Source organism: Streptomyces sp. NPDC025793, assembly GCF_055558375.1.
Map to the genome: position 1 here is coordinate 1 of NZ_JBVHMR010000036.1, position 54,728 is coordinate 54,728.

General features: G+C 70.9%; 51 protein-coding genes and 10 pseudogenes (1 of these 61 running past the window's edge). 31 read left to right on the forward strand and 30 right to left on the reverse strand.

The genetic code is table 11. The features are described from left to right. Window positions 1–467: 467 nt before the first annotated feature. The 6 genes from ACZ4MF_RS38655 to ACZ4MF_RS38680 form a co-directional block, all read right to left on the reverse strand. On the reverse strand, window positions 468–824 hold the full coding sequence (locus ACZ4MF_RS38655) for a zinc ribbon domain-containing protein YjdM (protein WP_467497637.1): 357 nt from the start codon (window positions 822–824) through the stop codon (window positions 468–470). Window positions 825–883: 59 nt separating this feature from the next. Next, window positions 884–1,285, reverse strand: coding sequence for an STAS domain-containing protein (locus ACZ4MF_RS38660; RefSeq protein ID WP_467497639.1), 402 nt, complete (start codon window positions 1,283–1,285; stop codon window positions 884–886). Between the two features lie 71 nt (window positions 1,286–1,356). Further along, the gene (locus tag ACZ4MF_RS38665; protein ID WP_467497641.1) at window positions 1,357–1,782 is read right to left on the reverse strand and encodes an ATP-binding protein; all 426 of its coding nucleotides are present in this window, start codon (window positions 1,780–1,782) and stop codon (window positions 1,357–1,359) included. Further along, window positions 1,779–2,192, reverse strand: a complete 414-nt coding sequence (locus tag ACZ4MF_RS38670) for a pyridoxamine 5'-phosphate oxidase family protein (protein ID WP_467497643.1) — start codon at window positions 2,190–2,192, stop codon at window positions 1,779–1,781. The genes ACZ4MF_RS38665 and ACZ4MF_RS38670 overlap by 4 nt, the downstream gene beginning before the upstream one ends. Next, window positions 2,189–3,925 carry a SulP family inorganic anion transporter gene (locus tag ACZ4MF_RS38675; protein WP_467497645.1) on the reverse strand — a complete coding sequence of 579 codons (1,737 nt, stop codon included), beginning with the start codon at window positions 3,923–3,925 and terminating at the stop codon, window positions 2,189–2,191. The genes ACZ4MF_RS38670 and ACZ4MF_RS38675 overlap by 4 nt, the downstream gene beginning before the upstream one ends. Then, window positions 3,922–4,263, reverse strand: a complete 342-nt coding sequence (locus tag ACZ4MF_RS38680) for an ArsR/SmtB family transcription factor (protein WP_467497647.1) — start codon at window positions 4,261–4,263, stop codon at window positions 3,922–3,924. Before ACZ4MF_RS38680 ends, ACZ4MF_RS38675 begins: the two co-directional genes overlap by 4 nt. Before the next feature lie 415 nt (window positions 4,264–4,678). Here ACZ4MF_RS38680 and ACZ4MF_RS38685 point away from each other — a divergent pair, with 415 nt between their 5' ends. The 3 genes from ACZ4MF_RS38685 (at window position 4,679) to ACZ4MF_RS38695 (ending at window position 5,831) form a co-directional block, all read left to right on the forward strand. Continuing rightward, a complete protein-coding gene (locus ACZ4MF_RS38685; protein ID WP_467497648.1) occupies window positions 4,679–4,888 on the forward strand; it encodes a hypothetical protein in 210 nt (69 codons plus the stop codon). A 46-nt stretch (window positions 4,889–4,934) separates the two neighbouring features. Continuing rightward, entirely contained in the window at window positions 4,935–5,261 is a 327-nt protein-coding gene (locus ACZ4MF_RS38690) for a PH domain-containing protein (protein WP_467497650.1), read from the forward strand. Between the two features lie 102 nt (window positions 5,262–5,363). Continuing rightward, window positions 5,364–5,831, forward strand: a complete 468-nt coding sequence (locus ACZ4MF_RS38695) for an acyl-ACP desaturase (RefSeq protein ID WP_467497759.1) — start codon at window positions 5,364–5,366, stop codon at window positions 5,829–5,831. Here ACZ4MF_RS38695 and ACZ4MF_RS38700 read toward each other — a convergent pair. Further along, window positions 5,726–6,445 (reverse strand): annotated as a pseudogene (locus ACZ4MF_RS38700) (MFS transporter); the annotation flags it as partial. The gene ACZ4MF_RS38695 and the pseudogene ACZ4MF_RS38700 sit on opposite strands and share 106 nt — an antisense overlap. Between ACZ4MF_RS38700 and ACZ4MF_RS38705 the strand changes: the two are divergent. After that, window positions 6,422–6,547: pseudogene (locus ACZ4MF_RS38705) on the forward strand (MerR family transcriptional regulator); the annotation flags it as partial. The pseudogenes ACZ4MF_RS38700 and ACZ4MF_RS38705 sit on opposite strands and share 24 nt — an antisense overlap. A gap of 170 nt (window positions 6,548–6,717) precedes the next feature. On the opposite strand, the gene ACZ4MF_RS38710 reads toward ACZ4MF_RS38705, so the two are convergent. Genes ACZ4MF_RS38710 through ACZ4MF_RS38720 form a run of 3 tightly spaced genes read right to left on the reverse strand, consistent with a single transcriptional unit; the run spans window position 6,718 to window position 10,389 of the window. After that, window positions 6,718–7,776: an ABC transporter ATP-binding protein gene (locus ACZ4MF_RS38710; protein ID WP_467497652.1), complete on the reverse strand. Its 1,059-nt coding sequence runs from the start codon at window positions 7,774–7,776 to the stop codon at window positions 6,718–6,720. A gap of 1 nt (window position 7,777) precedes the next feature. Continuing rightward, window positions 7,778–9,301: an ABC transporter permease gene (locus tag ACZ4MF_RS38715; protein ID WP_467497654.1), complete on the reverse strand. Its 1,524-nt coding sequence runs from the start codon at window positions 9,299–9,301 to the stop codon at window positions 7,778–7,780. 14 nt (window positions 9,302–9,315) lie between these two features. Continuing rightward, window positions 9,316–10,389 (reverse strand): extracellular solute-binding protein, encoded by a 1,074-nt coding sequence (locus tag ACZ4MF_RS38720; RefSeq protein WP_467497656.1) that lies wholly within the window; start codon window positions 10,387–10,389, stop codon window positions 9,316–9,318. A gap of 818 nt (window positions 10,390–11,207) precedes the next feature. Between ACZ4MF_RS38720 and ACZ4MF_RS38725 the strand changes: the two genes are divergently transcribed. Together ACZ4MF_RS38725 and ACZ4MF_RS38730 are read left to right on the forward strand one after the other, a co-directional pair. Further along, window positions 11,208–11,636 (forward strand): hypothetical protein, encoded by a 429-nt coding sequence (locus tag ACZ4MF_RS38725; protein WP_467497658.1) that lies wholly within the window; start codon window positions 11,208–11,210, stop codon window positions 11,634–11,636. A gap of 114 nt (window positions 11,637–11,750) precedes the next feature. Beyond that, window positions 11,751–12,404 carry a DUF3105 domain-containing protein gene (locus ACZ4MF_RS38730; RefSeq protein ID WP_467497660.1) on the forward strand — a complete coding sequence of 218 codons (654 nt, stop codon included), beginning with the start codon at window positions 11,751–11,753 and terminating at the stop codon, window positions 12,402–12,404. Window positions 12,405–12,779: 375 nt separating this feature from the next. Here the strand turns inward: ACZ4MF_RS38730 and ACZ4MF_RS38735 are convergent, their stop codons facing one another. Together ACZ4MF_RS38735 and ACZ4MF_RS38740 are read right to left on the reverse strand one after the other, a co-directional pair. Next, window positions 12,780–13,187 carry a (2Fe-2S) ferredoxin domain-containing protein gene (locus ACZ4MF_RS38735; RefSeq protein WP_467497662.1) on the reverse strand — a complete coding sequence of 136 codons (408 nt, stop codon included), beginning with the start codon at window positions 13,185–13,187 and terminating at the stop codon, window positions 12,780–12,782. After that, window positions 13,184–15,157 (reverse strand): heavy metal translocating P-type ATPase, encoded by a 1,974-nt coding sequence (locus ACZ4MF_RS38740; protein ID WP_467497664.1) that lies wholly within the window; start codon window positions 15,155–15,157, stop codon window positions 13,184–13,186. The genes ACZ4MF_RS38735 and ACZ4MF_RS38740 overlap by 4 nt, the downstream gene beginning before the upstream one ends. Before the next feature lie 115 nt (window positions 15,158–15,272). Here ACZ4MF_RS38740 and ACZ4MF_RS38745 point away from each other — a divergent pair, with 115 nt between their 5' ends. Next, the gene (locus ACZ4MF_RS38745) at window positions 15,273–15,677 is read left to right on the forward strand and encodes an ArsR/SmtB family transcription factor (RefSeq protein ID WP_467497666.1); all 405 of its coding nucleotides are present in this window, start codon (window positions 15,273–15,275) and stop codon (window positions 15,675–15,677) included. A 227-nt stretch (window positions 15,678–15,904) separates the two neighbouring features. Here the strand turns inward: ACZ4MF_RS38745 and ACZ4MF_RS38750 are convergent, their stop codons facing one another. Beyond that, window positions 15,905–16,264: an ArsR/SmtB family transcription factor gene (locus ACZ4MF_RS38750; RefSeq protein WP_467497668.1), complete on the reverse strand. Its 360-nt coding sequence runs from the start codon at window positions 16,262–16,264 to the stop codon at window positions 15,905–15,907. 159 nt (window positions 16,265–16,423) lie between these two features. Here ACZ4MF_RS38750 and ACZ4MF_RS38755 point away from each other — a divergent pair, with 159 nt between their 5' ends. Beyond that, the gene (locus ACZ4MF_RS38755; RefSeq protein ID WP_467497760.1) at window positions 16,424–17,803 is read left to right on the forward strand and encodes an MFS transporter; all 1,380 of its coding nucleotides are present in this window, start codon (window positions 16,424–16,426) and stop codon (window positions 17,801–17,803) included. Window positions 17,804–17,815: 12 nt separating this feature from the next. On the opposite strand, the gene ACZ4MF_RS38760 is transcribed toward ACZ4MF_RS38755, so the two are convergent. The 3 genes from ACZ4MF_RS38760 to ACZ4MF_RS38770 form a co-directional block, all read right to left on the reverse strand. After that, window positions 17,816–19,072 carry an MDR family MFS transporter gene (locus ACZ4MF_RS38760; RefSeq protein WP_467497670.1) on the reverse strand — a complete coding sequence of 419 codons (1,257 nt, stop codon included), beginning with the start codon at window positions 19,070–19,072 and terminating at the stop codon, window positions 17,816–17,818. Beyond that, the gene (locus ACZ4MF_RS38765; protein ID WP_467497672.1) at window positions 19,069–20,205 is read right to left on the reverse strand and encodes a PLP-dependent cysteine synthase family protein; all 1,137 of its coding nucleotides are present in this window, start codon (window positions 20,203–20,205) and stop codon (window positions 19,069–19,071) included. The genes ACZ4MF_RS38760 and ACZ4MF_RS38765 overlap by 4 nt, the downstream gene beginning before the upstream one ends. Window positions 20,206–20,323: 118 nt before the next feature. Continuing rightward, window positions 20,324–20,743, reverse strand: coding sequence for a hypothetical protein (locus ACZ4MF_RS38770; RefSeq protein WP_467497674.1), 420 nt, complete (start codon window positions 20,741–20,743; stop codon window positions 20,324–20,326). A 1,309-nt stretch (window positions 20,744–22,052) separates the two neighbouring features. On the opposite strand from ACZ4MF_RS38770, the gene ACZ4MF_RS38775 reads away from it, so the two are divergent. Continuing rightward, window positions 22,053–22,916: a TIGR03620 family F420-dependent LLM class oxidoreductase gene (locus ACZ4MF_RS38775; RefSeq protein ID WP_467497676.1), complete on the forward strand. Its 864-nt coding sequence runs from the start codon at window positions 22,053–22,055 to the stop codon at window positions 22,914–22,916. A 462-nt stretch (window positions 22,917–23,378) separates the two neighbouring features. Continuing rightward, window positions 23,379–23,908 (forward strand): annotated as a pseudogene (locus tag ACZ4MF_RS38780) (M4 family metallopeptidase); the annotation flags it as partial. A gap of 186 nt (window positions 23,909–24,094) precedes the next feature. Here the strand turns inward: ACZ4MF_RS38780 and ACZ4MF_RS38785 are convergent. Together ACZ4MF_RS38785 and ACZ4MF_RS38790 are read right to left on the reverse strand one after the other, a co-directional pair. Further along, window positions 24,095–25,750 (reverse strand): multicopper oxidase family protein, encoded by a 1,656-nt coding sequence (locus tag ACZ4MF_RS38785; RefSeq protein WP_467497678.1) that lies wholly within the window; start codon window positions 25,748–25,750, stop codon window positions 24,095–24,097. A gap of 75 nt (window positions 25,751–25,825) precedes the next feature. Then, on the reverse strand, window positions 25,826–26,233 hold the full coding sequence (locus ACZ4MF_RS38790) for a DUF6153 family protein (protein WP_467497680.1): 408 nt from the start codon (window positions 26,231–26,233) through the stop codon (window positions 25,826–25,828). A gap of 255 nt (window positions 26,234–26,488) precedes the next feature. Between ACZ4MF_RS38790 and ACZ4MF_RS38795 the strand changes: the two are divergent. After that, window positions 26,489–26,923 (forward strand): annotated as a pseudogene (locus tag ACZ4MF_RS38795) (heavy metal translocating P-type ATPase); the annotation flags it as partial. Window positions 26,924–26,949: 26 nt separating this feature from the next. Here ACZ4MF_RS38795 and ACZ4MF_RS38800 read toward each other — a convergent pair. Continuing rightward, window positions 26,950–27,306, reverse strand: coding sequence for a MarR family transcriptional regulator (locus tag ACZ4MF_RS38800; RefSeq protein WP_467497682.1), 357 nt, complete (start codon window positions 27,304–27,306; stop codon window positions 26,950–26,952). A 127-nt stretch (window positions 27,307–27,433) separates the two neighbouring features. Here ACZ4MF_RS38800 and ACZ4MF_RS38805 point away from each other — a divergent pair, with 127 nt between their 5' ends. Beyond that, window positions 27,434–28,177: an ANTAR domain-containing protein gene (locus ACZ4MF_RS38805; protein ID WP_467497684.1), complete on the forward strand. Its 744-nt coding sequence runs from the start codon at window positions 27,434–27,436 to the stop codon at window positions 28,175–28,177. An 84-nt stretch (window positions 28,178–28,261) separates the two neighbouring features. On the opposite strand, the gene ACZ4MF_RS38810 is transcribed toward ACZ4MF_RS38805, so the two are convergent. After that, window positions 28,262–29,035: a GAF and ANTAR domain-containing protein gene (locus ACZ4MF_RS38810; protein WP_467497686.1), complete on the reverse strand. Its 774-nt coding sequence runs from the start codon at window positions 29,033–29,035 to the stop codon at window positions 28,262–28,264. Window positions 29,036–29,106: 71 nt separating this feature from the next. Then, the gene (locus ACZ4MF_RS38815) at window positions 29,107–29,433 is read right to left on the reverse strand and encodes a plasmid stabilization protein (protein WP_356038354.1); all 327 of its coding nucleotides are present in this window, start codon (window positions 29,431–29,433) and stop codon (window positions 29,107–29,109) included. Between the two features lie 1,060 nt (window positions 29,434–30,493). Here ACZ4MF_RS38815 and ACZ4MF_RS38820 point away from each other — a divergent pair. The 3 genes and pseudogenes from ACZ4MF_RS38820 to ACZ4MF_RS38830 all read left to right on the forward strand — a co-directional run. Further along, a pseudogene (locus tag ACZ4MF_RS38820) lies at window positions 30,494–30,790 on the forward strand (PAS domain-containing protein); the annotation flags it as partial. Between the two features lie 45 nt (window positions 30,791–30,835). Next, window positions 30,836–31,909, forward strand: a pseudogene (locus ACZ4MF_RS38825) (ATP-binding SpoIIE family protein phosphatase); the annotation flags it as partial. Window positions 31,910–33,111: 1,202 nt separating this feature from the next. Continuing rightward, a complete protein-coding gene (locus ACZ4MF_RS38830) occupies window positions 33,112–33,696 on the forward strand; it encodes an aconitase family protein (RefSeq protein WP_467497689.1) in 585 nt (194 codons plus the stop codon). 228 nt (window positions 33,697–33,924) lie between these two features. Here the strand turns inward: ACZ4MF_RS38830 and ACZ4MF_RS38835 are convergent, their stop codons facing one another. Together ACZ4MF_RS38835 and ACZ4MF_RS38840 are read right to left on the reverse strand one after the other, a co-directional pair. Next, a complete protein-coding gene (locus ACZ4MF_RS38835; RefSeq protein WP_467497691.1) occupies window positions 33,925–34,065 on the reverse strand; it encodes a hypothetical protein in 141 nt (46 codons plus the stop codon). 178 nt (window positions 34,066–34,243) lie between these two features. Continuing rightward, window positions 34,244–34,522, reverse strand: coding sequence for a hypothetical protein (locus tag ACZ4MF_RS38840; RefSeq protein WP_467497693.1), 279 nt, complete (start codon window positions 34,520–34,522; stop codon window positions 34,244–34,246). Between the two features lie 846 nt (window positions 34,523–35,368). Here ACZ4MF_RS38840 and ACZ4MF_RS38845 point away from each other — a divergent pair. Beyond that, entirely contained in the window at window positions 35,369–35,581 is a 213-nt protein-coding gene (locus ACZ4MF_RS38845) for a hypothetical protein (RefSeq protein WP_467497695.1), read from the forward strand. Between the two features lie 23 nt (window positions 35,582–35,604). On the opposite strand, the gene ACZ4MF_RS38850 is transcribed toward ACZ4MF_RS38845, so the two are convergent. After that, window positions 35,605–36,447 (reverse strand): hypothetical protein, encoded by an 843-nt coding sequence (locus tag ACZ4MF_RS38850; RefSeq protein ID WP_467497697.1) that lies wholly within the window; start codon window positions 36,445–36,447, stop codon window positions 35,605–35,607. Between the two features lie 167 nt (window positions 36,448–36,614). On the opposite strand from ACZ4MF_RS38850, the gene ACZ4MF_RS38855 reads away from it, so the two are divergent. From ACZ4MF_RS38855 to ACZ4MF_RS38865, 3 genes are all read left to right on the forward strand, one after another. Beyond that, the gene (locus ACZ4MF_RS38855) at window positions 36,615–36,920 is read left to right on the forward strand and encodes a hypothetical protein (RefSeq protein ID WP_467497699.1); all 306 of its coding nucleotides are present in this window, start codon (window positions 36,615–36,617) and stop codon (window positions 36,918–36,920) included. A gap of 130 nt (window positions 36,921–37,050) precedes the next feature. Continuing rightward, window positions 37,051–37,266: a hypothetical protein gene (locus tag ACZ4MF_RS38860; protein WP_467497700.1), complete on the forward strand. Its 216-nt coding sequence runs from the start codon at window positions 37,051–37,053 to the stop codon at window positions 37,264–37,266. A 176-nt stretch (window positions 37,267–37,442) separates the two neighbouring features. Beyond that, window positions 37,443–37,688 carry a hypothetical protein gene (locus ACZ4MF_RS38865; protein ID WP_467497701.1) on the forward strand — a complete coding sequence of 82 codons (246 nt, stop codon included), beginning with the start codon at window positions 37,443–37,445 and terminating at the stop codon, window positions 37,686–37,688. A 297-nt stretch (window positions 37,689–37,985) separates the two neighbouring features. On the opposite strand, the gene ACZ4MF_RS38870 is transcribed toward ACZ4MF_RS38865, so the two are convergent. Then, entirely contained in the window at window positions 37,986–38,693 is a 708-nt protein-coding gene (locus ACZ4MF_RS38870) for an NAD(P)-dependent oxidoreductase (RefSeq protein WP_467497703.1), read from the reverse strand. Between the two features lie 115 nt (window positions 38,694–38,808). On the opposite strand from ACZ4MF_RS38870, the gene ACZ4MF_RS38875 reads away from it, so the two are divergent. Next, entirely contained in the window at window positions 38,809–39,525 is a 717-nt protein-coding gene (locus tag ACZ4MF_RS38875; protein ID WP_467497705.1) for a TetR/AcrR family transcriptional regulator, read from the forward strand. A gap of 110 nt (window positions 39,526–39,635) precedes the next feature. Continuing rightward, window positions 39,636–40,253, forward strand: a pseudogene (locus tag ACZ4MF_RS38880) (IS5 family transposase); the annotation flags it as partial. A gap of 556 nt (window positions 40,254–40,809) precedes the next feature. On the opposite strand, the gene ACZ4MF_RS38885 reads toward ACZ4MF_RS38880, so the two are convergent. Next, a complete protein-coding gene (locus ACZ4MF_RS38885; RefSeq protein ID WP_467497707.1) occupies window positions 40,810–41,232 on the reverse strand; it encodes a MarR family winged helix-turn-helix transcriptional regulator in 423 nt (140 codons plus the stop codon). A 162-nt stretch (window positions 41,233–41,394) separates the two neighbouring features. On the opposite strand from ACZ4MF_RS38885, the gene eno reads away from it, so the two are divergent. From eno to ACZ4MF_RS38900, 3 genes and pseudogenes are all read left to right on the forward strand, one after another. Further along, complete coding sequence (eno, locus tag ACZ4MF_RS38890) at window positions 41,395–42,702, forward strand: phosphopyruvate hydratase (RefSeq protein WP_467497709.1); 1,308 nt, start codon at window positions 41,395–41,397, stop codon at window positions 42,700–42,702. A gap of 610 nt (window positions 42,703–43,312) precedes the next feature. Continuing rightward, window positions 43,313–44,021: pseudogene (locus tag ACZ4MF_RS38895) on the forward strand (transposase); the annotation flags it as partial. A 558-nt stretch (window positions 44,022–44,579) separates the two neighbouring features. Beyond that, the gene (locus ACZ4MF_RS38900) at window positions 44,580–45,203 is read left to right on the forward strand and encodes a hypothetical protein (RefSeq protein WP_467497711.1); all 624 of its coding nucleotides are present in this window, start codon (window positions 44,580–44,582) and stop codon (window positions 45,201–45,203) included. 1,376 nt (window positions 45,204–46,579) lie between these two features. Here the strand turns inward: ACZ4MF_RS38900 and ACZ4MF_RS38905 are convergent. Beyond that, complete coding sequence (locus ACZ4MF_RS38905; RefSeq protein ID WP_467497713.1) at window positions 46,580–47,221, reverse strand: hypothetical protein; 642 nt, start codon at window positions 47,219–47,221, stop codon at window positions 46,580–46,582. A 258-nt stretch (window positions 47,222–47,479) separates the two neighbouring features. Next, window positions 47,480–47,851, reverse strand: coding sequence for a CPCC family cysteine-rich protein (locus tag ACZ4MF_RS38910; RefSeq protein WP_467497717.1), 372 nt, complete (start codon window positions 47,849–47,851; stop codon window positions 47,480–47,482). Between the two features lie 474 nt (window positions 47,852–48,325). Between ACZ4MF_RS38910 and ACZ4MF_RS38915 the strand changes: the two genes are divergently transcribed. From ACZ4MF_RS38915 to ACZ4MF_RS38925, 3 genes and pseudogenes are all read left to right on the forward strand, one after another. Next, window positions 48,326–49,531 carry a cytochrome P450 family protein gene (locus ACZ4MF_RS38915; RefSeq protein ID WP_467497720.1) on the forward strand — a complete coding sequence of 402 codons (1,206 nt, stop codon included), beginning with the start codon at window positions 48,326–48,328 and terminating at the stop codon, window positions 49,529–49,531. 126 nt (window positions 49,532–49,657) lie between these two features. Then, window positions 49,658–49,816, forward strand: coding sequence for a hypothetical protein (locus ACZ4MF_RS38920; protein WP_467497721.1), 159 nt, complete (start codon window positions 49,658–49,660; stop codon window positions 49,814–49,816). A 90-nt stretch (window positions 49,817–49,906) separates the two neighbouring features. Further along, a pseudogene (locus ACZ4MF_RS38925) lies at window positions 49,907–50,023 on the forward strand (IS5/IS1182 family transposase); the annotation flags it as partial. A gap of 210 nt (window positions 50,024–50,233) precedes the next feature. Here ACZ4MF_RS38925 and ACZ4MF_RS38930 read toward each other — a convergent pair. Beyond that, window positions 50,234–50,624 (reverse strand): annotated as a pseudogene (locus tag ACZ4MF_RS38930) (pyridoxamine 5'-phosphate oxidase family protein); the annotation flags it as partial. 457 nt (window positions 50,625–51,081) lie between these two features. Between ACZ4MF_RS38930 and ACZ4MF_RS38935 the strand changes: the two are divergent. The 4 genes from ACZ4MF_RS38935 to ACZ4MF_RS38950 all read left to right on the forward strand — a co-directional run bounded on the left by ACZ4MF_RS38935 (window position 51,082) and on the right by ACZ4MF_RS38950 (window position 54,290). Further along, window positions 51,082–51,675 carry a hypothetical protein gene (locus ACZ4MF_RS38935; protein WP_467497723.1) on the forward strand — a complete coding sequence of 198 codons (594 nt, stop codon included), beginning with the start codon at window positions 51,082–51,084 and terminating at the stop codon, window positions 51,673–51,675. Next, window positions 51,675–52,334, forward strand: a complete 660-nt coding sequence (locus tag ACZ4MF_RS38940) for a vitamin K epoxide reductase family protein (RefSeq protein WP_467497725.1) — start codon at window positions 51,675–51,677, stop codon at window positions 52,332–52,334. The genes ACZ4MF_RS38935 and ACZ4MF_RS38940 overlap by 1 nt, the downstream gene beginning before the upstream one ends. A gap of 522 nt (window positions 52,335–52,856) precedes the next feature. Then, entirely contained in the window at window positions 52,857–53,114 is a 258-nt protein-coding gene (locus ACZ4MF_RS38945; protein ID WP_467497727.1) for a hypothetical protein, read from the forward strand. A gap of 900 nt (window positions 53,115–54,014) precedes the next feature. Beyond that, window positions 54,015–54,290, forward strand: coding sequence for a hypothetical protein (locus ACZ4MF_RS38950; protein WP_467497762.1), 276 nt, complete (start codon window positions 54,015–54,017; stop codon window positions 54,288–54,290). A 172-nt stretch (window positions 54,291–54,462) separates the two neighbouring features. Here ACZ4MF_RS38950 and ACZ4MF_RS38955 read toward each other — a convergent pair whose 3' ends face one another. Beyond that, on the reverse strand, window positions 54,463–54,728 hold the 3' portion of the coding sequence (locus ACZ4MF_RS38955) for a Ni/Fe hydrogenase subunit alpha (protein WP_467497729.1). The gene runs 1,102 nt beyond the window's last position; only the last 266 of its 1,368 coding nucleotides appear in the window; its start codon lies beyond the right edge, outside the window; its stop codon occupies window positions 54,463–54,465.

Here is a 54,728-nt window from a genome sequence, read left to right on the forward strand (position 1 = left end):
AGCGGCGTACTCACCGTGCCGTCCCCCGTCCAGCACGACACGGCCTCACCAGCCGGTGCACTCGGCATCGCATCCACCCACTCGTCAAGAACATGTGACCCATCCTCGCGTGCGGCACCGGCACAACCGAACCCGCACCGAGCGGCCGGGCCGCTCACATTCAGCGGTGACGACCTCAGCAATTGCCAATATTGGCAATTCCATAGCTCAAACGAGGGAGGCTTGCGTGAAGATCACACCGTTGCGCGGCAGTGGCGTTGTATGGCTCAAGTGCCCTGCCTGCCGACTGAAATGCCGACCGACCGCTGTCCGCTCGGACGGAACCTGCCCGCGCTGCGGCGAGGGCCGCATGCTCAGGCTGTCCTTCAGCGGCCGTCACGGACAGTCGGCTCCGCACAGCGTGCCCCAGGTACGGGACATCACCCGCGGCTGACCGATGGCGCCCTCAGCCCGGGCGACGGGCGGGTTCAGACCTTTTTGACGACGCTGGACTTCAGCTGCATGGCACCGAACCCGTCGATCTTGCAGTCGATGTCGTGGCCGTCCACGCCGTCCTCGATGAGCCGGATGCCGCGCACCTTGGTGCCCGCCTTGATACCCGTCGGACTTCCCTTGACCTTGAGGGTCTTGACCACGGTGACGGTGTCGCCGTCGGCCAGCACGTTGCCGACCGAGTCCTTGATCACCTTGTCCCCGCCGGTTTCACCGGACGCGTCGTCGGACGGCGACCACTCGTGACCGCACTCGGGACAGACGAGAAGCGCGCCCATCCCGTAGGTGTACGCACCGGAGCATTCGGGGCAAGGGGGAAGAGTGTCGCTCATGGGACCAGTGTCTTTCTCTCGATGAGTCGATGCAAAGATGAGCCGGGGGGCAGGCAGGGTCAGGCGGACGCGGACCAGCCGTCGGTGCGCCACTCCTGCTGCGCCTCGCCGGGACCCGACGGGACCCGGCCGTGGGCGGCGAGGGCCGCGGTCAGGTCGCAGTGGACCGGGATGTTGGGGCAGTCGGCGGCCGGGACCAGGGAGCCGTCGGCGGGGATGGCGGCCAGCTCCAGGATCCGGCCGGAGCCGGCGAGGCGGCGGGCGGCCTCGGTGATGGCCAGCTGGCCCTCGGCGGACCAGCCGCGCAGCTCGGCCAGGTCGAGGACGACCGGACCGCTGCCGCGGGCCTCGACCCAGCCGATCGCGCCGGAGAAGCGGCGTACCGCCTCGGGGCCGAGGTATCCGGCGACGGAGAGGATGCCGAGATCCTGCTCGATGGTGTAGCGCCAGTCGATGGTCATGCGGGGGAACTTCCTTGTGCTGCCGGGGGTTTGCGGGGCTGGGGCGCGGCTGAGCGAGGGCAGGGCCGGGGTCACAGGGGCAGGGTGATCCAGACGCTCTTGCCCTGGCCGTCGGCGTCCGGACGCACGATGGCGGTGCCGCCCAGGCCGAGGACGAGTTCCATCACGGTGCCAAGTCCCCCGGCACCGGTGCCGGGGGCCGACGCGTACAACGGCGGCTGGTAGGGGTGGCGGTCGTGGACGGCGAAGGCGAAGCAGTCCCGGCCCGCGGCGTAGAACACAGCGAGCTGCGGGGACAGAACGGCGGCGTGCCGCACGCTGTTGGTGACCAGCTCGCTCAGGATCAGCAGCGCCGGGCCCACGGCGGGGTGCCGCAGGCCGATGCCCCACTCCACCATCACGTCTTCGGCGGTCTGCCGGGCGACGCGGACCGCAGCCGGCTCGGTCGGCAAAGTGAGCACGTGGCGGTGCGGCAACGCCTCCAGCTGCGTGGTCATCGTGTTTCCGCCCCCCGCAGGAGGCGGAAACCGGTGACCGTCTGCGGGTGGATGCGCACGAGCGTGTCGTGGGGGCCGTGCGTCCAGCCCGCGAGCGTACGCCGGTAATGGGCGGCCTCGTCAGGGTCGGTGACCGCTTCGGCCGGCCCGGTCGCGGTCACCGTCCAGCCGGTGCCGGTCGCGGCCTGGATGTCGTCGGCCTGGTAGGTCGCGGTCAGCGGCACGGCGGCCGCCTGGACGGGGGTGCGGGCGATCAGCCGGCCGTACTCCCACACGTGCCGGGCGGGCCGTACGACGGCCGTCTCACGCTGGACGAACACCAGGCGCCCCAACTGCGTGGCTTCCAGCAGCCACAGCGCCTCCGCGCCGGAGACCTCGACCATGCGCGGGACAGGAGAGGGCGGGCTCATCGGATGGGTTCCTCACTGGCGGGTGTGCTCTTCGGGCTCGTCTTCCGGGCCGGGACGGCGGGCAGGACTCCGGCCATCTCCAGGTGGTCGCGGGCGGCGGCGATCGCCTCGGGCGTGGTGGCGTAGTCGCGGCCCCCGTGCCCCAACAGGCCGAGCGCGCCGACAGAGTCGAGAACCCGCCGCTGACCGGGCCGTATCCCGGAGGCCAGGACGAGGATGCCGCGTCGGCTCAGCTTCTCCACCGCGTCCTTGAGAACGAGAGCGCCGGTGGCGTCCATCGTGGAGACCCGTGACATGCGCAGGACGACCACCCGTACGTCGGCCACCTCGGTCAGCTCCAGCAGGAAGCGGTGCGCGGCGGCGAAGAACAGCGGCCCGTCGATCCGGTACGCCACGATGTGCTCGGCCAGCAGCGCGTGCTCCTCGGCACTGTGGTCGCCGTGGTCGAGCGGCACCTGGCCGAAGCGGGCCTGCTTGGCCACCGCCCGCAGCGCCAGGGCGCCGGCGACGACCAGACCGATGATGACGGCGTAGACGAGGTCGAGGGCGAGGGTGGCGGCCGCGGTGAGGACGAGTATCACGGCGTCGGACCGCGTCGCCTTCGCCATGGCCTTCAGCGAGCCGACCTCGACCATGCGGATCGCGGTGGCCAGCAGCACGCCCGCCAGCGCGGCCAGCGGGATCTTCGACACCAGGGGCGCCGCGGCGAAGACGATCACCGCGAGGACGGCGGCGTGGACAAGGGCGGCCAGCCGGGAGCCGGCACCGGTGCGGACGTTGACCGCCGTGCGCGCTATCGCGCCGGTGGCCGGGACGCCGCCGAACAGTGGGGCGGCGATGTTGGCCAGGCCCTGGCCGAGCAGCTCGCGGTCCGGGTCGTGCCGCTGTCCCACCGTCATCGCGTCGGCGGCGGCCGCGGACATCAGCGACTCCAGCGCCGCCAGGGCGGCCACCGCCACGGCCGGAGCCAGCAGCGAGCCGAGCGAACCGAGGTCGAGGAACGACAGGGAGGGCGCGGGCAGCCCCGAGGGCAGGTCGCCGATCGGCTCCGCGTCCAGCCCGGCGGCCTGCACCACGACGGTGGCGGCGATCACGGCGATGACGGAGAACGGCACGGTCGGCCGCCACCGCGCCCCGGCCAGCATGAACACGACCACCGCGGCCGCGAGCCCGACGGCCGTCCAGTTCGGCGCCTTCACGAACTCCTCGACCGCGTGCCAGGTGACCGCGAGGACCTTGTCACCCTTGGGCTTGGGCACACCGAGTGCGTTCGGCACCTGCTGGAGCCCGATCACCCCGGCGATGCCCAGCGTGAAGCCCTCGATCACGGGCGCGGGCACGTACTGCATATAACGCCCGGCTCTGAGCACGGCGAGGACCACGAGCATGGCACCGGCCATCAGTCCCACCGTGAGCACGGCGGTGGGCCCGTGCTGCGCGACGATCGGTACGAGGACGACGGTCATGGCGCCGGTCGGCCCGGAGACCTGGAGATTCGACCCGCCGAACACGGCGGCCAGTGCGCCCGCGACCACCGCGGTCGCGAGTCCCGCCTCGGCGCCGAGCCCGGACGACACCCCGAAGCCGAGGGCGAGGGGCAGCGCGACGATGGCCACGGTGAGCCCGGCGAGCAGGTCCCGGCGCGGATCACGGCGTATCTGCGCCAGATCGGCGCGGGACGGCAGCAGCGAGGTGATCCGGGTGCGCACAGCCCGGGTGAACGTCGTGCTCATCGGGCCGCGACCTCGGCTTCCCGCAGCTCGGTCAGCAGCTCGTTCCGCCCGGCGAGCATCTCGGTCAGGATCCGCCGCGCGGCCTTCATCAGATCGGCGACGTCACCGCCGGCCAGCTCGTAGACGACGGTCGAGCCCTCGCGGATGGATGCCACGATCCCGGAGCGGCGCAGCACCGCCAGCTGCTGGGACAGGCTGGAGGGCTCCACCTCGATGGCGGCCAGCAGCTCCCGCACCGGCATCGGCCCGTCCTGCAACAGTTCCAGCACCCGGATCCGTACGGGATGCCCCAGCATCCGGAAGAACTCGGCCTTCGCCTGGTACAGCGGAACCGACACGACCCCTCAGCTTCCCTCGCACAGCCCCACCGGGGGCGAGACAGACAGAAGCTGTGCCCGTGGCTACCTGCGAGCACAGCGAAGACAGCATCTAATCAATTGCGAAATTTAGCAATTCCGATATCCGCTTCATGGCGGTCTCGCACCTCCACGTGATCTTGGTCGTTCGGCCGGAGCCGCGAAGGCGAGGCGGACATCGTGGTGGCCGCGTGCGTGTTCGAGGCGCAGGACGAGTCCGTACCGGTCAAGCCGTGCAGGCTGCACACAGACCCCGCCGAGCAGGAGGCGGGGCTCGACGAGCCGGGTCAGGCGGGCGGGCGACCACATCCGGGTGGGCGGCATCAAGGTGGGTGTGGATGCTCGCCTCGTACGCGGCCAGCGGGTCGGGGCAGCATGGGCCAGGTCATCGGGGGTGATGTCATGGACGAGGCTGTTCTCGGCGAGGACGGCCCGGACGGCGGCGAAGGCCCAGCCCGGGCCCTGCGGCGGTGGTGAGCGTGCCGTGCAGGGTGAGGCGGGCGCGGACCCGATCGCGTACGACAGGGGGCGCGACGTCGGTGAGTTCTACGACGGCGTCAAGACCGTCACCCCGCGCTGCCGCGAGTGCGGCTTCCAGCCCGGCTGACGCCTCGTCATCGGGGAAGGCGTGGAGACCACCTAAGCCGCACATCATGTACGACGACGGTTTGCTGGCATGCACCGACAGCGAGCTCATCATCCGCCGCTACTACTTCCCTTGGGGTTCAGCCAAGCGGATCCCTTACTCGCAAATCCGCGGGGTGCGGTGGATCCCGCTCGATCTCCGCACGGGAAGCTGGCGCCTCTGGGGTTCGGGTGACTTCGTCCACTACTTCAACCTCGACACTTCCCGCCCACGAAAGCGCGTGGCGCTGATCGTCGACCTCGGCCGACGCGTGAGGCCCGTCATCACACCTGATGAGCCCGAGCGCCTCGTCGAAGTGCTCAACGGCCATGAGATCACGGTTACCCGAAGTTGAAGCGATCACTCGCCCGGCTCAGCCTCTGTTGGCGCGTGCTCACACTTCGGTGACACGGGACATGTGGACCCGGTGGCGCTGGAACGCGCGGGCATGGTCCGCATGGGCGGCGGCCTCGTCTCCGACAACCGGCACTCGCCGCTGCACACGGTGACCTGCGACGCCTGCCAGGAACTGGCCACCCGGATCTACCACCGCAACGCCGCCCGCTCCTCCGGCGACCTGGTCTGCGACTGGATGCTGGCGCAGGTCGCCAACGACGAGAACCCGCACATGGTCTTCTGCCGCAACCTGCTCGCCGCCACCCTCGAACTGGCACAAGGCCATACAGGTGATCAACGCGCCAGGCGGTCTCGACGGCGTGGGCGGCGGCGAGGGCATGGTCATGCGTCGGCTGCCGTGGGGGCCCCGCATCATTCCTCGACGCTCCCAGGCAGCAGCCGCCCACCGAGTAGCACCGTGCAGGCCCCGACGGTCACCAGGCCGCCCGCGAGGAAGGCGCCCCGCACGTCGGCGAGCGGAAGCACCAGTCCCCCGAGCGCGGCGCCTGCTGCGATGCCGACGTTGTAGGCACCGGAGTTCGCAGCGAGTGCGATGTCCGTGCGGCCCGGTGCGCAGCGCAGCATCTCGTTCTGGGTGGTCATGAACACCGGCCCGAGTGCGCCGCCCATCAGTACCAGGAAAACCACCGCCGCCACGGGTTCGGTGCCGGCCGTGTACAGGCCGAGCATGCCCACCGCTTGCGTGGCTACGACGGTGGTCAGCGCGGCGCCCGGAAAGCGGTCCAGCAGTGTCCCGGTGATGCTCACCCCGGCCAGACACGCAAGGCCGAAAGCCACGAAGAGGACGCTGACCGTGTTCGGTGGGAACCCGCTCACGTCGTGCAGGAACTCCACGATGTAGGTGTATCCCGCGAACGCCCCGGTGGCGGACAGGGCCCCGGCCGCCAGTACGGTCCCGAACCCGCGGACGTCGGGACCGGTTCCGTAGGCGGCGGGCTCCTCCTCCGGACGCGAGGTCGGCAGCAGGACGGCGATCGTCACGAGTGAGACGAGCCCCAGAGCCGCCGGCATGGCGACGGGCACCCGCCAGTCGCTCTGCCGGCCCAGGCAGGTCCCGGCGGGAACGCCGACAACGAGGGCGAGTGAACCGGCGACGGACAGCGCGTCGACGCACAGATCCAGGCGCTGGAGGAGTGCCGATCCGTCATCGCCTGGAAGGTCGACGTCTACGCCGAGCGTCTCGCCCGCGGCAAGGCCGCCGGGCTCTGGGACCCGACGGCCTGAGGCGAAGCCTGCACAGCCGCGTCGCGTGCGCTGCGCCGGCGCCGGCGCGACAAGCCATGGCTCCGCAGCCTCAAGCGTCTGCCGCGCCAAAGGCGTCGACGACGTCCCGCCCCACCGCAGCCGTGCGCCTCCACCAGGCGCTACCTCCGGCACGGGCCCGTGGGCACCGTCTACGGCAATCGCTCCTCGACGCGGAGGGGATGGGCGGGGCCTTGCGCACGGACGTGGACCTGGCTGCCGACTGCCGGTGGCAGGGCGTCCGTGTAAAGGACGAGGCGTTCGGGCAGGTCCCGGCCGGAGTTCGGGGCGAGTTCGACGCGGTGGTCGTGGCCCCGGAACAGGCAGGCGGCGACTCGGGCCTGGACGGTGTGCGGGCCGGGTTCGGAAGTCATCCGGAGTTGGTGGGGGCGGAGCATGACGACGCCGTCTCCCCGCTCGGTGTCGATGGTGAGGGACAGCGGGCCGAACTCGGTGGTGGCGTACCCGTCAGCGGGTTTGGCGGGCAGCAGGTTGGCCTCGCCCAGGGCTCGGGCGATGTCCGCGTCGGCCGGGTGGTGGTAGAGGGAGTGGGGGGTGTCGGCCTGCACGATGCGGCCGTCGCGCATCACGGCGATGGTGTCGGCGAAGGCGAGTGCCTCGTCCACGTCGTGGGTGACCAGGATCGCGGTGGCGCCCGCGCGCCGTAGGGTGGCGGCGACCTCCGTGCGCAGTTCGGTACGCAGTGCTGCGTCCAGCGCGGCGAACGGTTCGTCGAGCAGGAGTAGTTGGGGCCCGGGGGCGAGCGCGCGGGCGAGGGCGACGCGTTGCTGCTGGCCGCCGGAGAGCTGGTGCGGGTGGCGGTCGGCGAGCCCGTCCAGCCCGACGAGGTCGAGCATGTCTCCCACCCGCTCGCGGCGGCCCGCGCGGGGAAGGCCGAAGCCGATGTTGGCGGCGACGGTCAGGTGCGGGAAGAGCGCCCCGTCCTGCGGCACGTACCCGATGCGCCGGCGCTCGGCGGGGACCCTGGTGCGGCCGTCGTCCAGGACGCGGCCATGCAGGGTGACCGTGCCCCGGGTCGCGGGATGGAAGCCGGCGACGATGCGCAGCAAGGTGCTCTTGCCGCAGCCGGAGGGGCCAAGGACACAGGCGAGGGCTCCGTCCTCGACGGTGAGGTCGAGTCCCGTGAGCACCGCGCTGCGGCTGTGTGCCGCCTCCAGGTTCTCGATCAAGAGGCCCGGCTGGCCGGTCATCTCAGTTCTCCTCAGGGGCGGTTGAGGGCGTGCGGAAGGTGCGGCGGGTCAGGATCAGGACTGCGGGCACGGACAGCGCGACCATCACCGCGGCGTACGGTGCCGCCGCCCCGTAGGAGAGGCCGGTGGTGTAGATCCAGAACTGGGTGGCGAGGGTCTCGGTGCCGGTGGGGCGCAGCAGCAGCGTGGCCGTGAGTTCGGTGCTCGCGGTGAGGGTGACCATCGCGAAGGCCGCGCCGAGTCCGGGCAGGATCAGCGGGAGGGTGATCCGGCCCAGGACGAGGATTCCGCGGACGCCCAGTGAGCGCGCGACGTCCTCCACTCCGTGCGGTACATGGGCCAGGGAGGCCCGCACGGAGGTCAGGGCGAGCGGAAAGAACAGCACCACATACCCGGCTACCAGCAACGACGGCTGCTGGTAGAGGGGTTGGGCGTAGCGGATCGCGAAGTACACCACCGACAGGGCGACGGCGATGCCGGGCAGTGCCCTGGTCAGATAGGCGGCGCGTTCCACGGTACGGGCCAGGCGGGTGGGGCGGCGCCAGGAGTAGAGCGCCACCGGCACCGCTGCGGTCGTGGCGACAGCAGCCGCCGTCAGGGAGTACCCCAGCGTCGTCACGGTCTCGGTGACGATGGAGGCGGACGGCAGGGTGGTGGAACTGCCGCGCAGCAGCCAGTGGACGAGCGCGAAGACCGGCACCCCGAGCGTCACCCCCACCACCGCGGTCAACACGCCTGCGGCGACCGGCTTCCACCGGCCCAGGGGCACGGGGGCGCAGTCTCGTCCGGTGGCGCCCTCGCGCACCACCCGGCCGCGCCGCGCGGCGCGCGCGTCGAGAGCGACGAGGAGGAGGGCGAGGCCGACCAGGGCGAGCGTGAGCAGGCTGGCGGAGGCCATGTCGAAGCTGGTCTGGTACTCGTTGTAGATCGCGGTGGCGAACGTGGTGTAGCGCAGCATCGCGAACGCCCCGTACTCGCCCAGGAGATAGAGCGAGACGAGCAGCGCACCGCCCGCCAGGGCGGGGCGGGTGAGCGGCAGTGTGACCCGCCACAGGGTCGCGAGCCGGCCGCGCCCCAGGCTGCGCGCAACCTCCTCGGCGGAGGCGTCGGCGTGCCGCAGCGTGGCGGCCACCGGCAGGAACACCAGCGGATACAGCGAGGACGTCATCACCAGCACGGCACCCCAGTACCCCTGCACCTGCGGGAACAGCGAGACCCAGGAGTAGCCGTGGACGAACTCCGGCACGGCGAGTGGCATCGCCAGCGCCACGCTCCACGCCCGGCGTCCGGGCAGGTCGGTGCGTTCCACCAGGTAGGCGGCGGCGAAGCCGAGCACGAGCGCGCCTGCGGTGACGACCGTCGTGAGGGCGACGGTGTGCCACAGCAGCGTGCCCACCACGGGCCGGACCAGCAGGCGGTGCGCGGTGTCCCCGCCGGCCTGCGCAGCCTGGAGCCCGACGAACACCAGCGGTGAGGCGACCAGCAGCGCGACCAGGCCCGCCACCAGCGGCAGCGGACCCGGCATCGTACGAAGGGCCCTCACAGCAGGCCGACGGACTGCAGGAGTTGCAGGGCGTCCTTGCCGTCGCCGAGGTCGGCGGCCCGGGTGACCGGTCCGGAGGCCGCCAGCGCCCGGCTCACCTTGGTGTTCTTCACCCCGGCGGCGAGCGGGTACTCGTAGCTCTCGGAGGTGGCGATGATCTGCTGGGCGGGCTTGCTGGTCAAGTAGGCGAGGAACGCCTGGGCGGCCGCCTGGTGCTTGCCGTGGGAGAGGACGGCCGCGCCGGAGACGTCGACCAGCGCGCCGGGGTCGCCCTGCTTGAAGTAGCCCAGTGCGCTGTGGACGTGGGTGGCGCCGAGTTCGTCGCGCAGCCGGTACCAGTAGTAGTGGTCGATGACGCCGCCCTCGACCTCGCCCCGGTTCACGGCGGCGACCAGGTCCTCGTTGCTGCCGTAGACCTTGCTGTTGGCCTTCAGCCCCTCCAGCCAGCTCTTCGCACCGGCCTCGCCCGCTGTCGTGATCATCCTGGTGACGATAGGAGTGAAGTCCGTCTCGCTCGGCGCGATGCCGAGCTTCCCCTTCCAGGCGGGGCCCGCCAAGTCCTTGACGCCGACGGGCACTTGGGCCGTCTTGAGTTTGCTGGTGTCGTAGACGAACGCGGCCTCGCGGGCGGAGACGCCCACCCAGTCGCCCTGGGCCGAGCTGTCGGCCGACGGCACCGCCGCCAGGCCGGCGGCGTCCGCCTTCGCCAGCAGGCCCTTGTTCTCCAGGGTGGTGAGCGCGGGCGGGTTCTCCGCGAAGAACACGTCCGCCGGGGATGCCGGTCCCTCGGTGAGGATCTGGTTGGCCAACTCGGCCTCGTCACCGGAGCGGACGTTGGCCTTGATGCCGGTCCGCGCCTGGAAGTCCTTCACCAGCGCACTGACCGTCTGCTCGTGCTGACCGCTGTAGACGGTGATCGTCTGCCCCTTCAGCGAACCACCCGACGACGACGTGGCCGAGCTTCCCGAATCGTTCGAACCGCTGCACCCCGCCAGCGCCAGGACCGACAACGACACTGCCGTCGCCAGCACAGCGGACCGGCACGCGGACCGCAGGACGACACGAGACATGGGACCTCCGAAGCAAGACACGGACGGGCCGCCGACGCCGCCCCCACGGCACACACCCGCCATCAGCAAAGCAAGGCTCACCGTACTTAGGTAAGCCTTGCCTGAAAACACATGCATCGCGCGCCGACCAGTAGCCATCCAGCCACCTCATACCCCTAAATGCCTTGCTATGCCATGATTTGACGACGTCTTTTTGACCATCGCATAGCTTGTTCATAGAGACCCCATGGCAGCCTCATCACCACCGCCCGCGCGAACGGTTACCGAAGCGTGACAGCGAGTGGGTCTCTGTGGAGGTTGCAGTGGATCATCGGCGCTCCGGGAGCCGCCGTGCGGGCCGGCGACCCGGCCACCCCTCGGCCACCACCTCGCAGGCCAGCGCCCCCGGCCCTACCCACCCGCGTAGCGAAGATCGTCACCGTCGTACGACAGCACAGCGGTGGGCAGTCCGCTACGGCCGCCCAGGCGCCCGGCTCCGCCGTCACAGCACCCGCGCCGGCCGCCAACTCCCGTGCCGGCTGAGGAGATCCGGAGCTGCTGGAGTGGGCCCGGTACCGGATCACCGAGTTGGAGAGGCACTGAACACGTGAGAACTGCGGAGGGATGTTGTCCCTGCTCGACGGCGACACGAAGGAAGGAGGTGTGAAGAAGTGCGTGTGCGGCGCGACACCGCCGTATCGCGGCTGCCGCGCCGGTCACGTGCGGTGGTGCGCTGGAGCGGCGGGCGGCCCGGTAACGAACGGTGCCCCTCGGGCGTCAGCACGCAATGCCGGAGCCCGCCCGGAAGAGCGTTCACGGAACCGCTGAGCATCGTCACGATGAGCGGTCGCCCCCGGTGCAGGCCCCGCAGCGCGTGGCGGACCACGCCGGCCGCGGCGCTGTGCCCTGCCCTGGCCGTGCTGCTCATGGCGCTGGTGATGTGCCTGGGCTCAGTGGCGCGTTCTGCCGGCGACCACGCCCCCGCGCACATGACCGCGATGTCCGCCGTCCGGACGTCAGCGGAGGGCCCGGCCGAGCACCACGCGCTGCGCGTGGCGCACCCGGGCCACTGCCCGACCGGTGACATGTGCTGCGCTCAGGACACTCAAGCCGTCCGCGCGGTGCTCCCCGCGACGGCGCAACCCGTACCCGCGGTCCTGCCCCGCAACCCGAGTCTCCCCGGCCCGGCCACCCTCGCCTGCGCCCTCGGCCTCACGCCCACGCGCGGCGCCCCCGATCTCCACGTCCTCCAGGTGCAACGGACATAGACGACGCCACCGTGCCGGCCGCTGACGCATGCGGCCGCCGGCGTCCGTCCATCTCCCTCCTGCACCCACCACCGCCCGACGACACCACGCGGCGGGGACGAGGAACACACCGTCATGAGCAAGAACAGCAAGAAGCAGGCTGCCGACCGCAAGGCCCGCATCGAGGCGATGCGCCGCGCCGAGAAGTCCCGCGAGCGCCGCAATCGCATCATCACCGTCACGATCAGTACGGTCATCGTCGCCGGCCTGATCGGCTGGGGCACGTATGCCATCAACAACGCCAACCAGAAGAAGGAGCAGAAGGCGGCCACAGCCGCGAAGCCGATATCCGGCGAGAAGACCTGGGACGCCGGCAAGCTGGGCCGCAACCACGTCCAGGGCAAGGTCGCCTACCCCATGAACCCGCCCGTCGGCGGTAACCACAACCCGGTGTGGATGACCTGCAACGGCAACGTCTACACGAAGGCCGTCCCGAACGAGAACGCCCTCCACTCCCTCGAACACGGCGCGGTCTGGGTGACGTTCAACGGCAGGGCCACGTCGGCGGACGTCAAGACCCTCGCCGACCGGATCACCAAAACCCCGTACACGCTCATGAGCCCGGACAGCACTCAGTCCGGGACGATCACGCTGTCGGCCTGGGGCCATCAGCTCAGCGTCGACAAGGCCTCCGACCCGAGGGTCGACCAGTTCCTCACCAAGTACGTCCAAGGGCCGCAGACCCCCGAGCCGGGCGCGGCCTGCACGGGCGGCCTCACCGCCTCGTGACACCGTCGTGAGCTCGGGCTCGGCGGCGCGCAGTCCGCTTCGGCGGCCGCTCGGCCAGCGGTCGGCGATCCGTACCGACTGGTCCGGAGTGGCTGCCGCGCTGCCGGGACGCGGGCCGACGGGCATCCTGCCGTAGGCGGTGTTCCACAACCTGGCTGGACCGAACTCGAACTCCAGCCGGACCAGGCCGCTGCCCGGGTACCCGTTGCTGAACGTGGTTCTGTCCGGCCTTCTGGATCGCCCACTTGGTGGGAGGACTGCCGCCGGGCAAGGACCACGTCCACCAAGTGGTGTTCATCGTCCTGCCGTTGGCCGGGCTGCTGCTGCCCGTCCGTGTCTTCTTGTCACCTGGGCCGCTGCCGCTGGCGGGTCGGGTCAGCCCTCGACGGCTCGGCGGATGCGGCGGGAGGGGGTGAACTCGTACAGGTCGAGCACGCCGGGCGGGTCGGCGAGGCCGGGGCCGCCGGCGGCGATCCATGCGGCGATGTCGTCGGCGGCGTCGGTGTCGTTGACGAGGCCCAGCCACACCGGCCGACCGCCGGCGGCCCGGCCTGTGGCGGAGGGCTGGACGACGATGACGTTGCCGTGTTCGCAGGCGTCAAGACAGCCGGTCACTCTCACCTGGGCGCTTTCGGGGAGCGCCTGTCGCAACTGGGCGAGCTGGCCGGCGTGGTCCAGGCCGGGGATCTTCGCGGTGCCGCAGCAGCAGCCCCGGCACACCGTGACCGTGCAGCGGGCCGCCCCCGCCGTGGTGGGGCCGGTCTCGCGGGTACGGCGGCTCACCGGCCGGTCCCGTTTCGGGCGCGGCGCCAGGCTCCGTCGGCCAGCAGGCGCAGGCCGTTGAGGCCGACGATGACGGTGGAGCCCTCGTGCCCGGCGACACCGAGCGGCAACGGCAGGGTGCCGGCCAGGTCCCAGATGACCAGGCCGGTGATGAACACACCGGCGATCACCAGGTTCTGCACCACCAGGCGGCGGGCCCGGCGGGAGAGCGCGATCACGGTGGGGATGGTCGCCAGCTCGTCGCGGACGACGACCGCGTCGGCGGTCTCCAGGGCGAGGTCGGATCCGGCCCGGCCCATCGCGATGCCGGTGTGGGCGGCGGCGAGCGCGGGGGCGTCGTTGACGCCGTCACCGACCACCATGACCTTCCGGCCCGCCTGCTCCATCTCCTGCACGGCGGTGACCTTGTCCTGCGGGAGCAGTCCCGCGCGGACGTCGGTGATGCCGACCTCGGCGGCGAGCCGCGCCGCCGCACGCGGGTTGTCACCGGTGACGAGCACCGGTGGGGTGCCGGTCAGCTCGCCCAGCGCGGCGACGGTGCCGGCGGCCTCCTCGCGCAGCCGGTCGGCGATGCCCAGCACGCCCACCGGGGTGCCGTCGGCCGTGACCAGCGCGGCGGTGCGGCCCTCCTCCTCCAGGCCGGCGGCGACCGCGACGGCCGGGTGCGTGCCGCCGTCCAGGAGCCGGGCCGGGCTGCCGACCGCGATCTTCCGGCCGGCGACGGTCGCGGTGACGCCCGTACCCGGCGCGGAGGCGAAGTCCTCCACCACGGGAATGTCCAGCTCGCGGCTGCGGGCGGCATCCACGATCGCGCGGGCCAGCGGGTGCTCGCTGGGGTGCTCGGCCGCCGCCGCCAGCCGCAGCAGCTCGTCCTCGCTCACACCGGAGCCGGTCAGCGGGCGGATGTCGGTGACCCGCGGGGTGCCCTCGGTCAGCGTGCCGGTCTTGTCCAGGGCGACCGCGTCCACTTGACCGAGACGTTCCATGACCACGGCCGACTTGACCAGCACGCCGTGGCGTCCCGCGTTGGCGATCGCGGACAGCAGCGGCGGCATGGTGGCCAGCACCACCGCGCACGGCGAGGCAACGATCATGAACGTCATCGCCCGCAGCAGCGTCGACTGCAACGCCGCGCCGAAGAGCAGGGGCAGGACGAACAGCGCGACGGTGGCGGCGACCATCCCGATCGAGTACCGCTGCTCGACCTCCTCGATGAACAGCTGGGTCGGGGCCTTGGTCTCGGAGGCTTCCTCGACCATCGCCACGATGCGGGCGATCACCGAATCGGAAGGGTCGCGCTCGACCTTCACCCTCAGTGCACCGGTGCCGTTCAGAGTGCCGGCGAACACCTCGTCCCCGGCCTCCTTCGCCACCGGCAGCGGCTCGCCGGTGATGGTCGCCTGATCGACTTCGCCGGCCCCGTCCAGTACGCGGCCGTCGGCGCCGATCCGCTCGCCGGGCCGCACCAGGATCGTGTCCCCCACGCGCAGCCGCTCGGTGGGCACCGTCTCCTCCCCGCCGTCGTCCGTCAGACGGGTGGCCGTCGCGGGGGCCAGGTCGAGCAGACCGCGCACGGAGTCGGCGGTACGGGCGGTGGCGACGGCTTCCAGCGCGCCGGAGGTGGAGAAGATGACGATCAGCAGCGCGCCGTCCAGGACCTGCCCGATCGCCGCCGCCCCGAGCGCGGCGACGACCATGAGCAGATCCACGTCCAGGGTCTTCTCGCGCAGTGCCTTAAGTCCGGCCCAGCCCGGCTCCCAGCCGCCCGTCACATAGACGGCGGCGAACAGCAGGCCCCACGCCCAGGCCGGCGCCCCGGCCAGGTACAGCGGCAGCGCGAGCAGGAACAGCACCAGCGCGGCCGCGGCCCAGCGGGCCTCGGGCAGGGCGAGGATCCGGGTGCGGCGGCGGGGCGCCACCGCGTCACGGGCGACGCCGGGCGGCGCGGGTCGGGTGAGCGTGGATGACATCGACGTGGGGTCCTTCATCAGTAGCGGGGCGGAGCGCTGTCCGATTCCACCACCGTAGCAGGAAAGAATGAAGAGGCATTCATGTGTTCATGGAAGGTACCGCTACCATGGGCCCATGGGTCATGGAGCCGCACCGTCAGCAGAAGGCGTTCCGCGTCAGCGCCTGGACGCCGCCAGCGCCGCCAAGGTCGCCACCACCCTCCAGGCGCTGGCGACCCCCTCACGGCTGCTCATCCTCGCCCGCCTGCGCGAGGGCCCCCTGCCCGCGACCGAACTGGCCGCCGAGGTCGGCATGGAGCAGTCCGCCTGCTCCCACCAACTGCGTCTGCTGCGCAACCTCGGCCTGGTGGTCGGCACCCGCAAGGGCCGCTCCGTGGTCTACTCCCTCTACGACAACCACGTAGCGGAACTCCTCGACCAGGCCGTCTACCACATTGAGCACCTCCGCCTCGGCATGAGCGACGCCGCCGGCACCGTCGCCGAGCCGAGGCAGGAAGAAGCGGCTGTGCCGAGCCTCTGACCGGCCGGTCGACGGGCCGCCGTAAGTCGCACGTGACCGGGAGTGCTCATCCGACGGATGAAGCCTGGAGGAGTACGGCGGGGACAGCACGGAGAGCCTCGCGGCCGACATCGCCGCCGCCTTCAACTGCCGCCGTGCGAACCAGATCAACACCCCGGCCCTCGAAGGCTACCGGGCCTGGCAGACCTTCATCACCGAAGGGTGGATCCGGCAGGACGGCCGCCCGGTCAGTCGTGCGGGGCCGCCCCGCTGACCCGGTGGTCCGCGTGGCTGAGGGCCTCCATGACCAGGCGCCGCAGATGCCCGTCGCGGAGGCTGTAGTGGATGTGCCGGCCCTCGCGCCGCGTCTCCACCAGCCCGGCCAGCCGCAGCTTCGCCAGGTGCTGGCTGACCGCCGTCCGGGACGCGTCGCACCGCTCGGCCAGTGAACCGACGTCCGCCTCGTCCTGTGCGAGCAGCCACAGCAGATGCAGCCGGGTCGAGTCCGAGAGCAGGGCGAAGACCTCGGTCGCCTCGGCCAGCCGGGCGCTGTCCGGAGCACGCAGATGCGCCGATGGTGCAGTTGGGACAGCGTCGCGTTGGGGCATGAGGCCAGCCTAGAGCCAGCCGGCGACGGAGCGGACACGGGCAGGGAACGGTGGCATCCAGCTGTCATGTGCGCAGGTGCGCACATGACAGCTACACTCGACGCCGAGCCGATCGGCATGCCGTCGTGCTGTCGACCCGTCACGCCCGGGAGCCGCCCCATGTTCGCCGTCCTGCGCAACCGCACCTACCGCCACCTCTTCGCCGCCCAGGTCATCGCCCTCGTCGGCACCGGCTTGGCCACGGTGGCCCTCGGGCTGCTCGCGTACGACATCGCGGGGGCCGACGCCGGTTCGGTGCTGGGCACCGCGCTCGCGATCAAAATGGTGGCCTACGTCCTGATCGCACCGGCGATCGGCGCGGTCGCCGACCGGATCCCGCGCCGGGCACTCATGGTCACCGTCGACCTGACCAGGGCCGCGGTCGCGCTCTTCCTGCCGTTCGTGGACCAGGTCTGGCAGGTCTACGCCCTCGTCTTCCTGCTCCAGTCCGCCTCGGCCGCCTTCACCCCGACCTTCCAGGCCGTCATCCCGGACGTCCTGCCGGAGGAGCGCGACTACACGCAGGCCCTGTCGATGTCACGGCTCGCCTACGACCTGGAGAGCCTGTTCTCCCCCGCGCTGGCGGCGGCCCTGCTGTCCGTGATCACCTACAACTGGCTGTTCACCGGCACCATGCTGGGCTTCCTCGCCTCGGCCGCGCTCGTGGTCTCGGCGGTCCTGCCCAAGCCCTCGACCACGTCGGCCACGCCCGCGCCGCGCACCGGCGGCCCGTACGCGAAGGCCACCGCGGGCAGCCGCCTCTTCTTCACCCTCCCGCAACTGCGCGCCCTGCTCGCCCTGAATCTCGCGGTCGCCGCCGCGAGTGCGATGGTGACCGTCAACTCCGTCGTCTACGTCCGCGACTTCCTGGACCTGTCGGCGGGAATGGTGCCCCTCGCACTCGGCGCGTACGGCGGCGGCTCGATGATCGTGGCCCTCCTCCTGCCGCGTGTGCTGGAGACGGTTTCCGACCGGACGGTGATGCTGCGCGGCGCCCTGCTGCTCGGCGTGGTCTTCGCCGGGCTCGGTGCGATCACGGCCGCGCACGGCGGGAGTTGGCGCTGGCCCGCGCTGCTGGTGGTGTGGGCGGCCTTCGGTGCCGCCTGCTCGATGGTGCTGACCCCGGCCGGGCGACTGATCCGCAACGCGGCGCCGGCCGAGGAGCGTGCGGCGGCCTTCGCCGCGCAGTTCTCGCTGTCGCACAGTTGCTGGCTGCTGACGTACCCGCTGGCAGGGTGGGTGGGGGCGGAGGCCGGACCGGAGGCGGCCGTGGTCGCGCTGGGCGTGATCGCGCTGGCCGCCTCCCTGCTGGCCCTGCGGCTGTGGAGGCCGCCGTCGGCACAGTCGCGGTCGCAGCGGGAGACGCTGGTCGTCGTCGAGCACGAACACGCCGGCCTCGACGGCGACCACCCACACCTCGCGGGTGCCACGCGGGTCGGGACCGGCTGGCGGCACAGCCACCACTACCGGCCCGACCCTCTGCACGCGGCCCACCCCTGACCGCCTACCGCGTCACCCCGGCACCGGAACCGGGCTGGGCACCGCGAGGTACCCGGCCCGGTGCAGCCGCGCCACCAGCCCCGCGCACACGAACCCGGTGGCCGCCAGCACGGTCCACGGCAGCCAGCGCACGCCGGTGTCGAAGAGCGCCCCGACGGCCAGGTTGCCGAGCGAGATCGCGATGCCGGAAGCGGTGTTGTAGGCGCCGTAGTGCGTCGCCACGAGCCGGTCCCCGGAGAGCCGGACGACGATGTCCATCTCGAACGGGTAGAGAAGCGCCCCGCCCCAGGCGAGCAGAGCCGCGCACAAGGTGAGGCCGACGACGCCGCACGCCGTGCCGAGAACTCCGCCGTACGGTCCCGGCAGCAGCGGCAGGAACGCCGCCCCCATCACCACCAGCCCGTATGCGATGGCCCGCGGACCGGACAGCGCCTTCTTCGCCCACGCCGTCAGTCTCAGCTGTCCCGACAGCGCGGCGAGCGCCGAGACGGCGAAGACGGCACCCGTCACGACCCCGGTGCGGTCACCGAAGAGTTCACGGGCGCGCAGCGGGAGGGCGAGGTAGACCTGGAAGGCGAGGACGTACGAGCCGGCCATCGCGGCGGCGAAGAGGAGGAACGGCCGGTTGGCGGCGATGGTGCGCCAGTCGGCGGCCACCGCGCGCCAGGCCGGCTCAGTGCCGCGTGCCTGCGGCGGGCGAGGCGGAAGAGCGCGGGTCTGGAGAACGGCCAGGGCGCCGAAGATCAGTGCGGCGACAGCGCACACTGCCCCGAAGTCCCAGGTCAGCAGGGCGAGTCCGGCGAGCGGGCCGATGAGGACGCCCGCCTGGTAGAAGACGTTGAAAGCGGCGAAGGCCTCGACGCGTCGTTCCTCTCCCACGTCGGCGGCCAGGTAGGCGCGGACCGCCGGGTTGAACAGCGCGCCCGCCAGGCCGGTCAGCGCCGACGCAACGATCAGCGCGGGCAGAGTCCCCGCCACCGCGAGCAGGCCGAAGGCCACCGTCCGCAGGACGCACCCGGTGAGGATCATCGGCTTACAGCCGTAGCGGTCGGCGAGGGTGCCGCCGACGAGGAACATGCCCTGCTGGGAGAGATTGCGGATGCCGAGCACCAGTCCCACGGTCCAGGCGGCGAGGCCGAGACCGTGGGCGAGGTGGTCGGCGAGGTAGGGCATCAGCATGTAGAAGCCCAGGTTGATGGCGAACTGGTTCACCATCAACAGCTGTGCCGGGCGGTCGAAGGAGGCCACCTGGGCCCGCAACCCCTTCATCGGACGACCACCGCCTTCACCCGCTCGCGCCCCAGGGGGTCGTGGACCTGGCTGCACCGGGTCCAGCCGGTCACCACGCAGGCGTCCTGGGCGGCGATCTCGTCGGGCTCCCACGGCTGTTCCTCGCTGAAGAGCCGGTGCTCGCGGCACCAGGCGTCGTTGTAGACGGTCTCCAGGTAGCGGTACGGACCGTCCGGGAAGATCGCGGCGATCCGGGTGCCCGGCGGATACGTCCGCGCGGCCCACCCGGCGACCAGGGCGACCGCGCCGACGCTCCAGCCGCCGGAGGCGTAGTGGCGGCGGGCCAGTCGGCGGCAGGCCCAGACCGCTTCGGCCGGGGCGACCCAGTGGACCTCGGCGAAGGCGTCGTAGTCGACGTTCTCGGGGTGGATGCTGGAGCCCAGGCCGCGCATCAGTCTCGGCGCGGCGGGCTGGCCGAAGATCGTCGAGCCGACCGAGTCAACCCCGATGAGGATCAGGCCGGGGAAGGATTCGCGCAGGACGGACGCGGTGCCGGCGGAGTGGCCTCCGGTCCCGACGGCGGCCACCAGGACGTCGATGCGTCCCAGCTGGGCCATCAGCTCGGCGGCCAGCGGGCGGTAGGCCGCGACGTTGTCGGGGTTGTGGTACTGGTCCGGGCAGTACGCACCCGGGGTGCGGGCGAGCAAGTCGGCGACGCGCCCGCGGCGGGACTCCTGCCAGCCGCCCTCCGGATGCGGGGCGGCGACCCGGTCGACGTGCGCGCCGAGGGCGGTGAGCAGGCGGACCATGGCGGGTTCCATGCCGGGGTCGGTGACGACGGTGACGGGGTGGCCGTAGGTCAGTCCGGCCAGGGCCAGCCCCAGGCCGAGGGTGCCGCTGGAGGACTCGACGATCGGCGCGCCGGGGGTGAGGTCGCCGCGCCGCCGGGCCTCGCGGACCATGTGCAGTCCGGGGCGGTCCTTGATGCCGCCGGGGTTGGTGCCCTCCAGCTTGGCGTAGAAGCCTCGGCCGGGCGGGGCGAAGGGCTGGTCGATCCACAGGACCGGGGTGTTGCCGACGAGTTGGGCCGGCCTGCGGGCGATCAGGGGCAGCGGCGCGTGGGCGCCGAGGGGTTCGGGCGGTTCCAGCTGTTCGAGCGGGGAGAGGTGCATGGGCGTACGGCTCCTTCGCGCCCTGCGCGATGGCAGGGGCGGTGATTGACGGTTCGGTGGGCACGCGGGCACGCCTCCGGCCGGCGCGTGAGCCGGGGTCGAGGCGTGCGGGCGTTGCCTACTGCCGCCAGATGCAGTGGAGCGCGAGGGTGTACCGGCCGTCGGGGCAGCCCCTGCCGCCTGGCGGGCCGCCTGGACCGGTGGCGCCTGTGCCGAAGGGGCCTGTTGCGCCGACCGGGATCAGGGCGAGCGCGTCGGCGCCGGGTTCGAGGACGATGTCGTCGGCGGAGACGGAGCGCGGGCGGTCTGCGGCGTGATCGATGTGCCCGCCGGCCTTGTGGTCGTGCTCCGGGGTCGGGGCGTCTGATGCACCGTGGTGCGCGCCCACAGCCTCGACGGCGTCCAGGTGCGGCCCCTCGAAGGAAGCACCGTGCACCGTGCCCGAGAGGTGGACGACGGTGATCACGACGAGACCGAGCAGCAGACCGACACGGCCCGAACGTCCGCCGGCCCTCCCCCTGATCCACAGCCCGATCACATGCACAGCGTAATGGATCAGGCACCCAGGGTCATATTCGGGCAGCCGGGTAGCGGCCGGGTGGGGCGCCGGAACCTACACCCCACACGACTGAGGAACATGAAGCCCCTGGCGAGCCGTGGGAGCCGCCGGGAACTTCCGGCGCCCGCGGTCTGAAGAACTGTCCCTGCGGCGTGGTGTGCCGCCGCACTGTTCACCGGCGACGTACCGGCACGCCCAAGGTCCCTTCGGCATCTCCAGGAACTCCCAAGTCATGAGCACGTCACGCTCTGCTCCGTCCCATCACCGTGACCGCTGCCGCAGCGATGACGGCGCTTCTGCCAGCCGCTTGCGGCGGGGATGATCCCCCGATCCCCCACCGTCGCCTGGCCATCGCCATGGCCGACCTGGCCGAGGAGCACGCCTCCGCGATGCCCGGCATGATGAGCGATCACGACAGGACGAGCTCAAAGGTCGCGCGGCCGGCGGACGCCCCTCCGGCAGGCCCTGGTCAACGACACCGGCTCCGCAGGTGACATTGCGGCCCGGCCCGACGCCGTCGGCATCCTCCGGGCCGCAGTGCTCAAGGGCCGCCGTCGCGGGGTGTCCAGCGGCACGCTCGAATCCCGGCCGAAGGCGCCCTTCCACGACGGCGCCGTGAAGCTGCCGGGCTTACCGCCTGCGATGCGTTCGGCAGCGCACGCGTTGCCCTGCGTCGCGGTGACGGTGTGCGCGGCGGAGTCTTCATTGCCGACAGTGACCTTCTGGCCTGCCTTCACGGTCAGCCGGGCGATGGCCGCGGCCGCCCAGAGCGTGACTGCCCCGCTGCGGACCGCGCGCCGAGTACGTGCTGCGCCGCCGCGGGTGGGGGCTGACGAACGCTGCACCCTTCACCTTCACGGACCGGCTGCGTTCTGTCTGTCCGTCGTCCGCGACCTGGCCGCCGACCGCGCGGCCGTGGTCGCGTCGGCTGACACGATCACGCCGGACTTCCCGCTGCCGAATGAGAGCTTCAGCCTCTCCTGCGCCGGCAGCGAACTCTCACGACGCGAGACTCCTGTGCCGTGTCCGACGGGTCATGCGCGAGGCTCGTCCGACCGGCGCGCGCCCGTCAGTCCGGCCGGTGCGAAGGCCCCTGGCGCTGGCTGTCCGGAACCAGGCGGATGTGAGCCCCACGGCCGGGGAGTCCGCTTCCTCACTGGCCGCGATTTCTGCGTGGCTCATTTGCACGAGTCCGAGCGCGCCTCCCCCGTTGGCGCTCTGGCGGTGGAGGTGGCCGCCCGGATAAGACCGGACAAGAAGGGCGGCACCCGATATCAGGAGGAAGCCTATGGAACTGGGGACGTTCGGGATCTGGAGCTTGGCGTTCACCCACGGCGACCGCGGCGAGGCCGCCGACGCCGCGGCGGAGACCGAGGAACTCGGGTACGGGGCCCTGTGGCTCGGCGGTGAGCCCGGCGGCAATCCGCGGGGTGACCTGCTCCGCGCGGCCGGGGTGCTGAACGCGACGCGTCACGTCACCGTGGCCACCGCCTGTGTTTCCATCTGGGCCCAGCCCGCGGGTCGTCTGGCCTGTGCCTACCACGCACTTCCAGCGGGTGATCGAGAGCGACTGGTGGTCGGCCTGGGCGTCAGCCACGGCGAGATAGTCGACACATACCGGCGGCCCTACACCGCGATGGCCGACTACCTGGACGGACTCGATTCGACAGCCATGGCACTGCCGGCCACCGCACGGCTGGTCGGGGCACACGGGCCCCGGATGACCCGACTGGCGGCCCGTCGGTCCCTCGGCGTCCACCCGTACCTGGTCGACACCGAGCACGTGGCCCGGACCAGGGAACTGCTGGGGCCGGGGCCGCTGCTCGCCTTGGAGCAGACCGTCATCCCGCACGACGACCCGGCAACGGCTCGCGCCCGCGCGCGGGACACGCTCGCTCCGTACATGCCCTTGGCCAACTATCGGTCCGCGTGGCTGCGGTCCGGGTTCACAGAGGAGGACCTGGCCGGCGGCGGAAGCGACCGCCTTGTCGACGCCCTCTTCCTCTGGGGAAAGCCGGAGGACATCGCGGCAGGTCTCGCAGAACGACGCAAGGCAGGCGCCGACCACATCGCCGTGCAGATCGCCACCGACTCGCGGGGCACGTTCGCGCGCAGCGCCTGGCGTGAACTGGCTGCTGTGCTCCTCGCATAGACACCGCCTGGCGAGGCAGGAGCGGAGCCAGAGTCGTTCGACAGCACCGGTCACGTCGGCGGCAGCCGACGGCTGGTCAGCCAAGTGCCCGTTCCGTGGGGCGGGGCAGGGGAATCGGTCCCCCTCCCCACCTGCGTGGCGCCGGTGCCGGCTTGACGCGGGGAGAAGCACGCGGAGTGGTGCGGGGCCGAGAAGTGCGAGAGCGCAGCCACACCCCAACTCCCCGTTACCTGCGCCACCAGCGCACCACTCCGGTCATCGCCACCGCGGTCGCAGCAGGAGCCCTCCTCGCCACCAGCCTGACCGCCGCGGCCCGCACGACCCTGTTCCACCAGGCCCAGGCCGGCGCGGCCCAGACCGCGCGGAAGACAGGTCTCGGCACCAAGGCGAAGCTGATCGTCAAGGACGCCGTCAAGGACGCCGACGGCACCGTCCGCACCCGCTACGAGCGTACCTACGCCGGCCTCCAGTTCGTCCAGCGACCAGTCCACCGCCGCCGACGCGGCCTACGGCGCTCAGGAGACCTGGGACTTCTACATGAACACCTTCGGCCGCAGCGGCATCGAGACCGACGGCGTCGGCGCCTACTCCCGCGTCCACTCCGACAACGACTACGCGAACGCGTTCTGGGACGACAGCTGCTTCTGCATGGCCTACGGCGACGGCACCCTGCCGCGCTACATGGGCAAGCTCAGCAAGGACGGCGAATCCGCCGACTCCTGGTCCTCCGACGTCGCCAACCTGGACGTGCACCACTCGTCCGGTGTGCCGAACCACTTCTTCCACCTGCTGTCCGAGAGCAGCGGCAGCAAGACGATCAACGGGATCAGCTACGGCTCGCCGACGTAGCGCTGACCGAGTACTTCACCTCGACCACCGCCTACTCGGACGCCCGCTCGGGCACCCTCTCGGCAACAGCCGTCCTCTACGGCTCCGGCAGCACCGAGTACAACGCGGTGGCCGCGGCCTGGTCGGCGGTCAACGTCAGCTGATCCCCGGGTGATCGACAGGGCGGCACCCGCGGGTTCCTTCGACGCGGTGCCGCCCTCGATGCGACCTCCGACCGGGCGGCCCACGCCGTCGGCGCGACGCCGGGCTGATCGGGGTCGGGGCCGACCCGTCCGGGGCGGGCTCAAGGCCGCCGCACGAGCCCGCCCCGGAACCCGCCGCACAGAACGTCAGGCGCGATAGGCCACGTTCGCCATCATCCCGGACTCGCCGTGGTACGCGTTGTGGCAGTGCAGCATCCACTGGCCAGGGTTGTCGGCGTCGAGGAAGACCGACACCGTCTTCTTGGGCAGCACGATCACGGTGTCCTTGCGCGGCCCGGAGTCACCGATCTGGTAGGTGTGGCCGTGCAGGTGCATCGGGTGCCACATGTCCGTGGTGTTGACGAAGTCGAGCCGCACGCGCCGGCCCTCCTCGATGACGATGGGGTGCGCCTCGGGACGGTTCATGTCGAACGGCGTGCCGTTGATGGCCCAGTTGTACTTCATCATGGTGCCGGTCAGCTTGATCTGGTGCGTGATGTCGGTCTTCGCCGACTTCAGCCGCACGCCGTCGGCGGCCCGCAACTCAGAGGCCGTCATGATCATGCCGTCGAGTTCCTTCGGACGGACGGTCGCCTTCGGGGTACTCCCCGAGCCCGTGCGCACCAGTGCGAGGCCGTTCGCGTTCTTGCCCTCGGCCAGGGCGACGAGCGGGAAGACGCCGTCGCCGAGGGTGACCAGCACGTCGTAGCGCTCGCCCATACCGACCAGGAGGGCGTCCACCTCCTGGTGCTCGACGGGGAAGCCGTCGGTGTGCGTGATGGTCAGCCTGTGGCCGCCGAGAGCCACCCGGTAGGCGGTGTCCGAGCCCGCGTTGATGATCCGCAGCCGGACCTTCTTGCCGGGCTTGCCCGTGTAGACGTCCGGGTCGGCCGCCACCCGGCCGTTGACCAGGTGGTGCGGGTACTTCACGTCACCCGCGTCGCCGCCGAGCAGCTTGCTGGTGGCGCCCATGAGCATGAACCTCTGCGACATGCCACCGGAGGAGGCCGAAGCCGACGGGGAGGCGGAATCACCCATGCTCATCCCGCCCATGTCCCCCATGTTCCCCATGCTGTCGCTCGAACTGCTGGGGCTCGGGCCGCTGCCCATGTCCATTCCGCTCATGTCCATGCCGCTCATGTCACCCATGCCCCGCCGGAGATCGGCGAAGACCTCGTCGGGTGTCCCGGTGACGCCGTCGACCCAGTCGTCGAGGAGCACGACCCACTCGTCGTCGTAGGCGAGGGGCTCCTTGGGGTCCTCGACGATCAGCGGGGCGTACAGGCCGCGGTCGAGCTGGACGCCGACGTGCGGGTGGAAGAAGTACGTGCCGGGGACGTCGGCGATGAACCTGTAGGTGAAGGTGGAACCCGCCCGGACGGCCGTCTGGGTGGCCGGGGGCACGCCGTCCATGTCGTTGCGCAGGGCGATGCCGTGCCAGTGGATGGACGTGGTGGTCTTGTTCGGGAGCTGGTTGGACAGCTCTGCCACCAGGGCGTCGCCGACCGAGAGCCTGACCTCCTTGCCCGGGGTGCGGCCGTCGAAGGCCCAGGTCCTGGGCATGACGCCGCCACCCAGGTCGATCATGGCGGGAGCCGCGGTCAGGGTGAGCTTCCGCTGCCGTCCGGTGCCCCTGCGCTTCTTCTCGGCGGCGGCGACGGCCGAGGCGGTCGGGCTCACCAGGGCGTTGCCACCGGCGGAGCCGGAGCTGCCGCTGGCGCCGCCGCTGCATGCGGCCAGCGCACCGGCGCCGGCGACTCCCAGTCCGGCGAGCAGAACGGAGCGGCGGTTGATGCTGTTCATGGGTTGTCGTCCTCTGTGTCGTAACTGCCGATGTGGTCACGGAGGGACGGCACATCGCGCGCCGTCCGGCGCGGCCTAGATGCGCAGTTGCGAGAGGACGGACAGATCGGGCGGGGCCCGGCCGACCGCAGCGGCCGGTGCGCGCCCTTCGCCGACGGGGCCTGATGGCGTGATCACGTCGGTCGTGCTCCGGCCGGGCAACACGAGGTGTACGGAGCCGATGCCCGCCGCACCGCAGTGCTTCATCCCGGGCACGGCGCAGCCGTTGTCGTCGGAGTTGTGCGGGGAGGTGCCCGAGGCGGACGGTGCCGCATCGTCCGACATGGCCTGTGCGGCATGCACGGAGCGGGGCATGGACGGCGAGGCGCTCATCACAGACGTGTCGTGGTGCACCAGCACGGCCAGCGCGACGCACAGGGTGAGCAACACCCCGTACGCCCAGCGGACGGCACCGCTGCCGCCGCGCACCGCCCGTACCGCCATGAACTCCACCTGTGCCGTGCGGATCGATCACCGAGTTCTCATATTACCCCCAGGGGGTACGCACCGCTCAGCGACCTGTAGACGTGTGCAACGCCTCAGACCATCACCCGGCCCGCCGCCCACACCACTTCGGCGTTCTGGGCAGCCAAAACACAGGTGCACACCTTCGAGGAGGGTGAGCTGCACCGCCGCCTGTGGCGTGTCACGCAACACCTGCCCTGCCGCCACCGCGTCGAACCAGGTTCGCGGGAGCGGCCGCCCGCACCCGTCGCAGCCGACGAGGGCACGGGTGAGATCGCTCCCCCGGTCGACGGCGAGCTGCCGTCACTGCGGCAGCGGCTTTTCGTGTCGCTGGTGCTCACCGTGCCCGTGGTCCTGATGACGATGGTGCCGGGTCTGCGGTTCGACAACTGGCAGCGGCTGTCGCTGACCCTGGGCGCACCGGTCATGGCCTGAGGCGCCCTCCCCTTCCACCGGACCACCTGGGCGAGCGCCCGGCACGGCGCCGCGACCATGGACACGCTGGTGTCCGAAGGCACGTTCGCCGCCTTCGGCTGGTCGCTGTGGGCGCTGTTCTTCGGGCACGCCGGGATGCCGGGCATGAGGCACGCCTTCGAGCTCACCGTCTCCCGCACGGACGGAGCCTCCTCGATCTACCTGGAGGCCGCCGCCGGCGTGACCACGTTCATGGATCACGAGCAACGGGGGCGGGCCGCTCACGACCCGTGCCGGACGTTGATGTCGTCGTCGCCGCCATGGCGGTCGGCCTCGTCCCTGAGCAGTATCGACAGCAGGGATGCCACCGTCAGGCCGGCCTCGGCCGGATGGCGCAGGACCTTGGCCGGGTCGATGCTGTACTGATTGGTCCGGCCGTTGCGGGTGTGGGAGAGGTACCCGGCCTGCTCCAGGTCCGCGATGATCTTCTGCACAGCGCGTTCCGTGAGCCGGCAACGCGCGGCGATGTCGCGGACGCGCACGTTGCGGTTGTCGGCGATGCTGGCCAGCACGCGCGCATGGTTGGTCAGGAACGTCCACCCGTTGTGCGGCTCGGGCACTCCGTGGACTTCCATCATGGTCACCATGCTACGACCGCTTGTTCACGCTATCCAAAACACGAACTTTGATTCGTGCAGGGCTTGACGGGTCACGGGGGCGGAGTGAGCCTGAAGAGGGACATCCGGCGAACCGGAGGAGGCGAGCATGGCGCTACCGGCCTGGGACACGACAGCTGCCGACGATGATGCCGGCCGCACGCCACCGACGATCAGAAGCCTGCTGGCGCACGCGGGGCCGAGTGACACCCGTGTGACCGTCACCGTCACCGGAGAGTTCTGCCTCGACAACAGCCAGACCCTCCGCCGTGCCCTGGACGACGCCCTCGCACGTTCCGAAGAGGGCGTGGACCTGGACCTCGACGAACTGGACCTCGCGGACTGCTCCGCACTCAACGTGCTCCTGGCCGTACGCCGCGAGGCGATCGCGGCGGGCAAGACGGTCACCGTCACCGCCGCCAGTCCCGCCGTTCAACGTCTGCTCTCCTACACCGACACCCACACCCTCTTCTCCCCCGCCCGGAACCCCGGGGCGCCCTGCGAGGACACCGACGAAGGTCTCCTGCAGACCGAGGTCATCCAGCTCCGGCGCGCCATGCGCACCCGCCCCGAGATCGACCTGGCCCGCGGCATCCTCATGGCATCCTTCGGCCTGGACCCCGACGCGGCTTGGGACGTACTGGTCACGGCATCCCAGAACACCAACATCAAGCTGCACCGCCTGGCCAGGGACGTCGTCAGCACCGTACAGGGAGCGCCCCTGCCGGACCCGGTCCAACGGCAACTCACGGCAGCCGTGGCACGGACACGTACCACCGACAGCCCGTCACGGCACCGCACCCGCAGGGGCCGGGCTCGACGCCCCGTGTCCCAAGAATCCGGACCTTCGTGAGCATGCACGTCAGACGCTTCACCCGGTGCCACGGACACGGCGCGGCGGTCTCCGGCGCACCCTCGCCCGGTGACGTTCAGGCCTTCACTCCGGCCGGAAGCCGGACCTCCGGGCGACCACGTCGCGAGCCACCTCCGTGACGGTACGCCCCTGGGCGAAGGCGCGCGCCCGCATCCGGTCGAGAGCCTCCTCGGGATCCGCGCCGAGTTGCACCATCACGATGCCCATGGCCTGATACACCTCGCTGTGCTCGGCCTGCGAAGCCCTCATCCATGGCGCTCCCTCGTCTCCCGGCACCCGTTCGGAGCCGGGCTCGGGAAGCAGCTTCATGAGGGCGAGCGTGATCGCGTCCCGCGCCCACAGCGCGATGGCCAGTTCGCTCGCCGACAGTCCTCCGGGCTGGTCACGGTACATGTCGAGGGTCCCGATCGCCGCCTCGTCCGTGCCCAACGGCAGGGAGAACACCGCTCGGACCCCCAGCCCGACGGCCTCGTGGGCGAAGACGGGCCACCGCCCGCTGCCCGGCTCTTCGGCGAGGTCCACGGCCAGCACCGGGCCGCCCGCACCGAGCGCAGCCTGACATGGCCCCTCACCCAGGGTGTACTGCGCCTCCGCCAGCCGGGCCGCCACACGGTCGCTGGCACACCACATGGCTCGTGCCGTGGGGCCACCAGAGATCGACACCGAGGCACCGGTGACCGGCAGCAGGCGGACACAGGCCCGGCACAGAACCTCCGGGACCTGCTGGGTGTCGACGCCTTCGGCCGCACTGGCGAGCACCTCGATGCCACGCAGCCATTCCTCCAGACCCGAAGGATCGCCGCCGCCCGAGGGGCTTGCGACGGAACCGGACGGCATGCTCCCACCTCCCCGTCGCGGAGCCCGGTCGGACCGACCTGGGCATCTCGCCGTTCCTCGTACATCAGTCGTCAACGGCCGAGGGCGTTCTCCAACTGCCTCTTGGTCATCGAGGAGCGCCCGTGGATGTGGCGCTTCCTCGCCTCCTCGTAGAGCTGGTCCTTCGTCGGACCTTCCGCACCGCTGTGCGAGCGCTGCCCGCCGCGCTGGGACGCAGATTTCGGGTCACGGGTCGAGACCTTGCTCGCGGTCTTCGACTCGCCCGACCTCGCCCGCTCCTTGTTGACCGTACGCGCGGCGATCTCCTTTGCCCGCCGCGTCGACTCGCCACGGTCCTCGGCGCTCTTCTTGATGTGCTCGTACTGCCGTTCCCTCTTGGCACTCGATCCGGATGGCATGACGCCTCTCCTCCGCCTTCCGTGACGGCCTCTTCACTTCGTGCCGGAGTCCGCACTGGAGGACGAGTTCCCCGGCGCGGCCGTCCCATCCACGGAGCACGGGGGCACAAACCGAGCGCCCGGCCCCGTCCGTCGGTACACCGTGACCTTCCCTCGGCCTACGGCCGTGTGGGTGCTGCGGGAGTACGCGGTCCTCGCCGACGGCGAACGCGGCGCCGTGGCGGATCCTGATCGGAGGTGGCGGATGCTTCGGCGTCGAACCGGGTCGCCCGGTGGCGTGTGGGGGGGCGGGTACTACGAGGACGGCACCCTGACACGGGTGAGCCGCTGGGTGACGGCCGAAAAGGGAGGCACGCGTGCGGCTCGGCCTCGACCCCCGGCCCGGCTTCGGCGCGGGCCGGGTGCGCGATCCCCGCCTTGACGTCGGTGTGTGGAGAGCAGACGTCGAAAGCCTGCGGCTGCGGCTCGGCGGGGCGCACCGGGCGGCGTGGCATTCCGGGACGGGGCTGCACGGTGAGTTCCGGCTGCGCGAGGGCCGGCAGCACGACCCCGGTCTGGAGTTGTCGGAGCGGGACAGCTTCGAGGCCGTGCCCGACAGACGCCGTACTTCGCCGTGCCGGACACGGACGAAGCCGTGTCCCACGCCCAGGAGCGATGTAGCACCCTGGCCATCGGGCCGATCCGTTCCCTCCTGGACGAGCGCGCTGCTCGCCGATCGCCGCTGCGCGACTTCGGGACCTGGCAGGGGAAACTCGCCACCGAGTGGGAGAAGTACGTGGCGGCAGGTCGCACCGGCGTTCATCACCCCTCCACACCCGCGACACCGCCTCATTCTTCGGGGAGATCCTCGGCCGGCCTCCGGCCACCCCGGCGAAGGCACCGGACAGCAAACAGCGACGGGAGGCTGGCGATGGCCGTGGCCGAGGAGTACGAGACCGCCAGCGGAATGCTCATCCGCCTGTCGGTGTTCCATTGGTTGAATGTTGGCTCTCGGCCGTCGTGACACGGCGGTGTGCGGCGCGTTCGCCGACCCGCCGGGACACATACGGGACTGAGAACGATGCGTACGTATGTCACTCCGCACGTGGCGGACACAGCCGTTGCGGCCATCGACGCGCAGGGCGTCGTGACCGCGTGGAGCCGTGGTGCCCGGCTGCTGCTCGGATACACGCCGGGCGAGATCGTCGGGCGCCCGGCGGCCGGTCTCCTGGGCTCCGGCCTCCCCGAGACGGCCCGGCGGAGGGCCGCACAGAGACAGGCGTGGACGGGGCGGGTTGCGCTGCGCGACCGAGAGGGCCGCCAGGTGGAAGCCGACCTGCGGGCCTGTCCGCTGATGGACGCCGAGCAGCACGTGCAGTGGTTCCTCCAGGCCGACGTTCCACAGGGGGCCGACGGCGCCGATCTGGTGCTGCAACGCAGTCTGCTCTCGCACCACCGGCCGACGCGGCTGGCCGTGGAGACCGGAACGCGCTATCTGCCGGCCGACGCGCAGGCCGGTGTGGGCGGCGACTGGTTCGACGTCATCCCTCTCTCGGGCGCCCGCGTGGCCCTGGTCGTCGGCGACGTCGTAGGCCACGGCATCCACGCCTCCGCCGCGATGGGCCGACTGCGCACGGCGGTGCGTACCCTCGCCGACGTCGATCTCACGCCTGACGAGCTGCTGACCCAGCTCGACGACCTCATCCTCGAAGAGATCGAAGAGGGCATCGAATCGGTCGGCGAAGTGGGCGCGACCTGCCTCTACGCCGTCTACGACCCCATCTCCGGCCACTGCACCATGGCCAGCGCGGGCCACCTCGCGCCGGCCCTCGTCACCCCCCACGGCGCGGTGCGCTTCCTCGATGTGGCGCCCGGGCCGCCGCTCGGCGTGGGCGGGCTGCCGTTCGAAGCCACCGACAGCCGGCTGCCCGAAGACAGCCTGATCGTTCTCTACACCGACGGACTGGTCCGAACTCGCCACCGCGACATCGGCGCCGGACAGCGGACCCTGCTCGACACCCTGAGCCGAGCCACTCCCTCGCCCGAGGCGGCGTGCGACCGTATCGTCGAAACGCTCCTGCCCGGCACCCCGGACGACGACGCCGCCCTGCTCGTCGCACGCACCCACATCATGGGCGCCTCCCATGTGGCCTCCTGGAATCTCCCCGCCGATCCATCCGTCGTCGCCACCGCACGCCGACGGGCCGCACGCCAGCTCTCGGTCTGGGGACTGCGGGACGCCGCCGACAGCACCGAACTGATCGTCAGCGAACTGGTCACCAACGCCATCCGCCACGCCCGCCCCCCGATCCAGCTGCGGCTCATCCACGACACCGCCCTGATCTGCGAGGTCTCCGACGCCAGCAGTACGACTCCGCACCTGCGCCGGGCCCGTGCCCTGGACGAGGGCGGTCGCGGCCTGTTCCTGGTGGGTCAGGTCGCCGAGCGCTGGGGCACCCGGCACACGCCCACCGGCAAGACCGTCTGGGCCGAGCAGCCCCCGCTCCTGCGCCGCCCGGTCCAGCCACACCGGGCGCCCACACCGCAAGCGCTCTCCACGGACAGGCGCACCAAGGCTGCAAGGCCGACCACCCGCCCCGTGGGGCAAGGGGCCCGGGACGAGGTCCCGAGGCCGGCGTCCCCCGTGGCGGGACATCCACGGCCCCAGGTCCCCCGGGGTGAGGAGGCGCTCAACCATGGCGGGGATGCTCGTCACAGACGATCAAGTGGTCGTACGTCTGACATGGTGGGAAAGGGCGGCCACTCGTCGTGGCGACGTTCGTGTGCCGCTGGCGGCCGTGTGTCGGGTGACCGTCGAACGTGACTGGTGGCGAGCCCTGCGCGGGGTGCACGAGTGCGGCATCTGCGTGGCTGGCACTCTGTCCATCGGTACGCGCTGTCATCAGGCCGGGAAGGACTTCGCAGCAGTGGGACGGGACAGACCCGCGGTATGCGTCGAACTCCGGCCTGGCGCACCCTTCCGCCTTCTCGCGGTGTCCGCACGGGACGACGAAGAAGCTGCGGCCACAGCCAGGGCCATCGCCCGGGCCGCGCCGAACATCGACACATCAACGCCGTGCCGGCAGCCCCTCCCCGTACCCGGTGAATCGGAATGAGCGGTGGCGGCGGAACGCGGGAAGGCTGAGATCCCGCTGGGCAACACCAGTGCCCGGTAGTTCTGCGCGTGTCCGGCTACACGCCCTTACCGACTCGTCGAACCAGAGGCTCGGCCGGCTCGCCGGTTCTTTCTGCGGCTTCGCGGGGTCCACCCGCCGGCGGAAATCAGCGGGCGGCATCTCATCGACGGAGCGGCGGCCAACCGGACCGCACCCGACCACGCGATCGAGCTGACAGCCGACGACGTGTACGTCCTGGCCCGCCGGCCTCTCCTGCCACCTGTCCACCCCACCGTCGACCACACGGAGGACCGGCAGGACCAGGATGACCCACTCCCGATCCACCCCGATGCCGCCGATGAAGCGGACGCTGCGGAGCAGGCACGTGTGGTGGAACTGAACCAGGACGACTACCGCTCAGACTGCCCTCACCGCTGCGGCGGAGTTTCGTGCCGACCTTGTGGTGGGCGTGCCGGCTGTACGCCTCCCCGGTCATCAGAAGCATGCCCACGTCATAACGGCCGGCCGGGTGACGGTTCTTCGAGCCCGGCGGCCGTCCCGGCCCGGGACAGTCTGGTCTCGCGTGCCCTCCCGGCGGTCGACTGGCCGGCACGCGTCGGCTTGCCGCTTCCCGGCGGAGCGCGCAACCTCGGCGTTGTGCTTCGCCGTCGCCGCGGTCATCGTCGCCGGCCGCCAGACCGACCCGGCCGTAAGCTTCGACGTCAACCCCGCCTCCCGCGAGATCCTCGCCGACCTCACCAGGACGGGTGCCACCTTCGACCTGATCGCCGCCAGAGCCCGTATCCACCGGGCAGGCTGCCTGTGCTGCATCGGCATGGGCCAGGCCCCCGCCCACGGCCGGAACTTCCAGCGCACCTTCCCGGGCAACTTCCCCGGCCGCTCCGACACCGCCGATGACGCGGTCTGGCTCCGCTCTCCGGAGACCGCCGCCGTCTCCCGCCCTCACCGGCACGATCACCGACCCCAGCGCATGGGCAGCCGAGGACGGCGTGCCGTACCCGGATCTGCGGCTGCCCGGGCACGCCTCCGTCGACCGCGCCGTGCTGGAGCCCCCGCCGCAGTCCGGAGAGGCGGCCCGGGGGCGAGCCGGAACGCGGCCCCGACATCTCCGGGCTCCCCGACTTCGACCCGCTGCCCGACGGGCTGACCGGTCCGGCCCTCCTCAAGCGCGGCGGCCCCCGGCGCGCCGCCGACCTGGGGGGTGTCATTTGGATCACCGGCCTGCACAACGCGCTGTCACCCGGAGCCGAGCCCCGGCTACGGCTGCACAACACCGCCAAGGGCGAGACCTACCAGGTCCCGCCACCGCCTCTCCAAGGTCTGCCGACGCACCGCGCTCGCCGGAGGCACACCATCGACTCCGGCGAGCACCTGCCTACTCCCCCAGGGCTCCTTCGTCCAGCCGGTGGGTCGTGGACCAGGTGGCGCCGCACCGGCAGTGCGAGAACTCGATCAATTCGCCGCCATCGCTCACACTCAGGCCGTCCCACACGCGGACGTGAACGTGTTCACCCATTGCAACTCCTTTGATTAGCGGAATGCTATTCAACGAATTACGGAATGGGCAGAAGCGCCCACATGTTGAGATTTGAATTACGTGCATGTCTGCGCGAATTATCGGCGCCGCGTCGTCCGGCACCGACTACACGCCGGTCAAAGATGGTCCCGGGCTATTGGGGGAACACGAAAAAGGGTCAGGGTGCCCGGCCGAGGCGGGGGCACAGCTGGTGGAGGTCCTGCCGCACGCGACGCGGTGACCCGGCGTAGGTGCAGCTGCGGCAGCCGGTCCCGTGGGACGGCTCCCGACAATGCCGTCGGCGAGGTCCGCGGCCACGTCGAGGAGAACGGTCGCCGGAGGACTGCGGGAGTTCGCCGCCGTGCAGGGTGTTCCCCTCCTTCCTGGGCCCGAAGCCCTTCAGGTCGCCCAGCTTGCCGGCGCGGGCCGCCTCCACGACCTCCTCAACCGAGGACACGCCGAGTTCCTCGTTGAGGGCCGGGGCCTTCTTCGGGCCGAGCGCGGGGATCGCGCCGTCAGTCGCCGGACGCAGGCCGGTATCTGCGCGCGCAGCTCGTCGACCGCCGGCACACTGCCGGAGCGGACGTACTCCTCGGCCTTCTCCGCGATCGACTTGCCGATCCCAGGAATCTCCTTGCAACTCCTTGGTGTCCAGCGTGGACACATCGGCGTGGTGACCACCGCTCGCGCGGGCGGCCTTCTCGTAGACGCGCGCCCTGTACGCTTCGCCACCGGTGATCGCGATCAGGTCTGCGCACTCCTGGAAACAGCACCGCGACCTCGCCATCGGACCGAGCCATGCTTTCCGAGTCAGCAGGAACGCCCCGCTTCATTCCTCGCAGGAGCGGCGGCACAGCGATCGCTCGGGTGGGGTGAACCGATCGTCGCCGAGTTCGAGGATCCGTTCGAGCGCATGGACCGCGCCTGCTGCTCGCCGACGTCAAGGCGGAAGAGCCGGAGCCTTGCACGAGGACGGACGGACCGTCCTCGTGCCCGAGGCGAAGGCCACCAGGCGTCGACACAGGGAGGTGAGACCTGAGGGCCCCGAGCCCGCTCAGCCACCGCCGCCCCGACGACACCGCCCGCACACTCTGCGTCCTGGTGCGAGAGCCTTCTCGCCTGTCCTGCGCCCGGCACGGCAGGTGCCGGGTCGGGCGGCGCGCGCTGCCGTGCGCTGACGCCGATGCAGTGGACTTATGGTGGTCGTGAAGGACTCTCCCCGGGCTCTGCCCGGTCATCGAGCGCCGAGCGGAGGTGTACGCCGCTTCACCTGGTGCCCTGCTTGCCCGTCTGCGGGGGTGTCATGCGAGTCGAACTGATCCAACCCGCCGTCAACGTGCTCTTCGACATGCCGGACGAGACGCACGAGGAGATCATCGCGCTCATCGACGCGGTCGCCGAGGGCGCGCAGACCCGGGCGCCGGACCTGGCAGCGGCGTTCGGCGAGTGGTGCTGGCTCGTCTACACCGTGCACGGCGACGTGGTCGAGGTACTGGACGTCGGCTGCGCACGGTGAGCCCCTGCCCGGCCGCGTGGGTGTCACCGCGTATCGGGCCGGGACTCGTAGTGCAGGCTGTGGAAACGACCGTCCTCCTCGCGCCCTGCGGGGTCGCCTCCCAGCGCCCGTACCGCCTCGATCGCATACCGCTGTTCCCGCTCGTCGGTGAAGAGACGTTGCGGATAGGTGCGGGTGACGTCGACGGTAGTGCTCAGCCCGTGTGCGGCCAGTGTCCGGACGATCGGGTGGTACGACACCGTCCGCAGGACGAACGCGCTGACCCACACCGGCCTTCGGACGCCGCCCAGCAGTGCCGTGAACGTCCGGGCGGTGACATAACTGCCGCCGCCGGTCAGCGTGATGAGGCCGACCTCGGCGAGCGCGCCGCTCAGGCCGGCCCCCGGCGGGCCCTGCTCCAGGTCGTCGGTGAAGCCGGCGTCCAGCAGACCCACCTCACACGCGTACCGCACGGCGGGTGCCGCAACGTCCAGCCCGAACACGGGTACAGCGTCCGGTCGACGCCGCTCGGCGTAGAACTCCTTGTCCTGCGCCGCGAGTTCCGCCGTCGACATCGTCCGGCGCTCCGGGGCGGTGTACCGCTTGTACATCTCCGCCAGCGTGACGTCGTGGTTCACCAGTGCGGCGTTGATCCCGTACGAGCAGCACACGTCCAGCAGCGCCGGCCTGCCCGGGTGGCCATCGGCGAGCGCGGCCCGGTCGGCCGCCACCTGCCGGAAGACGGGCTGGGCGTGATGCGGGATCTCGTACTCAAGCGGGGCCAGCCGCCGGAAGTACGCGCGGGGGTCCGGACGGTCGTAGATGTCGTCGAACCGTGACTTGCCGCCCGCCACGCCCTCGGCACCACCGGGGCAGGACTCAGTCATTCCGTACGTCTCCTCCTGGAACGGGGATATACATCCATCATGTTCCGCCTTCCGTGCCGGATTCTCGGGAGCACGTGAGATCGCCGCGCAGGCGCCATCGGTGCCACGGACCTACGGTGGTCACATGAGCGCCGGCAAGCCGGGCCGACGTAGCGGAGGAGGCTGGGGTGGAGGAAAACTTCGTCTGGGTGACCACGCGCCGCATTCGGCCGGGCACCCTCGATGACTTCGAGACGGTGTGGCGGCCGCCCACCCGTCCGCGGGGTATGCGCCGTGCTTTCGCGTACTGGTCCGGGGACGGACAGGAGATCACCGGCGTGTCCTTCTGGGACTCCCAGGAGACGTGCGACGCCTGGCGGGCCTCTGAACCGGAGACGCAGCGGCGTGCCGCGATGGCCCCCTACGTCGTGGAGGAGCGGGAAGGCTTCTATCGTGGCCGTGAGCTCGCGGTTCCCAGCGGTAGCCCCGGGTGAGCGGCGCCCTCGCACGCCGCCCGGTCGGGTCAGCGGGAAGGACCGCCCACGCCTCTCATACGCGGTCACGGACGGAGTTCGACGGGCGCGGGCCGGCATGAGTGCCTCGGCGACGGGGAACCCGGTGGGCATGGAAGGCGCGCCTGTGACTGTCCAGCCGCCGGGCCCCGACGGTGGCCGGCAGGTCACGATCCATGGCGAGCTCGTCGGCACCGCGTACCACCTGCTCGATGTGGTGGAGTTTCTGCGCCGGAAGGGCCTCCCCGAGACCGACACGACGGTCGACGACTCGGACCTGATCGAGTGGCGCGGCGGTGGGCCGCAAGCCTGGACGTCGGGCGGGTGAACCGGGTGTACGGAGTTCGTCTCCTGCCGGGGTCTGGTCCTGGCCAGGCCTCCAGCAGGTTGGCGGGGTCGTAGGCGTGTTCCTCTTGGTTTCTCACGGGTGGACGTCGACATTCTGAAGACGAACGGGTCACGTTGGTCACCCGCGCGGCACTCGCCGCGCCGTTTGCGTTGTCCGTGCGCACAGCACGGCACGGGCGTTCCCTCCTCCTCGGGATGTTCTCCTGGGCGGCGGTGAACCTCTCACGGCCCGAAGTCCGCAAGGATCGGCACTGGTTCGACCTGGGCGTCGGGCTGGACTGGGCCGGTGAGCGGCTTCGAGGGCGGATCTACGAGATCGACGGTGAGGACGGCACCGGCCGAGCGGTAGAGCGTGGCAAAGCCACGTCGTACCGGCGGTCAGAGCGGCTGCATGAGCCGTAGGCACCCTTGACGGGGAGGAGCGGTCCGAATCAACAACTGGCGGGCGAATCCGACTCCTCCGCTCACCGCGCAATCCGGGGGGAACGCGAGCAGCCCTGGGGAATTTCAGGGCTCTGGCCGCGGTGCCTGATGGCCACGGCCAAGTGCGGATCCGCCGCGCAGCTGGACCGACAGCAGTCTCCGGGGCCATGGCTGGGCTGACAACGCTGGAAGACCAGCCAGGTTGGCTCAGACGGACGTTGCCCTGGGCCGGGGGGGAGTTCATGAGGTCCCCCACGGGGACATGGGCGGTGGCTGTCAGTAGCCGATGGTGAAGCGGCGCTGCACGAAGCGCGGCAGCTCCGCCTCATCGATCAAGGCGATGGCCGCGTCCTCCACCGAGATGCGGCTGCGGCCGTCGGCGTCCAGGACCGGCTGGTCGCCGCCGATCCGGAAGCGGCCGGTGCGCTCGCCGGGGCCGATCTCCTCCGCGGGGCTGAAGTAGGTCCACAGCCGGTTCGAGGTCCGCAGGACGGCCAGGGCGTCGCGGTGACCGCGTACCGCTGCGGCGTATTCGCGGGGCAGCCCAAGCCGGTCGAGGGCGGCGTGCAGCAGTTCGTCGGAGTCTGCTCGCACCACTCCCGGTTCGATTTCGAGGCTGCCGGCGCCGCCGATCACGATGAGCCGGGTCTGTGGGCGGCTCTCCAGAGCCCTCAGCAGAGCCCGCGCCGCCGTCGCATAGACGGTCGGGTCGGCGATCGAGCGCCGGACGGTGTCGGCGAAGTCCTTGGCGGCATTGCCCGGCTGGAAGCCGCTGATCAGGACGTCGAGTCCGGGCAGGATGCCGGCGATGCTCTTCGGGTCCAGGACGTCGACGCTCGTCCAGGTGATGTTGTCCCGACGCTCCTCGCGCTGCGCCTGAACGGCGTCCCGACTGAACGCCTTGACACAGTGGCCGCGGTCGAGGGCCTCGGTGACGACCCGGCTGCCGATGGTGCCCGTGGCTCCGATGACTCCGATGTGCATGTTCTCCCCTGTGCATGCAGAAGTGGGACGCCACAGATGGTGACGCCGTGCAGAAACTATACGGCGTGAAGTTCGGTTACATGGCTAAGTAAGTCGACGCTGTAGAGTGCCTGTCGTGACAGCCACGGGAAGCAGGGGAAGACGCGAGCGGCTCCGGGCCGAGACCACCGCCGAAATCAAGAAGGTGGCACTGGCGTTGATGGCCAAGGGCGGGCCGGACGCCATCACCCTGCGAGCCATCGCCCGCGAGATGGGCATGACCGCCAACGCCATCTACGGGTACTTCCCGACCAGGGACGACCTGGTCACCACCCTGATCAACGACGTGTACACCGCCTTGGCCGACGCTGTGGACATGGCCTGGGAAACCACGCCCTCCGCCGATCCCGCCGTCCGGATCGAGGCGTGGGCCAACGCCTTCCGGACCTGGGCCCTGGTCAACCCCCAGGGGTTCCGCCTCATCTACGGTGACCCCGTGCCCGGTTACCAGGCCCCCGAGGGAGGCCCCGCCCCGGATGCCGCACGCCGGGTCTGCACCGGGCTCACCGCCCTCGCGGCAGCCGCCTGGCCCCACGCCCGGCACCTCTACCAGGACAGCGCCTTCGACTGGTCCGACTTCGACCCTGGGCTCCTCGAAAAGGTGCGTCCAGCGTTCCCCGACTTGCCACCCGCAGCCGTCGCCCTCGCCCTGCGCATCTGGGGACACCTGCATGGACTGGTGTCACTGGAGGTCTACGGCCACATGCACACCCAGACCACCAGCCCGGAGAAGCTCTTCCGGGAGGAACTCGCCCAACTCATAAGGACCCTGGGCATACCACGTCGACGCTGAGCGACCCAAGCGCCTGCAGGCTCCGTGAACTGCGGAATCGGGCATGCCCCAAGTGCGATGAGGAGACGTTCGAGGAGCAGGGTCAGTCCGCCAGTGACGGCGTCGAGGTCCTCGCGGCTGTCCTTGCAGTGGCGGATACCGGCGACGATGTGGGGTGGACAGTCTCGGTGGACTCCACCGTCTGCCGAGCTCACCAGCATTCGGCCGGAGCCGGGAAAAGGGGCCCCGAGCGGGCCGAGCCAGAGGATCACGCCCTCGGACGCTCCCGCGGTGGCTTGAGCACGAAGGTCCACCTGACCGGTGACAGCCATGCACGACCTCTGCCCATCCGCGTCACCGCAGGACAGGCCGGTGACGCGCCGGCCTTCGAGGCGGCCGGCATCCGGATCCCACGAAGCGGACTCGGCAGGCCAAGAACCCGTCCCGCAGTCGTCCTTGCGGATCGCGCCTACTCTTCACGCACGGTTCGTGGGCACCTCCGTCGACGCGGCCTCCGTGCCGTTGTCCCCCAGCCCTCAGACCAGATCGGCCACCGTCTGAGGCGAGGGAGCGCCGGAGGTCGCCCGCTCGGCTTCGACGCCGAGACATACAAAGAGCGCAACGCTGTCGAGCGATGCATCGCTCGGATCAAACAGTGGCGGGGCCTTGCAAGCCGGACGGACAAGCTTGCCGTCGCCTACCAGGCCGCACTGCACCCGCCCGCCATCCTCATCTGGACCCGCAGGTGACAGGATGCCGACGTGAGCCGGCCTATGAGAGGTCTGTACTCGGTTGGCGACGCCAGTCCCATCCGTGCCTGGCCAGTACCCCTTCTCGGCCGCGGCCGCCGATCTTGGCACCGGCAACGTCCGGATTTTACGAAGGCTCCCGTCCTGCCCCGAGATACACGGAGTCGGGGCAGACCGGAGTGGTATGCCCCGGAGACGGGGAACTTGCCCAGCTCGACCGGCTGGCCTGCATCCCCCGTCCGTGCACTTCGACGACGCAGTCGCGGCGATCTCCCTCGACGACTACGGCGGCACTGCTGTGGCGCGCTGCGCGCACACGGCCGCCGGCGCCTGTATTCCCACCCCGCCCCGCTGTCGCGGTGATCACACAGAGCCGTGGCGGAGATGTCGACGCCCGTCACGTACGTGGCGAGCCGGAACCGGAAGTCGTCGTGCTGGACGCACGTGGGCTTTCGGCCGATGCGGTGAAGGGGGTACCTCCCCGCTCGCATTGAGGCCGAGAGCTCGTAAGCATCTGCCGGGCGTCTCGACGGAGCGAACGTTGTGTGTCAGGGCGCTAGCGTGTGGCGAGCCGCTCCAGCAGGGCGGCGCTCCGTGCCAGCAGCACCCGCTCCTCTTCCGTGAGTTCAGCCTCGATGGCCTGCGCGAGCCACCCGGCCCGGCGGCCGCGCTCCGCTTCGAGCGCGGCCCGGCCCGCGTCCGACAGTTCGACCAACGACTTGCGGCCGTCGGTGGGGTGCGCGCGGCGCGTGATCAGGTTCTGTTCCATGAGAAGCCCCACCGCCCGGGCCATCGACTGGGGGCGTACGCGCTGATCTGCGGCGAGGTCGCTGGTGGTCATGGCGCCGTTGCGGTCGAGTGCACCGAGCACGGCGGCCTGGCCCAGCGGGATGCGGTCCTCGTGTTTGACGCGTCGGGTGAGCTTGCCCATCGCGGTGCGCAGTTCGACGGCGATGGCGGCGGCTTCCGAGGTGGTCATAGGGCACTTTACCCCGTTGGTCAGCAAAGCTGTGCACCCGACCTGCACAGCAATGCTGTACAGCAAAACTGAGCAGCATTGCTGTACAGTTCGGAGTTGTCGGGCTCAGCGCCAGCGTTGTCGCAGCCGGGCCACGGCACACGACAACGGGAAGGACCTCCCATGTCCACAAAGGCAGTCGGAACCGTCGACGCCGGCATCGAGACCGTCACCGCCCGCCGGATCATCGACAGCCGGGGCAACCCCACGGTCGAGGTCGACGTCGTACTGGCGGACGGGTCCCTGGGGCGCGCTGCTGTCCCCTCCGGCGCGTCCACCGGGACCCGGGAGGCCGTGGAGCTGCGCGACGGAGACTCGGCGCGCTGGCACGGCAAGGGCGTCGACCGCGCGGTGGCCCACGTCAACGGGGAGATCGCGGCGTTCGTGCGCGGCCTGGACGCGGCGGACCAAGCGGGTCTCGACGCCGCACTGGTCGCCCTCGACGGCACCGCCGCGAAGTCCCGGCTCGGCGCCAACGCGATCCTCGGCACCTCCCTCGCCGCCGCCAAGGCCGCAGCCGCTGCCCACCGCCAGCCGCTGTACCGCTACCTCGGCGGCGCCGACGCCCACCTCCTGCCGCTGCCGATGATGAACATCGTCAACGGCGGCGCCCACGCCGACAATCCGCTGGATTTCCAGGAGTTCATGATCGCACCCGTGGGCTCGCAGACCTTCGCCGAAGCAGTCCGCATGGGCAGCGAGGTCTTCCACACCCTGCGCCGCGATCTGCTGGCAGCCGGGCACTCCACGGGCGTCGGTGACGAGGGCGGCTTCGCGCCCGCGCTGCGTACCGCTGAGGAGGCGCTCGACTTCGTGATGACCGCCATCGAGCGCACCGGTTACCGCCCCGGCACGGACATCGGCCTGGTCATGGACCCGGCGTCGTCGGAGTTCTTCCGCGACGGGATGTACGACTACGCGGGCGAGGGGGTTCGTCGCACCCCCTCCGAGCACGCCGACTACCTGACCAAGCTCATCGACGCCTACCCGGTCGTCTCCATCGAGGACCCGATGGCGGAGAACGACCTGGACGGCTGGCGCGAGCTGACCGCCCGCGTCAGCGACCGCTGCCAGCTCACCGGCGACGACGTGTTCTGCACCAACGAGACGCTGCTGCGCGAGGGCATCCGCACCGGCGTCGGCAACTCGGTCCTGGTCAAGGTCAATCAGATCGGAACCCTGACCGAGGCGCTGGCCGCGGTGGCCACGGCCCACCAGGCGGGCTGGACGACTGTCATGTCCCACCGCTCGGGCGAGACGGAGGACACCACCATCGCGGATCTGGCGGTGGCGACCGGCTGCGGTCAGATCAAGACCGGCTCGCTCTCCCGCTCCGACCGCACGGCGAAGTACAACCAACTGATCCGGATCGAAGAGGAGTTGGGCGACGCGGCCCGCTACGCGGGCCGCTCCGCACTACGCCGGGCATGAACAGCAGGCAGGGATGGAGACCACGCGGGCTCCCAGATCGATCGGGGGCCCGCTCGCGTCCCGCGGAGACAGATCTCTGCAGGGCGGCCCGGGCGTGCGTGGTGACGGCGACCTCGGCGTCTCCCCATAGCCACATGCGGGTCGGCCGTTGGCGGCGGTCGGCCCGCAGCCCTCGTTGCTCGGGCCGTCCAGGGCAGCCGCACCGGCGTCACCCGCCCTCAGCGGACGCCCAGGGCCTGCCTGCCAGGACAGGCGCCGGGTTGTGTGACCCTTCCACGGCATGGACGAAGCCGGCCGCTTGAGTTGCGTCCAGGCGCGGGCATCTGCAGCAGCCGGTGGCCACCGGGGCGGCTGCCGAGCACCCCAAGGTGAGCGCTCCGCTGGTCAGGGGACAAACGACGGGCAACGGAGCAGGTCGTCCCGTGTCAGGATCCCAACCACATCACCGAGGTGTTCGGTGATGTGCCCGCCGAGTGGTCGAGCACCTGGTCGCCAGCCACGTCGCAGGCCCTCAGTCGCAGGCCCTCAAGCGATGGCACGTACCGTGGGATAGGCGTCGTTGGCGCCATCGCACGGGTGCCAGCAGGCTGAAGACGTGCGACAACGCCGCATCGTCTTCGACGCCACCTCCTGCAAGGCCCGGGTCGACCACCGGATCGCCCCCCCAGATCGTGGTCATCGCCACCGGATCCCCTCCACCGGGCATCGCGAGATCCTCGGTCCCATGGTCGCGACAGTGAGTCGACATCGTTCTCGACGAAGTTCCTGCGCCCGCTGGGGGCCCGCGGCCCGGAAAACGTCCAGCTGGTCATCTCCGACGGCCTAAGCGGTCTGGTCGCTGCGATCCGCCGGGCCGCGTTTCGGTGATCGAGAGGGGCTCCGGCGAGATGGTCGCCCCGACCATCCGCACTGTCTTCGCGCAGACCACCGGCGAGCAGGTGCGCACCCAGCCCAATGTGGTCGCCGACATGCTCGGACGGCAGTCTCCGCAGATCAAGACGATGCTGCCGGATGCGGCGACAGACATCACCGCGTTCGCCGACTTCCCGCCGGCGCGCTGGAAGAAGATCGGGTCGACCAACCCGCTGAAGCCGCTGAACCGGAAGATCAATCGCCGGGCCGACGCCGTCCGGGTCTTTCCCGACCCCGACGCCCCGGACCGGCTCGCCGCCGCAGTGCCGGCCGAACTCCGCGACGCACGGCAGGCCTTCGACCACCGCTACCTCTTCCAAGCCTCCGTGGCCGAGCTCTTCACCACCAAGCCGACCGAACCCGAACCTCAGATCACCCCACAACCCGGACCGAAACAGCCGCCGTGACCACATCACTCTGCGGGACATGACCTGCACTGGCACTTCCAGGCCATGAGCGCTGCACTCGCGGACAACGCACATGGCGGTGAAGGCTCGCCTTGTATGGAGGTGCACGACGCGATGCCTGGTGGCGCACTCCTCACGACAGGTTTCGGCACACGTCCCGGTCGGGCGCCGACGGCTTACCAGTAAGTGGTGTGCATCGTGAAGTTGCCGGTCACGGGTCTGGTGCGTGCGGGAGCGGAGATGCTCGTGCTGGTCGCAGGTGGATGACTTGGGCGAAGAGCATCGGTCAGGGTGCCGGTCACGGCACACGCTGCCCCGGACCTCCGTGCGTTCTGCCCCGTGGCTGCCCGAGCGGACGTTGTCCCCACGCGCGTACGGCCGGTAGGGAGGAGAGGAGTCCTGGGAGGTCTCTTGCCCTCACACGCGCACCAGCCGCGCCACCTACCGAACACCACCGCAGACCGGCCGCGTTCAACGCCACGTACCGCCTCGGTGTCACCAGCCGCGCCGACGATCGCCGCCCTGCAACGCACAGTCGGCAACGCGGTTGTCCAACGGATGCTGCGGCGCAACAACTTCAGCGCGGCCACCCGGACGGCCATGCCCGTGGCCCAGGGGCAGCACCGCAGGCACATCGTCCCGCACCACGCGATGAAAGGTGCGCTGCAGCAGTGGTGGGATGCCAAGGGCTCCCGGACCGCGGGAAACAACACGCAGCTCAATTCCCTGGGCGATGTCCAGGGCCTGCTGGACGCGATGAACAACAACACCAACAACCTGTGGCCAGGGCAGGGAGCCGCCAACAGCGCGATCGGAATGCTCGCGCACCACATGCCGGAGCTCATCGAGGAGATCAGCAGCCAACGCCTGGCCGGTCAGGAGGCGTACGACGTCATCGCCCAGTACTCCGGCTTCCAGCAGAACACCCAGCAGCAACTCGCCGACCCCATCTTTGAATTCGTGCGGAACGAGACGAACCCGAGAGAAGTCGTACGGTTCCTCAAGCAGGTGCAGCTGAACGCGGAAATCGACATACCGTCCGGGAATCCGCAAGCGTCCGTGATGGCCTGGCAGGATCTCCGAGGGCGGTTCGAACGGCTCCAGAACGATCCCGTACGCCACACCGAGGCTCACGTCCTCAGCCTCTACCAGGACTTCATGAACATGCCCGCTTCCGTCTGAGACCACCGCTCATCTCACCGTTCGTCGGTATCCGGACCGGGAATATCCAATTGAGCTGCTCCCATGGTGAAGTTGCTGGTCAGCGGTCTGGTGTGTGCGGGAGCGCAGATGCTCGTGCTGGTCGCGGGCGGATGACTTCGGCGAAGATCATCGGTCACCGGGAGACTTCGCGGTTCGTCAGGGTCAGCAGAACCCTCACCAGGGCGTCGCCCACTTCGGCCTGGTGCGAACCTTGCCCAGGACCCGCCAGTGCTGCAGGTGGGCGAAGCCGTGCTCGACCGGGGACCGTCTGCGGCGAGGGCCTTGTCGCCGAGCCCGATGAATCGCAGGTCGACGACGGCGCCGAGGCCGGCCGTCCGCTGTCCGGCGGTGAGCCGGCCCCTGTCGGCTGGCGGTGATCTCCGAGGTCCGCCCGATCCGTACCCCGTCACCCTCAACCTCACGGTGCATTCATGATCGAGCTCTCGCCGCGGGATGCACAGGTGCCGGCATGCTGGTTCCCCACCCACTCCCCCGGCCCCGATCGGCGAGCACGTGGCATGCCCTGGACGTACCGGCGCCGGGCGCGCAGTGGGGCCGGTCGACGAGTAGAGATCCGCGACGAGTACGTCGGCACCGCCTTCGGGCCTGCGACGTGGTCGGGTTCGCGCGCCGCGCAGGCCTTGAAGACCTCGACCTCGACGACCCGGAGCTCGTTTCGTGGCATGGCGGAGACGCGGTTACTTGGTGACACGAAGCTCCCGCGTCAGGACATCGGCTCAGAGCTGCGTGAGGATGGAACCCCAGGTGCAGTACTCGTTCCCCAAGACAGGGTGCCTTCGGTCGATCGCCGACTTGGCGACTCTGCAGCCGGGCCCCGACGGAGGAGCCAGCTGGCCGAACTGGTGTAGTAGCCGTTCTCCGGGTGTTGCGGTCGTTCCGCTTGTACGTGACGGCGGCCGGGAAGGTGGTGCGGCCGGCCTTGTCCGGAGTGTCGGGGTGGCCCGTGAGGTACTGGTGGACGATGTGGGTCGCCTGGTCGGCGGCGAGAGCCGGCGCGCTCGCCACACCCATCGCGGCGACACGGACAGCGACAACCGCCGCGGCCTCGACAAGGCTGTTCTTCATGGATCCCCCTGGCAGGCGGTGTTGGGGTGTCCTCGCGACGCGCTGTCTCGCGCTACTGCTACTACCGCCAGGCCTGTACGTCGGCCGGATCCTCACGGCAAGGCTGCGCAACTCTCTCTGCAGCCTCTTGCGCATGGCTGTATCGACGAAGGGCGCATCTCATCAGGCACATATCGGCACTGCTTGAGGGACAGGCGAGGACGGTCGTCACGACAGTCCTGGACGACAGCGACCCGGCTCTTGCGCCGTACTGGCCTCTGGCTGAGACCTCACCTGGTCGGCGAGCGCCTGAGCTGGAGGGTCCGAGCGTCTGTGCCGGCGGGGCAGCTCGCGCCTGCGCGCCGGAGGTTGACGTTGTGGATGACCGCGCCGACCGCGACGGCCAGGACTGAGACGACCATCAAGGCGATCTCCGCCGCGGCGGCAAACACGACATCGACCCGGGCGGCACGCACCCGCCAGTCGAATTCCGGATCGACCAGCCCCCCGGGATCCCGCACCACCTGCACGTGGTCACCGACCCGGTCCTCGGCACCGCAGGAGATGGCATCGGCGGTCGGCTCGGCAGAACCGTCGTAGCGGAGCGTGCAGTCATAGCTGGTCGATTTCCCGTGGTGGACCTCGATCCGCGTGATGACGGCCGACTCGGATACACCTCGTGCCTGCAGGATCAGGGCCTGGGACGCCTGCATGGCGCACAGCGGTGTGGCGATCATCGGCGCGAACATCAGCGCCAGGGCCACCCTGCGCAGCACGGCGGAAGGAGACAACGACATCACCGCGACCAGCAGCCAGACCACGCCGCCCAGACACAACACGATCGAGGGCACCAGCATCCAACGCAGCGGCCCCAATACCCCGCCGACAAGGGGCAGTAGCGCGGCCACCGGAACCAACAAGGCGGTCAGCACCGGGCGGCGTGGATATTCCAGATCGCCCGACCGACTCCTCCCGCCCCGCTTCGTACCCGTCGTCATCGCATCCCCCGTCCGACCGTCACGACCGTGTCAACGATCATTCTCGGACAGGGCGGAACATGTCGTGCGGCGGGGCGCTCACCGGTTGCCGACCGCCTCCCGGGGCTCCGTGGGCACCGGGGAACTGGACGAGACCTTCGGTGGATCGGGCCACAGCGAGCGGCAGCTTGCGGGCCAGGCCGGTCCTGCCGGTCATCTGCGTTCGCGCCGCCAGAACGTCGGCCGCCGCCAGTAGAGGTCCGGCTGGTAGTCGGGCCAGGGTGTGGGGTCGTCCGGGGCCTCGAACGAGTCCTGGTGCGGGTCGATCGGTCGCCAGAGGGGGTCGAGTGGTTCGACGGGGAGTGGGCGACGGGTGAGGCGCAGGCCACGCTGGTCGCAGGCCCCGAAGCGCTGCACGCTGCGCTGCGCTTCGATCAGTGAGACTCGGTTGGCGCCGGTCGTGGTCGGCCAGCGCAGTTGCGAGAGGTCGTCCTCCCAGAAGCACACCGGGCAGATGTCGTTCGAGACGCGCGGTTCGTCGTGGACGAGGTGGCCGAAGCAGGGGCAGGGGTGGCGGTCGGCCACCGTGGCGGTGTGGGCGGTGTTCTAGGGCCTTTCGTCACATTCCCGTCGTCCGCCCGAAGGGCGGCCCGCGCGGCGTCCGGTGCGTGCGGCTGCAATGCGGAGGAGGGAGTCGACGCGATGGGGGCCCCTCCCGCCCGAGCGAAGCCGAGCGTGGGGGAGTCGGCGACCGACGACAACGCGGCTGGGGGTGCCCCCTCTGGGAGAGCGCGTGCCAGACGCCGCACGGCAGGCGGGAAGGTGACGACAGGCCCTAGGCCGGCCGCCCACAACTCCGCAGCCCACGGCGTCAAACGCCGGCCGACACGACGCTTCCGCTCTCGCCGCGGCAGCCGGACGACAACCAGGACGTCTTCCGTTTGTCCAGCGACAGCCGAGGAGGCGGGACAGAACCGGGGAACGTTCCCCGGTTCATGCTAGGGTCGCCCCGACGCCTAAACGGGGAATGTTCCCCACTTCTGTCCCGGGAGCCGCCCGATGCGCACACAGCACGCCACCGTCCAACTCGCCGACCTCACCGACGACTTCACCGCTGACCCCTACTCCGCCTTCACCGCGCTGCTCGCCCGCGGGCCCGTCCATCACGTGCGCTTCCCCACCGGGGACGAGGCGTGGCTGGTGGTCGGACACGAGGAAGTGCGCGCGGCGTTCATCGACCCCAGGCTGCGCAACGACGTGCGGCACTCTGCCGACTTCGAGGACGACGGGCTGTACGCCGTGGGCCGCAACATGCTCCAGGTCGATCCGCCCGATCACACCCGCCTACGGACGCTGGTGGCCCGCGAGTTCACCGCCCGCCGCGTCCAGGCGCTGCGGCCCCGCGTCCAGGAGGCGGCCGGTGCGCTCCTGGACGCCGTGGTCGCCGACGGCCGTGCCGACCTTGTGGCTGCGTACGCCTATCCGCTGCCGCTCACCATCATCTGCGAGCTGCTCGGCGTGCCAGACCTGGACCGGGCTGCCTTCCGGGAGTGGTCCACGAAGGTCGTCGCCCTCGACGATGCGGAGCAGTCCGCCCGCGCCGCGCAGGAGATGGCCGCGTACCTCGCCGGGCTGGCGGAGGAGAAACGGCGGCTGCGGGACGCCGCGGAGAGCGATCTGCTGCACGCCCTCGTCCGCACCCACGACGGGGACGGCGCCGACCGGCTCACCCCGGAGGAACTGCTCGGCATGGCCTTCCTCCTGCTCGTCGCAGGGCACGAGACCACCGTCAACCTCATCGCCAACGCCGTCCACCTGCTGCTCGGCCACCCCGGGCAGCTTGCCGCCCTCCGCGCCGAACCCGAGTTGCTGCAGGGCGCCGTGGAGGAGACGCTCCGCTTCGAGTCTCCCGTGCCGGCGGGCACCTACCGCTACACCGCCGAACCGCTCACCCTCGGCGGCGCCCGGATACCGGCGGGTGCGCGAGTCGTCCTCTCCATTGCCGCCGCGAACCGCGACCCCGCGCGCTTCCCCGCCCCCGAACGGTTCGACATCCGCCGCGATCCGGCCGCGACCCGCGCCCACCTCGCCTTCGGGTACGGCCTGCACCACTGCCTGGGCGCCCCGCTGGCCCGCCTGGAGGCGACCCTGGCCCTGCGCATCCTGCTCGACCGCTGCCCCCGCCTGGCTTTCGACGGTGACGGCACACCGCAGTGGCGCACCAGCCTCATGCGGAGCCTGCGCGCGCTGCCGGTGCGCTGGTAGACACGGCCCCGAGTTCGACCGGGGCGAGCCGGATACTCGCTGCAGCTGCCGAGGCCGGTCACGTCCGGCATCCGGATCACCTCGAACCGACCCGACGGTTCGGGCACGGCGAGATCGATCGGCGGCGTGCCGGGCCAGTTCAGCCCGGCCAACGCCTTCCGGCACGCGATCATGAACGGACGCGTACTGCGCGCTGGCGGCCCCGTAGGCGTCGAACAGGAAATGCTGGCCCTGCTCACCCTCTACCAGCTCTACCAGACCCTGGGTACTGAGAGCCGCCCCTGATCGGGCGACTCGGGACAGCGGTGAAGCGGGCGGAGCACCTGGGCTGTTCAGAGAGGCACCGAGGCTCGACTCTCCACCCCGGCAACTCCGTTGGTCACGCATCCTGCCGCAGTTGATCTGCCGCACGCGCTCGTCGAGGCGGTCACGGCGCCGATCGTCCTCCGACAGGGTGACCGCCGGTGCAAGCTCCGCCCGTCCGGCCGTGCGCCGACGAGAACCGGGGCAGGGTGGCGGCGGGCGTCGGTCAGGGTCGTCACCACCGTGGTCCGGCGTGTCCGGTTCGCCTTCCCCGGGCACAGCGAACGGCTCGGGTGATGCGCGTCCACTCCCTCGCCCAGGCCTTTCTCCGCCGTCCGATCCGTCGGGCTCAGCGGCTGGAAGACCCGTCGGGCGTACCGGTCGTCGGCAGAGTTCGCCGTCCACCGGGACCAGCCTGATCCCGGTGATCAGGTCTGGCCGGACACGTACCAGGCGGTCCATGCGCTGGTCCGACCACGGGTCCAGCATCTCCTGGTAGCGGGCCACTGGCCGGGGTCCGTGACGAGGCGGCAGAAGCCGGTGGCGACGACGCTCCAACCGGTGCGGGTGTCGAGGTCGATGTCGTCGGCCTCGTAGGCGACGACGATCCCCTCGGGGCTGTCCCGCCGGGTGCGCGCGACCAGGGCGGCGGACCGTGGGTGCGGATGACGATGTCGCAGTCGTCGAGGACGTGGTTGACGGGGCGGACGACGGGCAGCGCCTGCCGCGAGAAGACGATATGGCCCAGGGAGACGCCGCCGAGCAGGCGCAGGGCCTCTGCGGGATCCAGCTCGACGGCGCGGCGCGCACCGCCGGCGGTTGCCGCGCGCTGCCGACGGGCCTTGACGAGGCGGCGGGCGGTTTCGTCTCCAACCGTGCCGACGCCGGGGGCGCGAGGTGTCACCGACCCCGGTATGAGCCGTCGTGTGGTTGCGGTGCTGGTGTGCCATCCGTGGCTGCCCTTGACGGCGGTGGCGGTACCTGTCCGCCGCGCGGGGCCGGGGGCCGGGGCCGCTGCCAGGTCTGACGGCCTCCGTGCAAAGCGCGTTGACCATGTCGTGCCGGGGCCGTTCGGCCCTTGTCGTCCGCAGGCCGTACTCACTTCACTGATCCCGCGGCCCCGTCCGTGGTGTTCGGATCCCGCTCGTGGGCTCGGCACAGCGGTCCCGCTCACGAGCGGCGGGCGGGGGTGTGCGGTGCCCGGAGACGGCCGGCACAGCGCCATACGGCGGGGAGGCGAGCGGGAGATGATCGCGGCGGTGGGACACGCGGGCCTGACGTCGTCGGACGCCGTGCGGCTGGTCGAGACCGAACTGTGGGTGGCGCTGATCCGCCTCACCGGCCGGACGCAGGGGCTGGTGCGGGCGCGGACCGGAGTGCCGATGGCGTTCGGCAGGGCGGCGCCCGCGGCGGGGCGGGAGCTGATCGTGCTGACTCCCAGACAGGGGCTGGTGCCCGCGTTGCTTCCGGTTCGGCACCGGGTGGCGGTCGGCGAGCCGGTGCCGCTCGTCCAGCAGGCGCGTCTTCGGGCGTACGCCCCGGCGGACCGGGACGCGTGCGTCGGCGCGGACGAGTGGGTGATCGCGGAGTGCCGGCAGATGCCGGCCGTGTGGGACGACTTGCCCTCCAACGGCCGTGACGCCACCGCGCATCTGGTGGCGTACGCCCGGGCTCACGGCATTCCGGTGAAGGTCGTCCGGCCGCAGGGGGCCGCCCGCGAGGCCATACCCGGCGCACCGGCACGGGACGCCGGCTGCCGCTCACGCGGCCACAAGCACCTGTCGACCAGCGTGGGCCCTCGGCCCACTACCACCACCACCGGTAAGGCGGACCAACCCTGATGACCAGCGCTACCACGACCACCCACCCGCTCACTTCGAAGGCCGGGGAAGAGAGGCGGGTGATCACTCCGCAGGGAGGCGCCGGTGCCTCGCGCGCCTTCGCCTGGCTGCTGATCGTGTGCGGCGCGCTCGGCGTCCTCGCCTCCTTCGTGATCACCATGGACAAGTTCCAGCTCCTGCGGGATCCGCACTTCTCGCCCTCCTGCGACCTCAGCCCGATTCTGTCCTGCACGAACGTCATGAAGAGCGCCCAGGCGTCCGTGTTCGGCTTCCCCAACCCGATGCTCGGACTGCTCACGTACCCGGTGGTGGCCTTCGTCGGCCTCGCACTGCTCGCCGGTGCCCGCTTCCGGCGCTGGTTCTGGCTCGGGTTGAACGCCGGCACGCTGTTCGGAGCGGGCTTCTGCATGTGGCTGATGACGCAGGCGCTGTACGAGATCAACGCGCTGTGCCTGTGGTGCTGCCTGGCCTGGGCGGCGACCATCGCGATGTTCTGGTACACCACGGCGCACAACCTGCGGCACGGCATCCTCCGCGCGCCCCGAGGAGTGGTCGCGGGTGTGCTGGAGTTCCACTGGGTGGTACCGGTCACCTGGTACCTGGCCGTCGTGATGCTGATTGCCACCCGCTGGTGGGACTACTGGCAGACGCTGCTCTGAGCTCATCCGTGCCCCAGTTGGCCGCGTTCACCGGGTAAGGCGACCAGGGAGGTTCATACGCTCGTCGGTACGGCGCGTCTGGTCCGATCGCGTCCTGGTCAGGAACGATCCTGTGGAACAGGGAACATCGCGGGACCGGCACAGCGATGGCGTGGGGCGCCGCGCCGACGAGAGCAGGTGATCCGGCCTGCTGTTGCGTTTCCCCACGTCGCTGCCGGAAGGCGCCGGGAGTGTGTCGGCGCCGGAGCGGTCCCCGTCGGCTGCGCCGCGCTGCTGTGGACCGCCTGGCGGAAGCACGGATTCCGGGCCCGGCGATGTCGCTGCGCCGCCTGCCGGAGGCGAGCGCGCTCGGCCCGGGGGCCACGTCGGCGCGGCCGTCGCACTCGACCGGGCTTGCCGAGGTGTGCCACGCACCCCTCGGCAGGCCGCCGCGGCCGTCGGCAACCCGATGGTGCGCCGGACAGCCACCGTAGGAGGAGACCTCGCCGGCCCGGGGCCGCGCATCTGCTGCCGGACCCGCTGGTGCTTCAGGCCCGCGCGCCGGTCCTGGGCGGGCAGGACATGGTGGAGTCCGACCTCGATGAGAGTCTGGCAGAGCGCTCTCTCACGGCCGGTCTGCGCTGGACGGATCCGGTGGCCAGCAGCTGCCGCAAGCTGGACGCGAAGGCGCCGAGCCCGCCGCCGATCGCCGCGCCGCCCCTGCCCGCCCCGCCAAGAGGCGCCGCCTACGTGCGCGTGGCCGTCCGGGTCGGTCAGGAGGTGTTGCCCCGGAGGCGCTGACCAGGAGGGCGGACGCGGCCGGTGGCGCGAAGGCCGTGCTGCGGGAGCTGCGGGCAGCCTCCCCTGTCTGTCTTCCGCAGGACCAGCGGGACGTGCAGATCGTAGGAGCCGATCAGTTGCCCGCCGTACCCGCGGGCGCGGCCGCCCGCTGAAGCACGAGGAGGAGTGTCCGGGGCCGAAAGGCCCTGCCGAGCGATGGCTGCGCCCGGCTGGGTTCGCGCAGTGCGACGCAAGAACCCCCTCGGGGCTTCGCGGGGGACAGCGGATCGGCCGATCCGCACGTGGCCCGGGCGCCGGGCCCGCCTGTCGCCGCCGCACGATCCTGAGGTCACCGCCGCGCCGCGCGCGGTGCCGGCCCGCCACCCGGCCGGGCGGCGCGCGTACCTCCTCCCCGACGGCGGCGACTCGGATGTCCGGCTCGTCGTTCCCGCCCCGGGTGTCGTGCTGCCTGAACTGGCCGAGGCGGTGCGCGCACTGGACGTCGGCCTCGTAGCCGACCCGCCGCTGCGGATCCGGGTCGACGGTGGACCCGATATGCCGGGTGAGCGCGCCTCCAGTCCCCGCTGCTGCCGCGCACGTGGCGGCCGTACTCCCTCGCCTGCGCTCCCCGCCCGGACGGGGAGCTGGAGTTCCGCATCCGCCGAACCGGCCCGGGCGGGGTGAGCGAGGCGCTGGTGGCGCACACCCGCGTCGGCGACCCGCTGCGCCTGGGCCCCGCACAGGGGTCCATGACGCTGGACGACCGCCTGGCGCGGGACGTGCTGATCGTGGCCGGCGGCACCGGATGGGCCACCGCCAAAGCACTGCTGGACGAGCCGGCCGTTACGCCGCCCACGCGGCCGCGGCACGCACCTGTTCCTCGGCGCGCGCACGCTTCAGGACCTGTACGACACGGCAGCCCTGGCCGAGTTGCGGAAGTGTCTGCCGTGGCTGCGCGTGGTCCCGGTGATCGGCGAGGGCTCCGGCGCGGCCGCCGGGGACGGCTCGGTGGCCGACGCGGTGGCCCGGCACGGCGACTGGTCCGGCCACCTCGCCCACATGAGCGGCCCGCCCTCCATGGTCACCGACACGGTGCGGCGGCTGACCGCCATGAACCTGCCCGTTGGCCGAATCCGCCACGACCCCGTCGGCGGCACGGTACCTCTCCCCTCTCATCCTGCGGCCACCGATCGGTGACCGACGCGCCCGCGAAGCCCCCTGCCGTCCGTCCGCGTCTCGACCGCGAGGATCTGTCGCGTCGGTTCACCCGGCCGGCAGGCTCGGGGCGGCGTCAGGGTCGAGAACGAAGGGCCGGGAACCCACGCCTCGCACCGCCCCGCGTACATGACTGTTCACCGCCGCCGGCCGTTCACCTCCGCTCGACGGTCAGATCGAGGAAGTGGGCGGAGCAGGAGATGCACGGGTCGTGGTTGCGGATGGCCTTCTCGCACAGGGTGGTCAGCTCGGCATCGGTGGGGTCGCCTGTGGCCAGGCGGTCGGTGACCATGCGGCGCAGGTCCTCTTCGATCGCCCCCTGGTTCTGCGCGGTCGGCGGGACGAGGCAGGCATCCGTGACGGTGCCGTCGGCATCGAGGGCGTAGCGGTGGTAGAGCAGGCCGCGCGGCGCTTCCGTCG

Coding starts and splice junctions, on each gene's coding strand:
- ACZ4MF_RS38710 (WP_467497652.1), bottom strand. CDS start 7,776: ATGACCGGCCAGCCGGGCCTCTTGATCGAGAACCTGGAGGCGGCACAC.
- ACZ4MF_RS38670 (WP_467497643.1), bottom strand. CDS start 2,192: ATGAGCCCGCCCTCTCCTGTCCCGCGCATGGTCGAGGTCTCCGGCGCG.
- ACZ4MF_RS38740 (WP_467497664.1), bottom strand. CDS start 15,157: ATGTCATCCACGCTCACCCGACCCGCGCCGCCCGGCGTCGCCCGTGAC.
- ACZ4MF_RS38760 (WP_467497670.1), bottom strand. CDS start 19,072: ATGAAGGGGTTGCGGGCCCAGGTGGCCTCCTTCGACCGCCCGGCACAG.
- ACZ4MF_RS38900 (WP_467497711.1), top strand. CDS start 44,580: ATGCTGCGGCGCAACAACTTCAGCGCGGCCACCCGGACGGCCATGCCC.
- ACZ4MF_RS38750 (WP_467497668.1), bottom strand. CDS start 16,264: ATGCCCCAACGCGACGCTGTCCCAACTGCACCATCGGCGCATCTGCGT.
- ACZ4MF_RS38785 (WP_467497678.1), bottom strand. CDS start 25,750: ATGAACAGCATCAACCGCCGCTCCGTTCTGCTCGCCGGACTGGGAGTC.
- ACZ4MF_RS38940 (WP_467497725.1), top strand. CDS start 51,675: ATGACCAGCGCTACCACGACCACCCACCCGCTCACTTCGAAGGCCGGG.
- ACZ4MF_RS38915 (WP_467497720.1), top strand. CDS start 48,326: ATGCGCACACAGCACGCCACCGTCCAACTCGCCGACCTCACCGACGAC.
- ACZ4MF_RS38725 (WP_467497658.1), top strand. CDS start 11,208: ATGAGCGGTCGCCCCCGGTGCAGGCCCCGCAGCGCGTGGCGGACCACG.
- ACZ4MF_RS38730 (WP_467497660.1), top strand. CDS start 11,751: ATGAGCAAGAACAGCAAGAAGCAGGCTGCCGACCGCAAGGCCCGCATC.
- ACZ4MF_RS38695 (WP_467497759.1), top strand. CDS start 5,364: ATGGGCGGCGGCCTCGTCTCCGACAACCGGCACTCGCCGCTGCACACG.
- ACZ4MF_RS38665 (WP_467497641.1), bottom strand. CDS start 1,782: ATGACCACGCAGCTGGAGGCGTTGCCGCACCGCCACGTGCTCACTTTG.
- ACZ4MF_RS38745 (WP_467497666.1), top strand. CDS start 15,273: ATGGGTCATGGAGCCGCACCGTCAGCAGAAGGCGTTCCGCGTCAGCGC.
- ACZ4MF_RS38775 (WP_467497676.1), top strand. CDS start 22,053: ATGGAACTGGGGACGTTCGGGATCTGGAGCTTGGCGTTCACCCACGGC.
- ACZ4MF_RS38690 (WP_467497650.1), top strand. CDS start 4,935: ATGTACGACGACGGTTTGCTGGCATGCACCGACAGCGAGCTCATCATC.
- ACZ4MF_RS38835 (WP_467497691.1), bottom strand. CDS start 34,065: ATGGGTGAACACGTTCACGTCCGCGTGTGGGACGGCCTGAGTGTGAGC.
- ACZ4MF_RS38655 (WP_467497637.1), bottom strand. CDS start 824: ATGAGCGACACTCTTCCCCCTTGCCCCGAATGCTCCGGTGCGTACACC.
- ACZ4MF_RS38720 (WP_467497656.1), bottom strand. CDS start 10,389: ATGTCTCGTGTCGTCCTGCGGTCCGCGTGCCGGTCCGCTGTGCTGGCG.
- ACZ4MF_RS38675 (WP_467497645.1), bottom strand. CDS start 3,925: ATGAGCACGACGTTCACCCGGGCTGTGCGCACCCGGATCACCTCGCTG.
- ACZ4MF_RS38845 (WP_467497695.1), top strand. CDS start 35,369: ATGCGAGTCGAACTGATCCAACCCGCCGTCAACGTGCTCTTCGACATG.
- ACZ4MF_RS38755 (WP_467497760.1), top strand. CDS start 16,424: ATGTTCGCCGTCCTGCGCAACCGCACCTACCGCCACCTCTTCGCCGCC.
- ACZ4MF_RS38815 (WP_356038354.1), bottom strand. CDS start 29,433: ATGCCATCCGGATCGAGTGCCAAGAGGGAACGGCAGTACGAGCACATC.
- ACZ4MF_RS38685 (WP_467497648.1), top strand. CDS start 4,679: ATGTCATGGACGAGGCTGTTCTCGGCGAGGACGGCCCGGACGGCGGCG.
- ACZ4MF_RS38860 (WP_467497700.1), top strand. CDS start 37,051: ATGGAAGGCGCGCCTGTGACTGTCCAGCCGCCGGGCCCCGACGGTGGC.
- ACZ4MF_RS38810 (WP_467497686.1), bottom strand. CDS start 29,035: ATGCCGTCCGGTTCCGTCGCAAGCCCCTCGGGCGGCGGCGATCCTTCG.
- eno (WP_467497709.1), top strand. CDS start 41,395: ATGTCCACAAAGGCAGTCGGAACCGTCGACGCCGGCATCGAGACCGTC.
- ACZ4MF_RS38850 (WP_467497697.1), bottom strand. CDS start 36,447: ATGACTGAGTCCTGCCCCGGTGGTGCCGAGGGCGTGGCGGGCGGCAAG.
- ACZ4MF_RS38885 (WP_467497707.1), bottom strand. CDS start 41,232: ATGACCACCTCGGAAGCCGCCGCCATCGCCGTCGAACTGCGCACCGCG.
- ACZ4MF_RS38935 (WP_467497723.1), top strand. CDS start 51,082: ATGATCGCGGCGGTGGGACACGCGGGCCTGACGTCGTCGGACGCCGTG.
- ACZ4MF_RS38790 (WP_467497680.1), bottom strand. CDS start 26,233: ATGGCGGTACGGGCGGTGCGCGGCGGCAGCGGTGCCGTCCGCTGGGCG.
- ACZ4MF_RS38805 (WP_467497684.1), top strand. CDS start 27,434: ATGGCGCTACCGGCCTGGGACACGACAGCTGCCGACGATGATGCCGGC.
- ACZ4MF_RS38800 (WP_467497682.1), bottom strand. CDS start 27,306: ATGATGGAAGTCCACGGAGTGCCCGAGCCGCACAACGGGTGGACGTTC.
- ACZ4MF_RS38715 (WP_467497654.1), bottom strand. CDS start 9,301: ATGCCGGGTCCGCTGCCGCTGGTGGCGGGCCTGGTCGCGCTGCTGGTC.
- ACZ4MF_RS38765 (WP_467497672.1), bottom strand. CDS start 20,205: ATGCACCTCTCCCCGCTCGAACAGCTGGAACCGCCCGAACCCCTCGGC.
- ACZ4MF_RS38660 (WP_467497639.1), bottom strand. CDS start 1,285: ATGACCATCGACTGGCGCTACACCATCGAGCAGGATCTCGGCATCCTC.
- ACZ4MF_RS38870 (WP_467497703.1), bottom strand. CDS start 38,693: ATGCACATCGGAGTCATCGGAGCCACGGGCACCATCGGCAGCCGGGTC.